Raw genomic sequence first — 55,602 nt, 5'->3', positions numbered from 1 at the left:
ACAAGCCACCGGCACGGGGCTGGGATGAGCGCGAAAGGAAGGTCCACGCAGCGGGCCGCTCCGCCCGCCGGGAGGCGGGTCCGTCTCGTTCGGCGTTTCCTTCGCCAGGAACCGAACGACTCCTGGGCCACCCGCCTGCTCCCGCGTCTCGTCTTCGGACTCGCCGCCGCCTACACGCTCTTCGCCATCGCCTCCCAGAGCGGCTCCAGCTTCGTCACCGTCTGTGGCCTGCTCGCCCTCGGCGGCGTCCTGTGGCTGCTGCGCCGTCGTGGGCAGCTGCTGCTCGCCCTCGGCACGACGATCCTCACCGCCGCCTTCACCGGCTACTTCTCCGCGGTGGGCGACTCGGCCCGGATGAGCACCAGTGCCACCGTCACCGGACAGGCCGCCTTCGGTTACTGGGCGCTCGCCGGCATGGCTCTCCTCGGCGCATGGATGGTGAAGGAACACCCGGGCCGGCGCGGGGTCACCGTATGCATCGCGGATGTGATCCTCGTCATCGTCTCCGCCGTCGGCATGATCTGGCCGCAGGCCGGAGTCCCGCTCGGATTCCTGGGCGTCATCGGCGTGTTGGCGGCCCGCGGCAAGGGCGCGAAAGCGGTTACGACCCGTGCCCACAAGGCCGTCGCCCTTCTCCGTCGTCGCAACGCCACTGACTCAAAGGACAGTTGAGGCCCCCGTGAACATTTGGTCTCGTCACTGTGCCAGATCCGTACGTGCTTTGCAGATGCGTTGCACGGCATTGACGGATCGAACTAGAGTCCACCCGCATCAGGCATTACCACGGGGGACTACACACATGCGTATGGCCAGCCATACGGCGCTGCCCGCGCGTCCACCGCGCGGGCCTGCACGGGGGGCTCACACGGGTCGCACAGCCGACGCCGCCCTGCCCTGCCAGCGCCGCCCGGACGTGTTCCAGCACCCGCTGCTGGAACCGTCGACCGACCTGCCCGACAGCTCACCCGCACTGCGCCGCCGGCACCTCGTCCTGTCCCGCACGGCCCGTGACCTGTGCGCTTCCTGCCCGCTGTGGGCCGAGTGCCTCCAGGACGCCGTCGTCCACGCCGAGCCGTACGGCTACGCGGCCGCGACCACGCTGGAGGACCGCCGCTGGATCCGCCGCACGCTCGGCATCGGCGACGCCGCGGGCGACCTCCCCACCCCGCCGGCGCCCGAGGACCGCGGAGCCGGCCCGGAAGCCGCAACCGGCACCGGGGACCCCTCCCGCCGACTGATGCGCCTGCGCTCGCGCACCACCGACCCGGCGGCCCGCCACCCATCCGAACACGGGTGGCCCGAAATCGACGCCATCCTCGACGCGTTCGACATCCGGCAGGAGCAACTGGCGGCGCAAAGAAGGGCGTTGCGTCGTACCCTGTCCGCAATTCCCACCCCGTTGCACGAGCACACCGGCACACAGCCGACGTATCGACCCGCCCCGCCCCCGTCACCACAACTCGAAAGCAGGACACAGGACATGGCAGCGGCCGAGTCCGGGCAACGGATCGCCTTCTCGTACGAGGATCCCGCCCAGGCCGTACGACAGACCCTGCTCGGCCCGCTGATCCGCTCCGCCCTGCCCGCCCTCACCAGTCTCGAACAGCTCGCCACGATGCTGACGAGCGTCCCCGGCGGGGACGTCACTCCCGAACTCCTCCGGGACGTCCGCGCCGTACGGCGCGCCGTGGCGGAGCTGGCCCCCTGCGACACGGCCGGCCCCGACGCCACCACGGAGGCCGCGCCCCTGCGCACTCTCACCGGCTCCGTCTCCGTCGAGCTCGCGGCCACCGACCCGGTGGCGGCGCTGCGCCGCGACTTCCTCGAGCCCCTCCTGCGCGAACTGGCCGCCTCCCTCACCAACATCGAGAAGGTCGCGACCATGCTGGCCGCCACCGAGGACGCCGACGGCCCGGGCCTTGAGCCCCTTCGTACGGCCCTGCGCGGCCTGCGCACCCACCTTCCGGCCGCCCCCGGCGTGCCGTCCGGCTCCCCCGGCCGGGTCGCGGCCGCCCCACCGCACCGCCGTCCGGCCACCGCGCCCAGCATCCGCGCCGCCGTGGAGACGGCCGTGGCCACCTTCCCCGGCCCGTTCTCCGCCCGGGACGTGCTGCGCGCCCTGCCGCCCGGCGTCTACGGCGACCCTTCGAAGACGATCAGCAACGTCCTCTCCTCCATGGTCAAGTCCGGTCGCCTGCGACGCCTCGCCCGGGGCACGTACGCTCGCACCGTCGCCGTCCCCGACCACGCTCTGCCCGACCCGGCCGCACGGCCCGGTCAGGACCAGGCGAAGAGCGCCTGAGCCGGAAGGAACCCGGAACCCGATGACCGAACCGACCACCCCGCCGCCGCCGCCGGCCACGGCGGACGCCCAGGTGCACGTCTTCTCCCCCAACGCCGGCCTGGTCGACGGCGTACCGGTCACCGCCCCGCCCTACGGCGACATCCAGGAGGTCATTCTCTCGATCCTCCAGCAACGCGCCCAGCAGCTGGGTGCCCCCACCCCCGCCACCATCACCGACAACCGCTACGGCGGCGCCATCCGCCTCCTGATCCACCCGGACGGATCGACGGAACAACTCACCTGACGAGTCCGCCAGTTCGCCCGAGGATCGCCTACTCGACCAGCGTGAGAACGGCGGCAACGCCAGGGGGTTCCTCTCGGCGGTGTTCGACGCGCGCAAGCACAAACGAAAGGGCCGGGAGGCTTGTCGCCTCCCGGCCCTTTCAGTCGGTCTGTTGCTGGCGCTTCGGGCGCCACACCACCAGCGCGCTGGTCTGCTGTACCTCCTGGTACGGCACCAGGTCGCGGCGGTACGAGGCGTGTACCGCGGCCTCTCGTTGCTGCATGGCCGCCGCCGCGCCGTCCAGGGCCGACTGGAGTTCGGCCACCCGGGACTGCAGTGCGGCGACCTGGTTCTCCAGTTCGATGATCCGCTTGATGCCGGCCAGGTTGATGCCCTCGTCCTGCGACAACTGCTGCACAGTGCGCAGCAGTTCGATGTCGCGGGCCGAGTAGCGGCGGCCCCGGCCGGCGGTGCGGTCGGGGGAGACCAGGCCCAGGCGGTCGTACTGGCGCAGGGTCTGCGGGTGCAGGCCGGAGAGCTGGGCCGCTACCGAGATGACGTAGACCGGGGTCTCCTCGGTCAGCTCATACGGGTTGCGCCGACGGCCGTCCATGCCTCTCATGCTCCCTTCGCCGCCTCGAACAGCTCCGTCCGCGGATCCTCCTCCGCGGTCGCCTCGCGATACGCCTCCAGTGCGTCACGAGCCTTCCCCGACAGGTCCTTGGGAACACTCACCTCCACGGTGACCAGGAGGTCGCCGCGGGTGCCGTCCTTGCGGACCGCGCCCTTGCCCCGCGCGCGCATGGTGCGCCCGTTGGGCGTGCCGGGCGGCAGCTTCAGCGTCAGCGAAGGACCGCCCAGGGTGGGCACCTTGATCTCGCCGCCGAGCGCCGCCTCTGTGAACGTCACCGGCACGGTCACCGTCAGGTTGTCGTCCTTGCGGCCGAAGACCGGGTGGGAGCCGACGTGGACGGCGACGTACAGGTCACCCGCCGGGCCGCCGCGCTCGCCGGGGGCGCCCTTGCCGCGCAGCCGGATGCGCTGCCCGTCGGTGACGCCCGCGGGGATGCGGACCTGCATCGTGCGGGAGGACTTGGCGCGGCCGCTGCCCGAGCACTCCGTGCAGGGGTGCTCGGCGATCAGACCGCGGCCCTTGCAGTCCGGGCAGGGGTCGGTGAGGGAGAACCCGCCGCCCGAGCCGCGCGCCACCTGCCCGGTGCCCACGCAGGTCGGGCACACGCGCGGTGTGCCGTTCTTGTCGCCGGTGCCGGAGCAGGCCTTGCACGGGGACTGGGAGGTCATGCGCAACGGGACCGTCGCGCCCTCGATCGCCTCGGTGAAGCTGAGGGTGACCTCGGTGTCGATGTCCTGTCCGCGCCGGGGTTGCGTGCGCGTCCCCGCGGTGCCGCCGCGGTTGAACAGTCCCCCGAAGACGTCACCGAGCCCGCCGCCGAAGCCGCCGGCGCCTCCCCCTCCGCCCTGGGCGCCCCCGAAGAGGTCGCCCAGGTCGAAGTTGAAGCTGCCGCCGGCGGCGCCGGGACCCGGACGGAAGCCGCCGTTTCCGAAGAGGGCGTGTGCCTCGTCGTACTCCTTGCGCTTCTTGGGGTCGCCGAGGACGTCGTTCGCCTCGGAGATCTCCTTGAAGCGCTCCTCAGCCTTGACGTTTCCCTTGTTGGCGTCCGGGTGGAACTCGCGGGCGAGCTTCCGGTACGCCTTCTTGATCTCGGCCTCGGTGGCGTCCTTGGGGACGCCGAGGACCTTGTAGTAGTCCTTCTCGATGAAGTCCTTGGTGCTCATCCTCGACGCCCCTCCTTCCGTGTCGGTTCAAGCTCAGCCCTCGTCCGGGCCACCGCTCTCCTTGTCGTCGGACTTCTCGGCGTCCTCGGCCTTGACCGTCTGGGCGCCGGGCTGGGGTTCGGCCACCGCCACCCGCGCGGGGCGGATGGTGCGCTCGCCGATCCGGTACCCGGGCTGCAGAATCGCCACGCACGTCGTCTCGGTGACGTCCGGCGCGTAGCTGTGCATCAAGGCTTCGTGGATCGTCGGGTCGAAGGGCTCGCCCTCCTTGCCGAACTGCTGCAGGCCCATCTTCGCCGCGACGGTCTCCAGCGACTCGGCGACCGACTTGAAGCCGCCGACGAGTTCGCCGTGTTCCCGCGCGCGGCCGATGTCGTCGAGCACGGGCAGGAGCTCGGTCAGGAGGTTCGCGATGGCGATCTCCTTGACCGCGATCCGGTCGCGCTCGACCCGGCGGCGGTAGTTCTGGTACTCGGCCTGGAGGCGCTGGAGGTCCGCGGTGCGCTCGCCGAGCGCGGTGCGCACCTGGTCCAGCTGGGCCACCAGTCCGGCTGTCTGGTTCGCGTCCCCGGCCGGGGCCGTCCCCTCCGCGTCAGCGGTGGAGTCGGCCTTCGGCTCGGCGTCGTCGGGGGTGGCGCCGGAGGGGACGTCGGGCTTCTCGTCGAAGCCCGGGGTCTCCTCCGTCACGCGGCACCGTCCTTGCGCTCGTCGTCCACGATCTCGGCGTCGACGACGTCGTCGTCGGCGGCCTTGGCGCCCTCGCCCGCGGCACCCTCGGGGCCGCCCGCGCCCTGCGCGGCCTGGGCGTCGGCGTACATGGCCTGACCCAGCTTCTGCGAGACGGCGGCGACCTTCTCGGTGGCCGTGCGGATCTCGGCGGTGTCCTCGCCCTTGAGCTTCTCCTTCAGCTCGGCGACGGCGCCCTCGACCTCGGTCTTGATCTCGCCGGGAACCTTGTCCTCGTTGTCCTTGAGGAACTTCTCGGTCTGGTAGACCAGCTGCTCGCCCTGGTTGCGGGCCTCGGCGGCCTCGCGGCGGCGGTGGTCCTCCTCCGCGTACTGCTCGGCCTCCTGGCGCATGCGGTCGACCTCGTCCTTCGGCAGCGAGGAGCCGCCGGTGACGGTCATCTTCTGCTCCTTGCCCGTGCCGAGGTCCTTCGCGGTCACGTGCATGATGCCGTTGGCGTCGATGTCGAAGGACACCTCGATCTGCGGGACGCCGCGGGGCGCCGGCGGCAGACCGGTCAGCTCGAACATGCCGAGCTTCTTGTTGTACGCCGCGATCTCGCGCTCGCCCTGGTAGACCTGGATCTGCACGGACGGCTGGTTGTCCTCGGCCGTCGTGAAGATCTCGGAGCGCTTCGTCGGGATCGTGGTGTTGCGCTCGATGAGCTTGGTCATGATGCCGCCCTTGGTCTCGATGCCGAGGGACAGCGGGGTGACGTCGAGGAGCAGGACGTCCTTGACCTCGCCCTTGAGGACACCGGCCTGGAGCGAGGCGCCGATGGCGACGACCTCGTCCGGGTTCACGCCCTTGTTGGCCTCCTTGCCGCCGGTCAGCTCCTTGACGAGCTCGGCGACGGCGGGCATACGGGTGGAACCGCCGACGAGAACGACGTGGTCGATCTCGGAGAGGTTGATCCCGGCGTCCTTGATGACGTTGTGGAACGGCGTCTTGCAGCGCTCCAGCAGGTCCGCGGTCAGCTGCTGGAACTGGGCGCGGGTGAGCTTCTCGTCCAGGTGCAGCGGGCCCTCGGCGGACGCCGTGATGTAGGGCAGGTTGATCGAGGTCTCGGTGGACGAGGACAGCTCGATCTTCGCCTTCTCGGCGGCCTCACGCAGACGCTGCAGCGCCATCTTGTCCTTGGCGAGGTCCACGCCGTGGCCGGTCTTGAACTGCTGCACCAGGTAGTCGACGACGCGCTGGTCCCAGTCGTCGCCGCCGAGGTGATTGTCGCCGTTGGTGGCCTTCACCTCGACGACGCCGTCGCCGATCTCCAGGAGGGACACGTCGAAGGTGCCGCCACCGAGGTCGAAGACGAGGATCGTCTGGTCGTCCTTGTCGAGGCCGTACGCGAGCGCGGCCGCGGTGGGCTCGTTGACGATGCGCAGGACGTTCAGGCCCGCGATCTCGCCGGCCTCCTTGGTCGCCTGGCGCTCGGAGTCGTTGAAGTAGGCCGGGACGGTGATGACCGCGTCGGCCACCTTCTCGCCGAGGTAGGCCTCCGCGTCCCGCTTCAGCTTCTGCAGGATGAAGGCGGAGATCTGCTGCGGGTTGAAAGGCTTCCCGTCGAGCTCGATGGACCAGTCGGTGCCCATGTGGCGCTTCACCGAGCGGATGGTCCGGTCCACGTTCGTGACCGCCTGGCGCTTGGCGACCTCGCCGACCAGCACCTCGCCGTTCTTGGCGAAGGCGACGACGGACGGCGTGGTCCTGGCACCCTCGGCGTTGGTGATGACGGTGGGCTCGCCGCCCTCCAGAACGCTGACGACGGAGTTTGTCGTGCCCAGGTCGATGCCGACCGCACGTGCCATGGTGATCTTCCTCCAGCTGACTTGAGTGCAACGGACTCAAGTGTGCACGACGGTTCCCGTGCGGTCAACAGACATGAGTCGAGCTGACTCAACTCTTATCCGTTCCTTACACGCAAGGGGCCGCTGACCTGTGAGGAATCCATCCGCCGAGCCGCTCGGACGACCGTTTCGGCCGAGCTGCGAGGGGGACTCACAGCGGACACAGGTTGACGCCGCGGGCGCTGCCCGCCCCGCCCCGATGCCTCACCGGCGCGGCGCGCATCCACCTCACCGGCCCGGCGCACGTCGGCCTCCTCCGTACGGCGTACGACGCCCCGTCCCGCGCGGCGCGCACCCACGCCCCACGCGCGACGTGAGCCGCCGTCGACCGGGCGGCCGTCCGGCGCACGTCCGTCCACCGGGCGGTACTCCGCCGGGCGCCCCTCACCGGCGCGCCCTTCCGCCCAACGCCCTTCGCCGGCCCGCCCGTACACCGGCACCCGCCACAGCCCCAGGACGACGAGCGAGGTCACGCCCGCCACCCACAGCACGGCGTGGGCGTCCGCCCAGCCGGAATGCACCAGCACTCCCACGAGTACCCCGGCGAAGGCCGCGGCACCGATGACGATCGTCACTCCCTGGGGGGTGAGGCCGAGCCGCCGCAGCCGGTGCGCGAGATGGTCCCGGCCGCCGCGGGTCAGCGGCCGGCCCGCGACGCGCCGTGCCAGCAGGACGAGGGCGGCGTCGGCGACGGCGACCGCGGTGAGCGCGAACAGCACGCCGGCGCCGGTGGCCGCCTCCTGTCCCGCGCGCGCGGACACGGCCGCCGCGGCCAGCACGAAGCCGGCGAACAGTGAGCCGCAGCCGCCGAGCGCCACGCGCGCGGGTGGCCAGTTGTGCATCAGGAAGCCGGTCAGCGCGGCGGCCAGGACGCTGAGCAGCACCGCGAGCCCGTCCATCATCTCGGCCGCGGCGCAGGCGCCCACCCCGAACGCGGTGACGACCCCGACCGTCCCGGCCACCCCGTCGGCGTGGTCGAGGGCCCGGAAGGCGAGCGCCACGCACGCGATCCAGGCCACGGCCACGGCTCCCTCGGCGGCGCCGGTGTCGCCGTACGGCACCACGAAGGCCGCCGCGATCGCCGTACCGAGGGCGAGCAGCCGTGTTTTGAGCCGCCACAGGTCGGCGGCCAGTCCCAGCGCGGCGACCCCGGCGGCCGCGGCGAGCAGCACGCCCATGCCGTCCCGCAGGGGTGCGTAACCGGTCCATTCCCCGGCGGCCACCACCAGGCAGGTGGCCAGTACGACGGCGGCGCCCCCGGACAGCGGAACGCGCCGCTGGCGGTGCCGGCGGTCGAGCAGTCCGAGCCGCAGCGCGGGGGCGCGCAGCAGCACGGCGAGGACGGCGGTGAGAAGCAGGGCGCTGGTGGCGGCGACGATCCCGTAGAGCACGGATATAAATTAGTCATGAATGTACCAATTTGGTACGAATAACACGGTCGGGATCGGAAGGGATTTCTGAGGTGACCCTCAGCGATTCAGATCACGCCATGCCCGGCTACAGTGCGGCGGGAGATCGGGGTAGTCTCAGACGGACTGCATAAGTTACCGCTTAGTAATCTCGAACATCCCCCTCGCAGGCCCGAGGAGCCCCCATGCAACTCGCCGCGATCATCGTGTCGCTGGTCCTGACCGTGGTCGGCGTCGCGCTGCTCGCACGCGCGATCGGCCAGTTCGTCCGCTACTTCAAGCTGGGCCAGCCGGTCCCGGCGGGCACCCGGACGGACAACCCCTACCAGCGCAGCGTGACCCTGGTGAAGGAGTTCCTCGGCCACACGCGTATGAACCGCTGGGGCATCGTGGGCTTCGCCCACTGGTTCGTCGCCGTCGGCTTCCTCACCCTGCCGCCCACCCTGGCGCAGGCGTTCGGACAGCTCTTCGAGGCCGACTGGACGCTGCCCGTCATCGGCGGCTTCCTGCCCTTCGAGCTCTACATCGAGTTCATCGGCGTGATGACGATCCTCGGCATCGCGGTGCTGATCGTCATCCGCCTGCTGAACCTGCCGTCCCGCCCGGGCCGCAAGTCCCGCTTCGCCGGCTCCAAGGCGGGCCAGGCGTACTTCGTCGAGTACGTCATCCTCACCATCGGCCTCGCCATCTACGTGCTGCGCGGCCTCGAGGGCGCGATCCACCACGTGGAGCACTACGAGGCGGCGTACTTCGCCTCGTACCCGCTGGTCCTGGCCTTCAAGGGACTGAGCGTCGGCGCGCTGCAGAACCTGATCTACTTCACCGCCATGGTGAAGATCAGCACCTCCTTCATCTGGATGATCGTCGTCTCGCTGAACACCAACATGGGCGTGGCCTGGCACCGCTTCCTGGCCTTCCCGAACATCTGGTTCAAGCGCGAGGCGACCGGCGGCACCGCCCTCGGCGGACTCCAGCCGATGACCTCCGGCGGCAAGCCGATCGACTTCACCGACCCCGGTGACGACGACGTCTTCGGCGTCTCCCAGGTCGAGCAGTTCTCCTGGAAGGGCCTGCTGGACTTCTCCACCTGCACCGAGTGCGGCCGCTGCCAGTCGCAGTGCCCCGCCTGGAACACCGGCAAGCCGCTGTCCCCGAAGCTGCTCATCATGTCGCTGCGCGACCACGCGCACGCGAAGGCGCCGTACCTGCTGGCCGGCGGCGGCAAGACCATGGAGGGCGAGGAGAAGGCCTCCGAGGAGCAGCTCAAGGACGTCCCCGCGGCCGCGCTGGCCGAGGCCGAGCGCCCGCTGATCGGCACGGCCGAGGAGAACGGCGTCATCGACCCGGACGTCCTGTGGTCCTGCACCACCTGCGGCGCCTGCGTCGAGCAGTGCCCGGTGGACATCGAGCACGTCGACCACATCGTCGACATGCGCCGCTACCAGGTGATGATCGAGTCGTCGTTCCCCTCCGAGGCGGGCACGATGCTCAAGAACCTGGAGAAGAAGGGCAACCCCTGGGGCCTGGCGAAGAAGCAGCGCCTGGAGTGGCTGAAGGAAGTCGACTTCGAGGTGCCGGTCGTCGGCAAGGACATCGAGGACCTGTCCGAGGTCGAGTACCTGTACTGGGTCGGCTGCGCCGGCGCCCTGGAGGACCGCGCCAAGAAGACCACGAAGGCCTTCGCGGAGCTGCTCCACATCGCGGGCGTCAAGTTCGCCATCATGGGCGGCGACGAGAAGTGCACCGGTGACTCCGCCCGCCGTCTCGGCAACGAGCCCCTGTTCCAGGAGCTCGGCATGGAGAACGTCATGGCGCTGAACATGGCGTTCGGCGAGGAGACGGACGACGAGGGCAAGGTCACGCCCGAGTCGAAGAAGCCGAAGTCGGCCAAGAAGATCGTCGCCACCTGCCCGCACTGCCTCAACACGCTCGGCAACGAGTACCCGCAGCTCGGCGGCGACTACGAGGTCATCCACCACACCCAGCTGCTCCAGCACCTGGTGGACGAGGGCAAGCTGATCCCGGTCACCCCGGTCGAGGGCATCATCACCTACCACGACCCCTGCTACCTGGGCCGGCACAACAAGATCTACACCCCGCCGCGCGAGATCATCGCGAACGTCCCGGGTCTTCGGAACGAGGAGATGCACCGCCACAAGGAGCGCGGCTTCTGCTGCGGCGCCGGCGGCGCGCGGATGTGGATGGAGGAGCGGATCGGCAAGCGCATCAACAACGAGCGCGTCGACGAGGCTCTCTCGCTCAACCCCGACATCGTCTCGACGGCCTGCCCGTTCTGCCTCGTCATGCTCACGGACTCCGTGAACGGCAAGAAGAACGACGGCAAGGCGAAGGAGTCCATCCAGGTCGTGGACGTCGCCCAGCTCCTGCTGGAGTCGGTCAAGACCCCGGCCGACGACGAGCCCCCGGCCGACGCCGGGGAGCCGGAGAACGAGCCGGAGCCGCAGCCGGTGAAGTGAGCTTCTTCCAGGGCTCTTTGACACGCCCCCTGTCCAGCGCGTTTCCCGCGCGACGGACGGGGGGCGTTCGTCTTGGGGGAGTAGGGCGGGGGGTGAGGTGGTAGTACGGGTCGGGGTCGGGGCGAGGTGGTAGTACGGGTCGGGGTCGGGGTGAGCTGGGAGGCGGGCGCGGGCTCAGGTACTCGTGGGGTACGGGTGGGCGTACGGGTCTCCCTTAGGGGATGTCACAGGTCGGCCGCAAAGCCGGTACCGGACCGTAGGGCCCGGCACGTCGCTCCTCGGGACCAGGTACGTTCGAAGGCGTGGCTGGATTCAGGATCGGACGCGGCGGCCGGGACGGCCGCGCTGCGCAAGCGCGACCCCAAAACCCTCCGTACGGGCAGCAGGCGCCCCAGGGGCAGCCGCCGTACGGCTCTCCCTCGACGCCGCAGCGGCCGCAGTACCGCGGCGGCGGCCAGCAGCCGCCCCACGGCGGCGGTGGCGGCGGGCAGTGGCCTGCGGCCAACGCCGGTGGCCGGGGCGGCGGTTACGGCGGGCACGGGCCGAGCGGCGGGCACGGCGGATACGGCGGCCCGGGCGGCGAGCCGGAGTACTTCGGCGGCGACGACCCCTACGGCGGCCCCGCAGGGGCGGGCGCCCCGCACGACCCGTACGCCGCGAACAACCCGGGCCACACGCAAGCCTTCTCGATCGACGAGCAGGACCGGTACAACCAGGGTGGGACCTACCAGGCCGGCTCCGGCGCCCCCGCGGGCCCGATCGGTCCGCGCCTGCCCTGGAAGGAGCTGTTGAAGGGGATCATCCTCTCCCCCAACCAGACGTTCCTGCGGATGCGGGACTACACGATGTGGGGCCCCGCCCTGATCGTGACCTTCCTCTACGGCCTGATCGCGGTCTTCGGCTTCGACGACACCCGCAAGGACACGATCAACGCGACGCTGTCCAACGCGATCCCGATCGTCCTGACGACGGGCGTCGCGATGGTGCTGAGCGCGTTCATCCTGGGCGTCGTCACCCACACCCTCGCCCGCCAGCTCGGCGGCGACGGCGCATGGCAGCCGACGGTCGGCCTCTCCATGCTGATCATGAGCCTCACGGACGCCCCGCGCCTGGTCGTCGCGATGTTCGTCGGCGGCGACGCGGCGTTCGTCCAGATGCTGGGCTGGGCGACCTGGGTCGCGGCCGGCGTCCTGCTCACCCTCATGGTCAGCCGCTCCCACGACCTGCTGTGGCCGAAGGCGCTGGGCGCGTCGGCGATCCAGCTGGTGGCACTGCTGTCGATCGTGAAGCTGGGCACGTTCTAGCGTCCTGCGGCGCCCCTCAGGGGCTCAAATGAGGCTCCCCGCCTGTCTGTTCGGCGGGGAGCCTTTGCGTGGCGCTACGAAGCGACTACGAGCGCGCAACGGATGAGGTCAACGCCGAAGCACGGGACGCCACTCGCCCTAACATCCAGAAGAAAAGGGGCCCAACCGCGCTCCGGGCAGGGGGACTTGTGAGTTCGAAGACTTCGCGGCCGGCGTGCCGTCGCTTCATCGGCTCCCTCGCGGCCTGCGTCGCCTTGGCCGCCACCTCGGGATGCACGGTCCCCGTCGACGCCGTAGCCGGCATCTCCGTGACCGAGGACGGCCGTCTGCTCGGCGTCATGATGGTGTGCGGACACCGTATCGACGGCGCGACGCTCTACGTGGCCGACGACGACCCCGACAAGTCGGTGACGGTCGGCTCATGGACCGCGGCACGTCCCCTCATGCCCGGTCTCACCACCTGGACCCTCGACTCCCCCGCCCCCGGCTGGACCGCGACCGAACCTCTCACCCCGCTCAGCCCCAGGACCACCTACAGCCTCTACGGCTGGACCAAGGACAACTCGTGGTCGTCGCGCAACGTCTCCTTCACCCTCGCCGACCGGAACCGCCTCACCCCGGGATCAGTCCTCTACCTCAGCATCTCGCAGGACGGCGACGAAACCGCGGCCACCGTCCCGACGCCCGAGTTCGAGGCGAAGGCCTGCAGGGACATGTGACGCGTCGGGCCCACGGCCGAGCGGCAGCGGGCGCAGCAGGTCAAACAGCTTCAGTGTTGGGCTTGGCCGCTTCCCCGGACTTGTGCACCGGAGGCAGGACACTCCAAGGGAAGTTGATCCAGTCGTCCGTCCGCTTCCAGACGTACTCGCACTTCACGAGGGAGTGGGACTTCTCGTAGATGACGGCGGTGCGGACCTCGGCGACGGTCTCCAGGCAGAAGTCGCGCACCAGCTTGAGCGTCTTGCCGGTGTCGGCGACGTCGTCGGTGATGAGGACCTTCTTGTCGGAGAAGTCGACGACGTCGGGGACGGGCGCGAGCATCACGGGCATGTCGAGGGTGGTCCCGACGCCGGTGTAGAACTCCACGTTGACCAGGTGGATGTTCTTGCAGTCGAGGGCGTAGGCGAGCCCACCGGCCACGAAGACGCCGCCACGGGCGATGGAGAGCACGATGTCGGGCTCGTAGCCGTCGTCGGCGATCGTCTGCGCGAGCTCGCGCACGGCGGTGCCGAACGCCTCGTAGGTGAGGTTCTCGCGTATGGGCGCGGGTTCGGGGCTCATACCTGGGTCCGGTGGAAGTTGAGGTAGGACCGGGAGGCGGTCGGACCGCGCTGACCCTGGTACCGGGACCCGTACCGCTCGCTGCCGTAGGGGTGCTCGGCGGGCGAGGTGAGCCGGAACATGCACAGCTGCCCGATCTTCATCCCGGGCCACAGCTTGATGGGCAGGGTGGCGAGGTTGGACAGCTCCAGGGTGACATGCCCGGAGAACCCCGGGTCGATAAACCCGGCCGTGGAGTGGGTGACGAGCCCGAGCCGGCCGAGGGAGCTCTTGCCCTCCAGCCGGGAGGCGAGGTCGTCGGGGAGCGTGATGACCTCGTACGTCGAGGCGAGCACGAACTCACCGGGGTGGAGAATGAACGGTTCGTCGCCCTCCGGCTCCACGAGGCGCGTGAGGTCCGCCTGCTCGATGGAGGGGTCGATGTGAGGGTACCGGTGGTTCTCGAACACCCGGAAGTAACGGTCGAGCCGTACGTCGATGCTGGACGGCTGCACCATGGAAGCGTCGTAGGGATCGATCCGTACCCGCCCGGCGTCGATCTCGGCCCGGATGTCCTTGTCTGAGAGAAGCACGCCCTGAGGATACGCAAGGCGCGCGGACCGACCACAATCGGACGACTCCGCGCGCCGACCCCGCTACGGCCCGCTACGGCCTTCTGCAGGGCTCCTGCCGCTCAGCTGAGCTGCCTTACTGCTGCTTCACCTGTTCCCGCCGCTGGCACTGCCGACGACGCTTTCGAGGGGCACCGGCACCACACTGCGCATCCGCGCGCAGCGAGGACACCGGACGAGCCGCCCCGGGCCGAGGCGCTCGGCCTTCTGCATCGGGAACGAAGCGGTGCTGAACACGTGCCCATCGGCACAACGGACGACGGTGCGCTCCATCAAGTCCAAGAGTCCCTTCCCCAAGAGCCACGTCCGGCTGCTGCCCGCCGGACAAAGGCCACACTACGGGACGTTCAGGACGGCTCCACAAGCGGCACTCCGGGACGCGACACCCCCCTGGCCCGCCCCACGCGCGGCCCCACGGTACGCCCCAACTCCGGCTTCGTGTACCCGGATCCCACGCTTGAAACCCACATGGCGCAGAGCCCCTCCAAGCGCCTGACTTCAGCGCGGGGGGCTCGGCATGGGGTACAGTGACGGGGCAATCGGACACCGGCCCGGCCGGCGTCTTACGCGGGTGTAGTTTAATGGTAGAACATCAGCTTCCCAAGCTGAGAGCGCGAGTTCGATTCTCGTCACCCGCTCCACGCGAAACCCCCAGGTCATCGACCCGGGGGTTCTTTGTTTGTGTAGACCGGTGGTCCGGTCGCGCACCACAACCGCACCAGTAGCTCTCAGCAGCCTCCTCGCTGTGGTGCGCTGGGTCGTCCCTGTGGCACTTCGCACGCTCGGCGCGCACGAGGTCGTCGAGCCCGGCGGCCAACTCGCGCTGCCGCTCCTCGTCGGAGTGCTGGGAGATATCTCGGCCACATACCGCCCGCCGCCCTGGATCATGGCCCCAAGCCGGTCGGCGATGGCCCGGTCCCGGTCGCTGGTCATGTGCTGGTGGATCAGCGCGGCTCGGGAGCTGCTGTGGCCCATGCGCGTCATCGGCTCCCGGGTGCTGGCTCCCGCCGTCGAGGTGCCGAAGGTCGTGGAAGTGCAACTCGGCCGTGACACCCGCAGCCTTCCGAGCCTTCACCCAGTCGTCCCTCCGCCGCAGTTGCCCGCCTCTGCGGATCGACGAAAACGTGTGTCCCGGTCGGCAGCGGCGAAGTGCTCCAGGTGATGCGTGACCGCGTCGAGGAGTGTCCGGACCACGTCAGGTCAGGAGGTATGCCTCCAGGATCGTCACCGCGTAGGTGTTGCCGGTGGTGTCGGTCAGGGTGGATGTGAGGGAGACCGAGCGGGCGTTTTCCGGGTGGGTCAGGGTGAGGGTCCTTCTGCCGTGGGTGGTGGTCACCGGGGCGGGGGTCCATGTCTTGCCGGCGTCGTAGGAGACCTTCACCGTCAGGGATTTCAGGTCAGTGGCCGCCGGGCCCTGGAGGGAGAGGGGGATCGTGGTGCGGCGGCCTGCGGGGGCCGTGCCGGTCGGGGTCAGCTTCGGGTGGAAGCGGACCGTGGAGAGGGGCAGGGAGCCGGAGTCGGACGGGCTCGACGTGAAGGTCCAGGCCGCTGTCAGACGGCTCGTGGTCGTGGCCACGCCTGGCGGACGGGTCAGGTTCGTTCGGATCGTGTAGCGGGCCGGGACCGACGGGAGCTTCTCCACGGTCTGGCAGAGGTCGCCGTCGTTGTCGAGCAGGGTGCTGCCGTCCGCGGTCACCGTGGTGTGGCGTTTCGCTGTGGAGGAGGCGGGGTGTCCGCTCCCGTCGGCGAGGTCGGGGACGCACAGGTCGAGGGTGTCGCCGTCGCGCTGTGCGCCGTACGGGCCGCCGGTGATCGGGCTGAAAACGCCGACGTTGTACGTCGCCGAGTAGGTCCGGCCCGCTTGGTACGACCTCGCGCTCTCCGTGCCGTAGAAGACATCGTCGTCTCCGGAGGCGTTTCGCTGGCCCAGGTTGGCCGTCCACTTGAAGCCCTTGGGCGTGGTGACGTAGATCTTCGCGGTCGTCGGTAGCGGGAAGGGGGCGCTCACCGTGCCCAGCGACAGGGTGGGACCGCTCCACAGGACGTTGACGATGCCCTTGCTGTGCGCCACGGACGAGCCGAAGTTCCGCTTCAGCAGGGCCAGTTCTTTCATGCGCGTGGTGTGCCGATAGCCGGTGGGGAAGCGGTCGGGCAGGTTGTGGAGCAGGTGGTAGGTGGTGCTGCCCTTCTGCCACAGACCGCCGAGCTGCGTGCTGAGCCTCCCGGCCGGGGCGGCCGGACCCAGGGTCGCGGTGCGCAGGTTCTTGAACGTCCCCCAGAACAGGGTGCTGTTGTGCGATGCGCGCCCCGTGTCCCCGGTGCCCACGGCGAGGTTGAGCTGGCCGTCGGACATCTTCGCGCCCTGCGGCGCGGTGATCCGGACCGGCTTCGCCTTGCGCGCGTCGAAGACGACCGTGGTGTCCCCGGTGAGGGAGAGCCGGGGCCGGACCAGTGCGGAGGTGCCCTCGGCGTCTTCCAGCACGGTGTCCACGACGTAGTCGCCGCGCGGGACCCGCACCCGGTACACGCCCTTGGAGATCTGCTCGGAGTCCCTGAGGTTCGTGGTCCAGTACGTGCCCGAGTACCCGAGGATCTCGGTCAGCGGAGCGCTCACGGGCTTGCCGCCGCGGTCGAGGAACTTCAGGGTGAGGTCGTACGACTCGGCCTCGCGTACGACGCCGAAGGCGGTCCGTACGGCAGCGGGGTCGGCACCGTTCCGCGCGGTGGCGACCAGCGTGCCCGAGTAGGTGCCGTCCGCTGCCTGGACGCGGGTGTCCGCGGTGAGGTCGACGTCGGCGGTGCCGCCCGCCGGGACGGTGAGCTGTGTGGCGCTCAGCGTGAACATGCCTGCGGGGGCCGTGCTGCCTCCGGGGCCGGTCGCGGTGGCCGTCAGGTCGAGGGGGACGGGGTGGTCGCCGTCGTTGCGGTAGGTGATGTGCTGGGTGACCGGCCGGTCGTCGGTGTGGGGCCACAGCTGCTTGCCGAAGGACACGGAGGTCTGTTCGCTCGCCACCGCTTCCTGAAGTGCCCGGGACACGTCGAGCCGGCCCGTCCCCTGCTGGTAGCCGGTCGCGCCGGTGGTCGGGGTGGTGGACGCGGTGAGCGCCCGCTTGATCCGTGCGCCGGTCCAGTCGGGGTGCCGCTGGGCGAGGATCGCGGCCGCCCCCGCCGCATGTGGTGTCGCCATCGACGTACCGGACATGGAGACATAGCCGTCGGCCGCCGGGTCGCCCAGGTAGCCGTGCGCCGCCTTCGCCGAGACGATGTCCACGCCCGGCGCCGTGAGGTCCGGTTTCAGCGCGCTGTCGGCCGTCGGGCCGGTACTGGAGAAGTCCGCGAGCCGGTCCTCGCCGTCGACGGCGCCCACGGTGAGCGCCGACTCCGCGGCCCCCGGGGAGCCGACGGTTCCGGCGTCGGGGCCCTCGTTGCCGGCCGCGGCTACGGTGAGCATGCCGGTGCTCTTCGAGAGGGCGTTCACCGCCGCCTCGACCGGGTCATCCCCCGGGGTGTCGGCCTGGCCCAGGCTGAGGTTGGCCACCCTGGCGCCCTGCCCGGCGGCCCACTCCAGGCCGGCGATGACGGACGAGTCGGTGCCCTCGCCGTCATCGTTCAGCACCTTCGCGTTGAGGATCTTCGCGCTGGGTGCGACTCCCTTGTAGCGCCCGCCGGAGCGGGCTCCCGAGCCCGCCACCATCGCCGCGACATGCGTGCCGTGGCCGGCCTTGTCGTCGGTGCTGCCGGTGCCGCTGAAGTCCTTCGCTGCCGTCACCGCCGCGGCGAGGTCCGGGTGTGTGGTGTCGATGCCGGTGTCCAGGACGGCGACCTTGACGCCCTTGCCGTCGTATCCGGCGGCCCAGGCGGCCGGGGCGCCGATCTGCGCGACGCCGCTGCCCAACTCACCCGCGTTCGCGCCGTCTTCGTCCGCCGGCGCCTTGAACCGGCCGTCCAGCCAGACCCGCGCGACTCCCTGCTCCTCGGTGAGCGCCTGCCACATGTCGTCCGCCCTGGTCTTGGGCACGGTGATCGCGGCGCCCGCCACACTGGGCAGTTCCCGGCGCACAGTGGCGTCCGCGTCCGCGACCAGCGACTTCTGTGTGCTCCTGCGCTGGGCGGACTTGCCCTCGTACGACACGATCAGCGGGAGCGTGCCGCGCCGGGTGTCGTCGTAGCCGGCGCGTATCAGGCCGCTGACATCGAACAGCCGCATGTCCAGGACGCCTTGGCCGATCAGGGCGGCGGCGTCGGCGGGAACGGCGTACTGATCGCCCCCGACGCCGCGCACGGACACCGGGACGTGCTCACGGCCCGGTGCCCGCCGTACGCCCGTCACCCGGCCCCGGGCGTCCAGCAGGACCCGGTCGCCAGTGAGGAGGGTGACGTACCGGCCGGCCGCGGAGGCGGAGCCCGCGGTCCGCGCGCCGAGGGCGGAGCCGCCGGGCGCCGCGACCGTGACGGTGTCCTGCGTCCGTACGCCCAGGCCGGAGCCTGTGGCCGCCACCGAGACGCCCGTCATCAGCCCCGCCACCAGCAGAGCGGCCAGCGAGGCGCTTGTGGTTCTGTCGCGCATTCAGCTCACCTGACCGGGGACCTGCTTGTCGGCGTCGACGACCGCGCGCTCGGTGATCGCGCTGGTGTGCGTGACGGTACCGACCTTGAGGGGGTCGCCCGCCGCGGCCTTGACCACCACGATGCGCTCGCCGAGGAACCGCAGGGTCTTCTTGTCGAAGATCCACTCGGTGCGCTCGCCGTCGTTCTCCCGCGCGATCGCGACCCCGTGCCGGCCCGTGGCGTCGACCGCGTCATCCACCGAGACGACGCCGGGGATCTTGGCCGCGGCCTTGTAGAGGGCGGCGCCGACCTCGGCGGGCGGGTAGCTCGCGGTCAGCAGATCGCCGATGGCGACGAAGGCGGCCTGGTCGCGCGGGACTTCAGGGTCCCGGACGGCGTCCGACTCGCGGTAGATCCGCTGGAGCAGCGTGTCGGGGTCGGTCGGCAGCGCGGCCAGGGCGTTGTAGGCGCCGCTGAACGGGGTGTCGCTCTTCAGGGTGATGCCCTTGTCACTGGTCTGGCCGGCCTCGATCAGCCAGCCGTCCCTGCCGTCGAGGGAGTTCCAGACCTGGCGGGAGTGCAGCTCGTTGCTGACCGCCTCGCTCTTGTCGCCGACCGTCTTGATGTAGGTGTCGGCCACCTTCGAGGCGATGTAGATGTACTGGCCCTTGCGCGGGGTGGGCGCGGAGGTGTCGGCGGCGGCCAGGGAGATGCGTTCGAGGAGCTGGGGGGCGCCCTTGGCGTCGGCGGCGCCGATCCTGGTGGTCAGTGCGGGGCCGGTGGCCAGGGCGGTCCTGCCGTCGTCCGCCCCGCCGCCGGTGAGGGCAAGGCCGCCCACGACCGCGCCGGCCAGGGCGAAGGCCGCGGTGGGCAGGAGGACCGCACGGCGCAGGAACGGGTTGGGGCGCTTCACGGGCGCGACCGGAGAGGTGGCGGACGTACGGGAGGTGGTGCGGAGGTCTTCGTGGATCCGGGCCATCATCTGCTCCTTGTGGAACTGGTGGCGGCCCGCCGGCAGATCCCGCTCGGCGGAGGGCAGCAGACTCTGCGTCTCCGTCCACTCGGCCGGGTGGGGCCGGTGGGAGGGGCTGGCGTTCATCGGTTTCCTTCCTGTGCGGACCGGACCGCGTATCCGCGATCACCTGTTATCTGCCGGTTCGTGCGGGTGGGTTCCCGTTTTTCTTCGAGCAGTTGTGCGTCGGCGAGATTGCGCAGCTTCGCGCGGGCACGGGAGAGGCGGGAGCGGACAGTGCCGACCGGGATGCCGAGGGCGCGGGCCGCCTCGGCGTACTCCATCCCCTCCCACAGGCACAGCGTCAGGACCTCACGCTCGGGGCGCCTGAGCAGGCTGAGGGCGGCGAGCGTGGCGTTGATACGGCGCCGGTCGTCCAGGCGTCCGGCGGTCTCCTCGGCGTGGTCCTCGACCCGTTCCTCGGCGGCGTGCGCGGCGGCCGCGGCCCTCGCCGCGTTGCGGTAGCGGCGGTTGCTGCGGTGGTGGGAGCGGGCGACGTTGGTGGCGATGCCCAGCAGCCACGGCCGCAGCGAGCCGCCTTCGGCCTCGACCGAGGCACGGCGCCGCCACGCCTCCATGAAGGTCGTCGACATCACGTCCTCGGCCAGCGACCAGTCGGCGGTCAGCCGGAAGGCGTGGTTGTACACCGCGCGGGCGCACGCGTCGAAGAGTTCCGCGAAGGCGTCCGGATCTCCGTTTCGCACCCGGGTTCGCATATCTGTGGTCACGTCTTGAACTGACTTATGGTGCGGGCGAGTTCCCGTGAGACACCTCACAACCGTCGTGCAGGTCACCGGGGCGGTGACCGCACGAGGACTCGGCGGACATGGCACTCGCTCAGCCGCGCACCGCTCAGGCTGCGAGGCTCGAGAGCAAGGCGCCCGATCTTGGTTCTTTGTTATCTAGACCGGTTGGCGAATGCGCACCACAACCGCACCACGGTGGCTTCATCGTTGGGATGCGCGGGTCCAGCGGGACCATCCTCAGAGTGCTTCGCACGCTCTGCACGGGCCAAGTCGTCGAGGCCGGCGACGCCTACCTCGCGCGTCTCTCGTCCGAGTGCTGACTCACTGCGCCCTTCTCGAAGGATGGGCCGACGCTGACCTTCGTGTCGAGAAGCTCGCGGACAGGCACCTGTGGCTGGCTGACCCCGTGGACGCCCGCCACGCCGTCACGCTGTGGCTGGTCCACCGCTGGATCGAGGAACGCTTCTCGACCGACGAGGAGGCCGTGCCCGCGGTGCTGGCCGACGGCTTCATGGCCCGCCTCCTCGACGTGGCACCGCAGTGTGCGAGTGCGGGCACGCACATCACCCATGTGCCCCCGGACACGGCGTTCTTCGGGTGCGGCGCGGTCTGGCGCATCCGACGATGAGCATCCGTTCCGAGCGCCGCTGGGCCCAACTCGCCCGTGAACTGGAGTTCACCAGGCTTCCGGAACTGCGCAGACAGGCGGAAGGGTGGCGTAACGGTCTCACGGGACTGCCAGCCCTGCTCGCAGTCCTCGTACTGCTGAAGGGACGCGACAACCTCGGCGACCTGGCGGACTCCGCCCGCGCGACCACCACCGGGCTACTGTGACCGCCTTCGTGCTGTTGGTGACGGGCTCACTCCTAGGGCGTGTTTCGAAAGTCCCGTCTGGCTCGCATGGAGTCCCGTAGCGTACTGCCGTGGACGCATGACTTGTGTAGGTCACGTCCGCGGGGGTGGTGTCTCAACGCCACCCGGTGATCTCCGGTTCCCCCTCCTCGGCGGTGGCCACGTCCAGGCCGGGCACTTGACGCCGAGGGTCCTGCCTCAGAGCGGGAGGTCGTCGGGGAGTACGCGGAACGCCTTGTAGCGGCCCAGCGGGCGTACGGCCCGGAAGTCTCGTCGGTCCAGGGTGAGAATCGCGTCCGTGTCGTAGTCGGCGGCAAGCGCCACGTTCACCGCGTCGGCGAGGTCGAGATCCAGCGCGCTGTAACGGACGCGGACGGACTGGGCTGCGCCCAGGTGGTCCTCCGTGATCTCCGGCAGGACGACACGACCCCGGCTCATCCAGCGCCGCAGGTCGTCGACCGCGCTGAAGGCAGCTTCCCTGCCGAGCTCACGCGTCGCCACGTGATCCAGTTCGGCGAGCAGGAGCGGGGACATGACCAGCAGGCCCGCCGCCATGATGGCCTCGTTCGCCGCCCGGTGTTCCGGGTGAGCCGAGTCCAGCGCCGCCAGGAGGCCGGACGTATCGGCGATGACAATGATCACGCGGCGGATCCGGACCCCGAGCCGGTCTCACGCCGGACGGCGTCGGTGACCGTGTCGCGGACCTCCGAGTTGGAGAGCGTGCGCCCCGGGCCCTGGAAGGTGCGTGAGAACAACGGCTCGTCCCAGACCCGGTTCGCCATGGCTGCAAGGTGGATGCCCTGGCGGATGATCTCGGCCTCGCTTATACCCCGGCGCTTGGCGGCCTCCTTGATGATCGCCAGGTCCTCGGGGTCGGCGTAGACGTTGGTGCGCTTCATGGACATGTACCAAGAGTAGTCCATGTACCGGATTGATGTATCTGCCACCTCCCCACGCCGTGTTGCCGAGGACCAGCCAGCTGACCTCACACGCCCCCTTTCGGGTGCCAGACCGTTCCTGGGCGGAGAGGCACGTCATGGGGTTCGGTTTCCGTGTCGGTGTACCTGGGACGAGTGTGCGGGTCTCGACTCGTGGAGTGCGCACCTCGGTCGGGCCACGTGCGGCGAGACTCAGCGTGGGCAGCGGCGGCGCCAGGATGTCGACCGGGCTCGGCCCCTTCTACGCGTCGAGTTCCCTCGGCGGCGATCGACGGCGCGCGAGTAAACGGCGTACGACACGCTCTAGTACGGTCGCCCTCTCAGCCGCGCAACTGACCCGCAGGACGCGCCGATGCCCTTCGACTGGGCTCGTGAGGATCCGCCAAACGCGTGAGCACCACGCCGGACTCAGGGTGCGCAGGCGCCGTCCTGACTCATCAACGTCACCCCGTTCGCTCCCAAGTCATCCGCAGCGAAGAACATTTGTCGACCGTAGACCTGTACGCCGACGACAGGTCGCTTCGCTGGTTGGCTCCTCGCATGAGCGATCCACGGAGCGTTGTCGCTCGGCTTCTCATCCCAGCACCCGTCCGAGGAAGCCGCGCAGGTAGCCCGCGACGACGTCCAGGTGGCTCTCCAGAAGGAAGTGACCGCCGTTGATCAAGTGCACCTCCGCGTCCTTGGCGTCGCGGGCGAAGGCCTGAGCTCCCGCCGGGCCGAAGATCTCGTCGTTGCGGCCCCACACGGCGAGCACCGGGACCTCGCTGGTGCGCAGGAATTCGTGCAGCAGCGGGTAGAGCGGGCGGTTGTTCTGGTAGTCGCGGAACAGCGCCAGCTGCACCTCGTCGTTGCCCTCGCGAGAGACGAGGGCGAAGTCGTGCTCCCAGGTGTCCGGGCTGACCAGGCTCGGGTCGGGCACGCCGTGCAGGTACTGCCAGCGGATGGCGTCGACGCCCAGCGCGGCGCGGACGGCGGGTTCGGTGTCGGGGCCGGGGTTCGCCCCGTAGGCCCAGACGTCGGTCCAGAACGACTCGACGAAACCGTCCTCGTAGCCGTTGCCGTTCTGGGTGACGAGGGCGGAGATCCGTTCGGGGTGCTGGAGCGCCAGGCGCCATCCGATGGGGGCGCCGTAGTCCTGGACGTAGAGGGCGTAGCGGTCCAGGCCCAGTTGGTCGAGCAGTCCGGAGGTGAGCTCGGCGAGGGCGTCGAAAGTGTAGGTGAACTCCCCTACGAGGGGGGCGTCGGAGTGGCCGAAGCCGAGGTGGTCCGGCGCGATGACGTGGTAGTCGTCGGCCAGCAGCGGGATGAGTTCGCGGAACATGAACGAGCTGGTCGGGTAGCCGTGCAGCAGGACGATCACGGGGGCGTCGGCGTGGCCGGCTTCGCGGTAGAAGATCTCATAGCCGTCGACAGTGGCGGTCCGGTGGTGCACCGAGTTCATGTCTGACCCCTTCGAAATGCGTAGTCGGGTTGATTCCTCGCCCTGCCAGCACGGGTGTGGGTCAACCCGTCAAATGATTCGATCCAGAGGGAGAGTGGTATCCGATGGACCGACGCATTCTGCGCGGCAACCGGCAAGCCGTGACCTCGCGGCCTTGCCCTGAGCCGGGTCACATCACGGCGTCGGTCTGTAGTGGGCCCGCGGTGACCCGGAGCGTCCGGACGCACACCGGCTCTTCCTGGTCGAGATAGAAGACGTGCATGAAGGGGGCGCGCACCACCCGCTCCGGTTCGCTCTTCTTGGCCAGGACCGCCTCACCGCGCAGCAGACGGACGCCGTCGCCCGCGGTCCACAACTCCAGGGCGTCGAGGGCGTCCATGAACTGCAGGACCCAGCCGGGGACGGCTGTCGCTTGTGCGGTGTCTGCCATGGTGCGGACTTTCCGATCGGCATGCGGCGCGTGACCCTTGCCAACCGCGCCTTCCCCACCCCTGCCGATCTGAACGCCGCCGTCCGGCGGGGACGTCAAAAGGCCATCGCCGCGACGAGGGAAGAGAACGAGACGGCCACCGCTGTGCCATCCCCCATGACATTGGTTTCTCGCTGTCAGGCTCGGCGGGCACACGACGTGAGGCGATCGGCGAGCGCCATGACGAGGTCGCGGAGTTCATCGGGGCGCTCGATGACGAACGGCCGGTCGAGTGCCGCGAGTACCGGAGGCAACCAGTCGAGCCGCTCCGCCCGCAGCTCGACGCGCAGCCAGCGCTCGGTCGCCCGGTCCTCGCCGGCCGCGGGCTCGTGTTCCTCCACACTCGCGACGCTGACGGGAAGGTGGGCGCGGATCTGCGCAACTGTCCCGTGGATCCGCAAGGTCACCTCATGCCGGTACCCGGCCGTGGCGAATCCTGACAACACGCGCTGTGCCGGACTGGGACCCACGGGCGCTTCGAATGAGCCGGGCAGGGTCCGCGCGTCTGCGATGCGGTCGAGCCGGAAGGTTCGGTCCTCGCCGATCCGGGCGTCCTTGCCCGTGACGTACCACCGGCCCGCATGGGCGACGATCCCGTACGCGTGCAGTGTGCGTTCGCTGGGCCGTCCGTCACGGTCGGTGTAGCGGATCGAGACCGGTCGGCGATGGCGCACCGCATCAGCGATGGTGAGCAGGACCCCGGCGTCCGGGGTGTCGAACTCGCCGGGCCGGTCCGTGAAGGCGAGAGCTTCCAGGAGTGTGTCGAGCCGGCGCGCGATGTGCTTGGGCAGCACCCGCCGGATCTTCGCCGACGCCGTCTCGTTCGCCGTGCGCTCCGTCGTCGTCAGCCCTGCCCGGCGGCCGGCGACCAGGCCGAGCAGCACGGCCAGCGCCTCGTCGTCGCTGAGCATGAGCGGAGGCAAGCGGTACCCGGGAGCCAGCCGGTACCCCCCGTAGCGGCCGCGCACCGACTCCACGGGCACGTCCAGGTCGATCAGCTGGTCCACATACCGCCGCACAGTGCGTCCTTCGACGCCGAGCCGGTCGGCGAGCTCGGCCATGGTCCGGGTGCCGCCCGACTGCAGCAGCTCGAGGAGTGTCAGCACGCGGCCGGTGGGTCGAGACATGTTCGCAGCCTAATGCGAATACAGGACCGATTCTGTCCACTATTACTTCTAGCCTGCGACGCGTACGCCTCCGCCGCAGCCAAGGAGATTCCCATGGACTTCGTCTCGATCCGCATCATCACCGGCGACGTAGCGCGCCTCGTCGAGTTCTACGAGCGCGCCACAGGGGCACGGGCGACGTGGGCCAACGAAGACTTCGCCGAACTCAAGACCGCGGGCGCAACCCTCGCGATCGGCAGCACCCGCACCGTCCCGCTGTTCGCCCCGGGCTCTGCCCGGCCGGCGGACAACCACAGCGTGATCACCGAGTTCCTCGTCGACGACGTGGACAGCGTTTACGACAACCTGTCCGGCTTCGTCACCGACTTCGTCACCAAGCCCACCACGATGCCCTGGGGCAACCGTTCGCTGCTGTTCCGTGATCCCGACGGCAACCTCGTCAACTTCTTCACCCCCGTCACCCCGGCGGCCATCGAAAAGTTCGCACGCTGACGCCACGCACAGCCGCTCACACGACGGGCGTTTCGCATGTGCCTCCTCCTCGATGGTCCTGGCCGGCCCGGCTCGCTGACCGTGGTTCAGGCCACCCTGCGGGCCCAGAAGTCGCCGAACCACAACTCGGTGTTGTCGACGCGCAGGCCGACACCGCCCGGTGCGGTCAGCGGGCCCGGTGTCCGGTCGATCGCCCGTAGCACCTCGCTGCCGTCGACGGCCAGGCGCAGCCGGACGCCGGAGGACGTGTTCACCGCGGTGGCCTCGACGTGGTGCCAGTGGTCGTAACCGATGGAGTGCCTGCCCTCGGCCACGGTCGCGTAGCCGCCGCCGTCCACGGACTCGGCATCGTGGGACGGGACCTTGCGTTTGATCACGACCGAGCCGTCGCGGCGGCTGAAGCTGAGCGCGTACAGCTCTTGCGGGCTGTGGTAGCGCAGCCAGATGTGCGCACCGTCCCAGTCCTGCTTCGGCGTGCGGGGGGTGGTGACCGGGGGCCGGAGCCGCACTCTGAAGGAGACGGTGACCGGGCCGAAGTCCCGGCGCCGGCTCACCAGCCGGAAGACCGCCGAGTCGGTGGCGCCCGCCGAGTCCGGGCCGGTCGGGCCCGCGTCGGGCCGGCCGGTCCAGCCGAGGCCGCCGCGGGCGAACAGCGAACCGCTGGTTGCAAGCCAGTCGGAGGATTGGTGCGCCCCGCGGCCGGCCGGATTGCGGTACGCCCACTCGTTCGTGACCAGTCGCTCCCCGCCGAGACGCGGACGGAAGTCCCGGAAGTCGTCGTCGTCCGACGACTCCCAGACCCCGACACCGGCGGCTGTCGCACCGAGCCCGGCTGCCGCACCGCCCCACAGGAGTTGACGACGTGTCAGTCCATCCACGGTCAGCGGGTGCGCCTGATCGCGCTGACCTTGAGCTTCTGGGCGGTCGGCCACGACTGCCGGGTCAGGTCCCGGTAGGCCGAGAAGCCCACCCCGCCCGTCTCGCCCTTGGCGATCAGCCGGATGGTCGTCGAGCCGTCGAGGGTGATCACAGTGTGGCCTGCGGTCACGGTGATCGACACGGCGTGACTGGCTGCCGCCGTCAGCGGGCGGCCGGCGACCAGCGTCAGGTTGTCCGAGTTGCCGGAGTACACCTCCACGTGGTCCCGGTAGACCCGCACGCTGATCGCCAGCGGGCTGCCGACCCGGACCCAGAGGGCGCCGCTGACCTCGTCGTCGGTCAGACGGGCGATCGTGCCGGACAGGGTGTAGTCGTCCCAGCGGGCGGTCGTCTCCGGCTGGTAGGCGCCGTACGCCGAGAGCATGAGGCCTTCCGGGCCCAGCTCCCGGCGGGTGATCCTGAACGGCGCCCTGACGGCCGGGGTGGAGACCCACTGGGCGTTCGGGTCGAGCAGGTCCGCCGTGCCCACCGGCTGCTGGGAACCGGTGGCCTCGCGCGGGCCGGCGGTGATGTCGACGATCCGCAGCGAAGCGAAGCGGGGCCAGGAGACCCCCGCCTTGTTGATGCCGACGCGCAGTGCGATGCCGCCCGAGCGGCCCGCGGGCGGGCCGGTCGCCGGGATCTTCACGTGCACCGTGCCGTCCACCCAGACGTCGGTCCTGTCGTCGCGCACCGCGATCCTCAGCATGTGGCTGGGGGATGCGGCCAGGCGCTCGGTCAGCTTCCTGTCCTTCTTGCCCCCGACGGTGACCTGGAGGTTGCTCTGGCTCACGCTGACCGCGACCGGTGCGCCGCTGCCGTCGCGGACTTGCACGGACCCCTGGTTGGTGCCGTCGCTCAGGCCGGAAACGCGCGCGTCGACCTCGTAGTTGTTCCAGTCGACGCTGCTCCTGGCCCGGTAGGAGGCGGCGATGTAGCGCACGGGCGAACTGGCCTTCGGGTAGGGGCCCTCGCCGGTGAAGGCGCCCACGCCGTGCAGCCCGCTGTCGTCGTCGTGCGTCCACAGCTGTGACTGCGCCAGCGGCGCGCTGGCCTGCGGGGCGACCTGAGTCCAGCGAACCGTCTCGGCGAGGAGGTGCGCCGCGGTGGTCGACCTGAGCACCTCCAGGCGTTCGACCTGCTGGGCGCCGGTCGCCCGCCGGCTCGCCGGGAGCGGGCGCGAGGACACGTTCGTCATGGTGGCCACGAAGCTGCGGCTGAGGAGCTGCTGCAGGGTCTGGCCCGGCATCGGCAGGTTGGCGCGCTCGGTCGCTTCGGAGAAGGGGTAGGCGAACAGCTTCGGGGCGGGCAGGCCGTGGGCCTTGAAGTCCTCGAAGGAGAGCCGGATATCGGCGCGGACCCGGGCCTCGTACTCCGCACGGGTCTCCTGACGCCGCTGCTCGGGCAGCCAGAGCCGGTTGGCCAGCGCCGACGCCTGGTGCCCCTGTGCGTCGAGTGCCGCGCGGTGGTGCATGTTGTGCGTGTGGTCCTGGAAGTCCCAGCGGCCCGAGGCCTGCATCCTGGCGATCTCGCGCCAGGACAGGTAGTACGGGCGGTCGTCGACCCGGCCGGTGATCAGGAAGACCGTCCCGTGCATGTGGTGCCGGGCCAAGATGTGGTCGGCGTAGATCCACAGGCCGTCGGGGCCGTCGTCGAAGGTGATGTAGACCGAGCGCGGCGGGGCCGGCTCGCCCCGGAGGTAGGCGACGAACTCGTCGGTGGTCAGGCTCCGGTAGCCGGCCTTCTCCAACGCGGTCAGCTGTGCGTCGAAGGCGGCCGGAGTGACCGTGTAGTCGCTCGCGGCCGGCCCGATGTCGTGGTAGGCCAGCACGACCGGGGCCGACGTGGCCGGCAGCGTCCTGGCCGCCTTGGTCCAGGCGGCAGCCTGGTTGCCGTCGACGCGCACCGTCGGTGGATCAGCCTGGTGGCTCACGTACTTGCCGTACAGGTAGTACTCGGCGGCGGCGTAGAAGGGCAGGGCGAGCACGGCGAGTGCCAGCAGCCCGAGCCCGATCCGGGCCGGCCAGTGCCAGGCGCCCCGGTGGTGTCTGCGGGGATGCCGGTTCGGGTCGGTCACGGCAGGATGCTCCCTCGGGACAGCACGACGGCGTACACACCGCACACGACGGCGATCGACAACAGGGCGGCGACGAACCGCCCCACGAGACGCAGTGCGTTCATCAGGTGAGGCTCCTTGCCCAGACGCCGCGGCGGATGGTGGCGAACGAGTACGGCAGCAGCCAGGCCAGCAGCACCGCCGACAGCAGGCTCATCAGCGGCCGGTAGCGCCAGCGCCCGTCACCGGGGTTGTCCACCTTGAAGGCCAGGCCCCACACGAGGCCCTTGAGGACGACTCCGCACAGGTAGAGAAGGGTCAGGAAGGCCATGCCGTGCAGTGGTGCCCACAGCAGGTGGCGGAAGGCCATGACCGGGGCGGCGACCACCCACAGCGCGTGCCCGTAGTACAGGGCCGCCGGGCCGAGACCACGGCGCCACATGAAGGAGCCGGTGAAGAAGAGATTGCGGATGAAGCTCTTCTTCCAGCGGATCTGCTGCTTCATGAAGGAGCGGAAGCTCTCCGGCACGTTCGTCCAGACCTTCGCGGACTGCACATAGCCGATGCGCCAGGCGCGCTCGGGGTAGTCGACCTGGGTCACGAAGGGCGAGTCGGCGTACTGCCGCTTCAGTTTCTTGCCGCGCCAGCGCTGGCCGAGGACGTAGCCGGTCAGCTGACGGTCGGTGGCGAAGCGGAACGGCGCGCCCATGAAGCGGTCGCCGGCCCACGCGGGAAGGTAGTTGTAGATGGCGTCGCGGCGGAAGACCGCGAGCGGGCCCGAGACGCAGGTGACCGAGCCGAAGGTGGACTCGGCCGCCTTGGCGACCCGGAACTGCCCCTCGTACCAGACGTCCTGGGCCTTGGTGAAGACCGTGCGGGCCACGTTCAGCGCGCGGGCGTGTCCGCTGACCGCGCCCAGCTCCGGGTGGTCGACCAGGGCCCGCACACAGCGCGCCAGGGCGTCGGGGGCCAGGATGCAGTCGGAGTCGGTGAAGGCGATGATGTCGCCGTCGGCGATCTCGCACGCCTTGACCAGCGCGTACTTCTTGCCGAGGTTCTTCTCCAGGTAGAGCACGGTGATCCCGAGCTCGGCCTCCAGCCGGCGCAGCACCTCGCGGGTGCCGTCGGTGGACATGTCGTCCACGACGACGATCTGCAGCAGGTCTTCGTCGTAGTCGCACAGGGCCATCGAGCGCACGCAGGGCTCGATGTAGTCGACCTCGTCCTTCACCGCCAGCAGGAAGCTGACCTTGGGGCGGGCCGGCAGTGACGGGAAGAGGGCCAGCTGCTTGGGCCTGGGGCGCACGCGCAGCATCCGCTCCGAGGGGTCGTCGTAGCGGCTGTAGGCGATGTACAGCATGGCGATGGTGCCGGTCAGCACGGTGAAGCCGTAGCCGAGCACGAGTGGCCGCTGGGCCAGGCGCGGCGCTTCGCGGGCCAGGATCAGCAGCAGCGGCAGCAGGCACAGGAGGGTCAGCACGCGGCGGGTGCCGTGGCGTACCGCCGGGTGCATCGCGTCGAGCCGGCGGCGCACCGGTCCGGGACCGCTCTTGCGGGTCGAGCGCAGTTCGGGCAGCGGCGGCGGGGCGGGGCGTGCCGGTCGTTCGCGGCGTCCCGGGCGCGCGGTGGAGAGGGTGAGAGTGGTGGATCCCACGGTGTCGCCGAGGTGTACCGGGCGGTGCGGGCGGGACGTGTCGATCGGGTCGGTGCCGCTGTACGGCGGGAGCTTTTCGAAGTGCGGGTCGGAGCCGTGCATGGTCACACGACCGCCTTGGCGGGGAGCGAGGCCAGGCGGTAGGTGGCGTCCAGCACCAGCGGCTGGGTCTCGAGCCAGGCGACATCCGTGCCGGGCTGGACGGTGTGCACCAGGACCAGGTCCCAGGCCTCCTGCTCGGGGGCGGGGGTGCTCTGCAGGGTGTGCGCGCCGATCCGCACCGAGGGTATGAGCTCATCGTGGAACGCGATCTTCGCTCCGGCTTCGGTGAGCTCCTCCAGGATCCCCAGGGCCGGGGACTCACGCAGGTCCGCGACACCCGCCTTGTAGGCCACGCCGAGGACCAGCACCTTGGCGCCGGAGACGCTGCGACCGGCGTCACCGAGGAGCTCTCGGATCCGCTGCACGACCTTGCGCGGGCGGGAGGCGATGGCGCTCATGGCGGCGTCGATGAGCGGAGAAACGATTCTGCGAGCCCTCAGCTGCCACAGGAGGTAATGCGGGTCGCACGGGATGCAGTGCCCACCGACCCCGGGGCCGGGGTAGAAGGGCATGAAGCCGTACGGCTTGGTCGCAGCGGCGTCGATGATGCGAATCGGCTCCAGGCCGAGACCGCGGCAGTTCTCCGCGAACTCGTTCGCCAACGCGATGTTGACGGCGCGGAAGGTGTTCTCCCACAGCTTGGTCATCTCGGCCTCCTCGGCCGAGGGCACGGCGTGCACGGACGGGGCGGTGCGCGCCAGTACGGCTGTGGCGAGTTCGGTGCTGCGCGGACCGGCGCCACCGACCACCCGCGGGGTGGCGTCCTGGGCGTGGTGCGCGTTGCCCGGGTCGATCCGCTCCGGCGAGAACGCGACGAACACATCGGTGTCGACCAACAGGCCTCGCGCGGCGAGAGGTTCGACCAGCAACTCCCGGGTGGTGCCGACGTAGGTGGTGGAGGTCAGCATCAGCAGCTGACCGGCGACGGCGTGGCGCACGACGTCGGCGCAGGCACCGGCCATGGCGTCCAGGTCGGGCACCAGGTGCTGGTCGACCGGGGTGGGCACACAGATCAGCACGGTGCGCGCGGCGGACACTGCGGCCGGGTCGCTCGTCAGCGTCAGCCGGCCGGTGTCGCGCAGCCGCGCGAGGCGTTCATGGTCGGAGGGGAGCAGGTCCACCTCCCCGCTGCGGACGGCGGCGAGACGCCGCTCACTGACGTCGACGCCGATCACGTCGTTGCCTGCTTCGAGCAGAGCCAGCGCGGTCGGCAGGCCGACGTAACCGAGGCCGACGACGGCCACCGGAGCCTGGGCGTGCTCTTCGGGCGTGAGTGAAACGGAAACAGGCATGGGTGTGCCCCTCAGTGCCGCGGTCAGGTCCATGTGGTGGTGCGCGGAGGGATCGGTGCGGCGCCGGGCCCCTCTGTGATCGCGGAGGGCAAAGAGATATCCCCGCGACACTGATCCGTCAAAGTCCCCTTGGGGCGAATGAAGCGCGACTTTGCCTGCTCTAGAACGAAATTCGGCTCTTGACGCCCCGACAAACGGCGAAAGATGGGTGTATGTCCCAATGATCATTTGTGATGATCTTGTGATGGCTGCATGGCTGTCGGGTGAACCCCTTGGGTGTGCCCTGTTCCGCGCCTGGGACAAGCCACATGACGAGACGTCACAGACCTTCGGTCGGTTGCCTCCAGGAGCGGTATTGACGCTCGCGAGAAAGCAGCGAGGTCGACGGCGAGGCCCGTGAAATGCCTTTTGCATCAAGCGAGTTCAAATTCTGATGCCAGTTGGAGAACTGATCGCGCCCGTCGCCTACGGGGCGCCGAAGAAGCCCGACCTCAGGTTGGTGATGATCGCGTCGAGTGGGTGGCCGCTGACGAGGAGGGGGCCGTTCCAGGGGGCGCTGAGGGCGAAGAGGAGGGCCAGGCTCAGGCCGACCACGCTCGCCACACCCACGATCAGGAGTGACGTGCGCAGGCTGCTGCGGAAGACCAGTGCCCCGGAGTTCACGATCAGGGCCAGTCCGCTGACCACCAGCGTGACGACGTAGAGCGCGGGGACCTCGCGTGAGGCGGCGGCGATGCGGGCGCGGCGGCTGCTGGTGACGCCGTCCATGGAGACCACCAGCTCGGTGCCGGTCGGGGTTCCCACCTCGGGGCGGGCCGCCTCGGCGCGTACCGTCCGCTCCAGCCGGGCGATCGTGTGGGCGGTGGCGGGGTCGTCGCCGGACGCCGCCGCGTCGGCCTTCCATTCCTCGGCCCGCGTCTCGCGCAGGTAGTCCAGCAGTGCCGTGTGGATCGGCTCCGAGTGGACACGCGGACTGGTCGCCGCCCACGCCAGGCGGGAGGCCGCGGCCGCCTCGTCACTGACCAGCCCCTCGGCCGCGCGCAGGTAGCCGGCCTCGCTGGCCAGTGTCAGCGCGGCGAAGATGGCGAAGGACGCGCCGAGTGTCGGCATCAGGGGCGTGGCGATCTGCGGGACCCGGTCCCGTTCCTCGGGCGGTACGAGCGCCCGGACGCCGACCCGCGCCGCGGCCGCGACCAGAAGGGCCAGGGCGAGCCAGCCCACGACCAGCACCACCGCCGGCAGCGAGGTCAGCCAGGTCACCCCGTCACCTGCCCCGCGTCGTCGCGGGCGCCGTACGGCGGATCGGCGAGGTGACGGACGTCTGCATGGTCTTCCACCTTCGTGCGGGAACACGTCGCACGGCCCATCCTCGAGCCCACAGCCGCCCCGCGCGCAGTGTGCGCGCCCGAACGGGCGACGGCGGCCGGTCCGCGGGGCCGGCCGACGAGGGGCAGCCGTGTGTCCGGTGTGGCGCGGTGGTCCTCAGGACACGCCGAGGAAGCGCAGCACGGCGAGGACACGGCGGTGGTCGGCGTCCGCCTTGGGCAGGTCGAGCTTGGCGAAGATGCTGTCGGTGTGTTTGGCCACCGTCCGCAGCCACCCGAGCGGGCCGGGCCGTCGCCCCAGGTGGGGCAGGGGGATGTCCACTCCGAGCCGGGTGCGGAAGCGGGCGTGCTGCATCACTGTCATCAGCGGCCCGGCCGCCACGGCGGCGGACAGCGGGACGAGGACCGCGAGGAGGACGGGCCACGTCGCCGCCGGCACGAAGAGCGTCCAGGGCAGTGCCATGACGAGCAGCACGCCGAGCTGGATCAGGACGCCCGTGGCGAGAAACGCGACCTGGCGGCCGACACCTTGAAAGGGACGCGCAACAGTGCGCCTCAGAAGGGCAGTTGTGGGCATGAGGGGACGGTATGCGCCGAGCCCGGCGGGGATCGATGGCGTTGTCGTCCGTGTCGGGGGTGTCACTGGTGCCACCCCAGGACGGGCATCCGCATGACTGACTCCGATCGAGCTGTGGCGCAGGCTCGAGGTCGTGAGGAAGAGCCGGAAACGGGAGGGGATCTGTCCGATGAGCACGCCGGTCCACCGTCTGCCATGTGATGCCCCACGCGATGCGAACGGCGGCGGGGCCCGCCGCCGGTTGCGGATGGAACACGTCCTGGTCGTCTGCGGGTTGGGGCTGCTGCCGTGGCTGGTCGTGTTGGCCGGCGGTGTGCCCGGAGCCGCCGCCGTCGGTGACCGGCGCCTTGTCTGGATCGGTCTCGACGCCCTGGAAGCCGTGGGGCTGCTCGCCACCGGTCTGCCGGCCGGACGCGGCCACCGCCTGCACCCGCTCATGGCCACCGCCACCGCGACGCTGCTGGCGGCCGACGCGTGGTTCGACACCATGACGGCGGCCCCGGGCGCGGATCAGGTCCGCGCGGTGGCGATGGCTCTCGGCGCGGAGCTTCCGCTGGCGGCGATGTGCGTCGTGCTGGCGGCAAGGGGGCTCGGCCGGGTCGTGGCGGAGGGGACGCCCGCCCGGTCCGGCGCGCGATGACAGGCGTGCGCCGCAGGCCGAGTACGGGGCCCGGCCGGCCGTGCGCCAGGCGGTGCTTCCGCGCTCCGTGGCCGGCTTTCAGTGCAGGTGTTCGCGTACGACGTCCAGGAACTCGCGTCGGCTCGGGCGGATGGCTGCCCAGATCTTCTCGTCCTGCGGCTCGCCGGGATCGTCGGGGCCTTCTCTGAGGACGTCCTGGACGGCGTACGCGAGACGGCGGGCCGCCTCGTTCACCTCGGTCGGGCACAGCATGTGGATCGTCTTCTGGGCCACCCACATGCGGTCCACGGTCTGTCGGGCCCGCTCCTGCCACCGCTCGTCGGACACATGGTGCTGGTAGTGGTCGACGGCGACCCGTTCGACCTCCTGCGCCGCGGACAGGAAGTCGACGAGGTGGGCCAGGCGTTCGCCGCGTCGGGCCTCGGCGCAGTCGCGGGCGCTGCGGCGCTCCTCGGCGCGTTCCGCCGCCCGCCCCGACGAGTGCTGGGCCAGCCATGACACGAGCCCGCCGAGTACAACGCCTATGAGTGGTGCGAGAGTTGACGATGTCACGCCCCAAGCGTGGCAGTGGCGACGCGGCATCAGGGGGTTCTTCGGGAAGTTTCATGACAGCGCCGGTTTTCGTCGTGTAGGCGGACCGTCGTCGGCGTTCCCCGCGTGAGTTGTCCGTGAACTTCCCCGGGATTGTCCGTGATCGGTAACGGAGGGATCCCTTCGGGGGCGGATGCCGTCATGCCAAGTGGTCGGGAAGTGACCGGGGATCGGCGAGGACTGGGCGAAAGCGGGGCGGGCATGGCACGGCACGGTGGCGGGCGGAGCTGGTACGGCAAGCTCATCGGGGCGGCGCTGGGGGTGACGGTGCTCGCCACCGGCGCCTCGGTGTGGAGCGCGCAGGCCGGCATCGTGGGCGGTCCTACGCCGAAGGCGACCGCGTCGGCCACGCCGAGCGCCGCCGCCAAGCCGGTCGAGGCGAGCATCGCGCACGCCTCGGACAAGGGCGCGCGCGGCGTCAACATCACCATCGACGACGGCCCCGACCCCCGATGGACTCCCCAGATGCTCGACGTGCTGCGGGAGAACGGGGTGAAGGCCACGTTCTGCATGGTGGGCACGCAGGCGCAGGCCCACCCGGACCTCGTGAAGCAGGTGGTCGCGGCCGGGCACCGGCTGTGCGACCACTCGGTGTCGCACGACACCGCCATGGACAAGAAGTCCGCGGCTTATCAGTCGCAGCAGATACTCGACGCCGAACGCATGATCACCGAGGCGTCCGGCGGCGTCCGGCCGATGTACTACCGCGCGCCCGGCGGCGCCTTCACCCCCTCCAGCCGCGCGCTCGCGGCCTCCCGGGGCATGCGCCCGCTGGGCTGGAACGTCGACTCCAAGGACTTCGAGAAGCCTGGCGCGGACGCCATCGTCGCCACCGTCCAGCGGCAGTTGTCCAACGGGCCGACGCTCCTCTTCCACGACGCGGGCGGCGACCGCTCGCAGACCGTGGCGGCCCTGCGCCGGATCCTCCCCTGGCTCAAGGAGCAGGGCTACACCTGCGGCTTCCCCGTGCGCTGAGCCATGGCGGTGGCCTGCGGCCGACACGCGTCCGGCCGGCTCCTCGGCTACGCCCGGGCCTCGTGTGCGGGCGGAGGACGCGAGCAGTCCGAACGCCGCGGCCGTCTCCGTGAGGACCTCGGCCGACGGGTCCCGGTAGCCGCCGATGCTCTCCGCCGCAGTCCTCTCCCGTCACGCACCGGTCACCGGCGCCGATCATCCGCACCGCACGTGCGCGGTCGGAGTGCAGGCACCGGGGCCCCACCGGCCCGGCGGCTCCGGTCAGGGGCGGTAGGCGGCGCGGTTGCTGTAGGTGACCTTGCCGACGGGCAGCCTGGCCGGGGCGAAGAGCTGGTCGACGGTGACGAAGTGGTAGCCGCGGGCCTTGAGGGCCGCGATGATGCCGGGCACCGCGCTGACCGTCGTCCTGTGGATGTCGTGCAGCAGGACGATGTCCCCGGGCCTGGTCTGCGCGGTCACGGTCCGGACTATCCGGGCGGAGTCGCGGTACTTCCAGTCGAGGGTGTCGACGCTCCAGTGCACCAGCGGCCGGCCGGCGGCCCTGCGGACGGTCGCGTTGTTGGCGCCGTAGGGGGCGCGCACGGTGGTGGGGTTCTTGCCGATGGCCTTCTTGACCGCCGCGTCCGTGCGGGAGAACTGGGACCTGACCTTGGCGGCGCTGAGCTTGGTGAGGTCGGCGTGGTCCCAGCTGTGGTTGCCTATCTGGTGGCCGGCCTGCGCCTCGGCGCGCACGACGGCCGGGTTGCGCTGGACGTTGCTGCCGACGACGTAGAAGGTCGCCTTGACGTTGCGGTCCTTCAGGATGCGCAGCAGCCGCTGGGTGTCGGCGACCGGCCCGTCGTCGAAGGTGAGGGCGACGCACTTCACCTTCCGGCAGTTGACGGCGGCGGAGCCGGCGGCGGAAGCGGCGCCGGCCGCGCCGGTCAGTGTGGTGGCGCACAGTGCGGCGGTGACGAGTGAGACGACGAGACGTCGGTGCATCGGATCCCCCCGGAGCGATGAACTTCCCCCGCAAGTCGACGTACTTGCCCGTACAGGCGCTGGACTTGCGCGTGAAGCGGTGACTTGCCCGCATGAGCGGTGACTTGTCTGTAGGACGCACACGACCGGCCCATGGATGCACTGACGTTCGAGGACTTTCCGTACGGTTTCGGGATCCGTTCGGTTTCGGACACCGGACCCCGCTTTGCCTCGCTCTCCGGACGACGACAACCCCCGGGCGGAACCCGGGGGTTGTCGTACGAGGAACCGATCGCGGTCAGACCGACGTGCGCTTGAAGCCCTTGTGGCGGCGCGTTCACGCCGGTTCGGGCTGTGGCTCCGCTCGCGGGGCCGGTACGGCAGCGGGTTCCCGGCGGGCGAACGCGCGGACGTAGCCGTAGACCACCGAGGCCGTCGCCAGGAGCAGGAGCGGGCCCGCCACCCAGGCGTGCTCGGCCATCTCCACCGGCAGCCAGCGGTACGACAGCAGCAGGGCGGCGAAGACGGCCGCGCCGTGGGCGACCACCAGCAGGCCCGCCCGGTCCCAGCCGTACGCCTGCGAGCGCAGCGCCGCCTCGATGGTCAGCGCGAACACCACGCCGGCGACCAGGTCCACGCCGTAGTGGTAGCCGAAGCCCACCGTCGCGGTGAGCGTGGCGACCAGCCAGAACGCGCCCGCGTACCGGATCGGCCGGGGCGCCTTCCGGGAGTGGACGAAGATCGCGACGGACCATGCCGTGTGCAGGCTGGGCATGCAGTTGCGCGCGGTGACGCTGTCGTACGGCATCGGCTCCGGGACGCCGACCGGCGGCGGGGTCTCCGGCCACCAGTCGGCCACCGCCCAGTGGACCACGGACGGCGACTGCGACCAGTGGTCGGGCGAGGCCCAGTTCTCGCTGCCGCCGCCGTAGGCGTAGATCGGCCCGACCACCGGGAAGATCATGTAGATGGCGGGGCCGAGCAGGCCGATCACCAGGAAGGTGCGCACGAGGTGATGGCGGGGGAAGCGCCGCTCGACCGCCACGTGACGCAGCCGGTACAGCGCGAAGAGGACCGCGGCCACGGCGAGTTGGCCGTAGACGAACTCCAGGAACCGGTAGCCCGCCGGGCCGGTGGAGTAGACGATCCGCCCGATGACCCAGGAGGGGTTGCCCAGCGCGTGGTCGGCGGTCGCCACGTACTGGTCGAGCACCGTGTGCCGGGTCTCGGCGGTGAGCAGCAGCCACAGGTCGCCGGTCTTGCGGCCGGCCACCAGCAGCAGACCCAGCCCCACGCCCTTCAGCAGCAGGACGCGTTCCGCTCCGGTACGGCGGGTGACGGCGACGACCCCGCAGCCGAGGACCACCCACAGGGCGCCGTTGCCGAAGGGGTCGCCCTCGGTCACCTCGATGCCCAGCGCCCACCGCACCAGCACGAACGCGATGTCGATGCCGAACGCGAGGCCCGTGGCGATGAACCGCTGCCGCCAGGTGAGCACCACCATCGTCAGCACCAGGCTCGCGTAGAGCAGGTATCCCGACTTGGGGGCGGCCAGCACCTCCCGGGCCTGGTTGGTGAGCGGACCCGGAAGGCCGTACCGGTGCGCGGCGATCTCCATCGCGATCTGGAAGCCCAGGACCAGCGCGCCGGCCGCGGCCCACAGGATCATCCGCGACCGGCTACGCACCGGGGTCGGGAGTCTGTCTTCTATTCGCGCAGATGACCGCGATGTCATGGGTATCAATCACTCAGCCGGTAGGGGAAGTCCGAAGTCCCGAGGTGGGACGCCGCGCGCCGCCGTCGGGGTCGTCCGTCCGGCAGCCACGTCATAGACGAGGACAAGCCCCGAAAGGTTGCTCCGTCGCCGCCCGGGAGACCGGGCCGTTACCGTGTGGCTTCGTGCTTCCGGCTCGGGCCGGAACGGGACGCGGGCCGGGGGGTCGGATGATCGCGCGGGGGTGGTGGGAGCGGGGCCGGACGCTGGGGGCGGCCCATCCGCTGCTGGTGGACATCGGGATCGCGCTGCTGGTGCAGGCGGCGATGACGATGCCGTTCGTGGTGCCGCGCCCGCCCGAGCTCGAACCGGCGACCTGGCCCGCGTACGGGCTGACCACCCTCACCGTCGTCCCCCTGGTCTGGCGGCGGCGCGCCCCGGTCGGGGTGCTGCTGGCGATCCTGGCGACCAACGTCCTGTACCGGCTGACCCTGGACGGGCCCGGGCAGCCGCTGCCGTACACCGGACTCGTGATCGTCTACACGATCGCCGCGCTGTCGCCGCCCCGAAGGCGGCTGGTGACCGGGCTGCTGCTCATGGTCGCCGTGCCCGTGGGTGTGTGGCTCAACACCCGGTCGGCGCGTGAACTGACCTTCTCGGTCTTCGTGTTCGCGGCCGCCTATGTCTTCGGCCGGCTGACCGACACCCGCCGTCGGGCGCACCGGGTGGAGGCGGAGCAGGCCGCCGCACGCGAACGGGCGCGGATCGCGCGGGAGATGCACGACATCCTCTCCCACGCGGTCGCCCTGATGATCGTGCAGGCGGAGGCCGGGCCGGTCGCGGTGCGCACGGCGCCGGAGCGGGCGGAGGCCGCCTTCGACGCGATCTCCGAGACGGGCCGGGACGCCATGACCCAACTGCGCCGCATGCTGGGGGTGTTGCGGGAGGGTGAGACGCCCGGCGACGCGGGAGACGCGCCGCGCGGGCCGCAGCCGGGCCTCGCGGAGCTGCCCGGCCTCCTCGACCGGGTGCGGGCCGGCGGCCTCGACGTCCGCTACCGGACGTCCGGGCACGCCCGGCCGCTGCCGGACACGACCGGGGCGACCGTCTTCCGGATCGTCCAGGAGGCGCTGACGAACACCGTCAAACACGCGGACGCCGGCATCGCGTCCGTACATCTCGACTACGGGGAGAGCGACTTGTCCATCGAGGTGACGGACGACGGGCGGGGTCCGCAGTCCGCCTCCGGGCGCGGGGGCGGCGGTCACGGGCTGGTCGGCATCCGCGAGCGCGCGGCGGCGCACGGCGGCACGGCGGTCACCGGACGGGGCCCGGACGGCCACGGCTTCACGGTACGGGTCCGCATCCCGGCGCCCGCCGCTGCGGGTGCGGCGGCGGAGGTGGTCCGGTGACGATCCGTGTGGTGGTCGCCGACGATCAGGAGCTGGTGCGCAGCGGCTTCGCGATGATCCTGGACGTCCAGCCCGACATCGAGGTGGTCGCGGAGGCGGGCGACGGGGCCGAGGCGGTCGAGGCGGTGCGGCGGCACCGGCCGGACGTGGCGCTGCTCGACATCCGGATGCCCCGCGTGGACGGCATCGAGGCCTGCCGCACGATCAGCGCGGCGGGCGACTGCCGGACGGTGATGCTGACGACCTTCGACTCCGACGAGTACGTCTACGAGGCGCTGCACGCGGGCGCGAGCGGCTTCCTGCTGAAGGACGTCCGCCGCGACGACCTCGTCCACGCGGTACGGGTGGTCGCGCGGGGCGACTCCCTGCTCGCGCCGTCCGTCGCCCGGCGGCTGGTGGAGCAGTACACCCGGCCCGCCGCCCGGCCCCGGCGCCCCGATGCCCGCCTGGACGCGCTGACCGGCCGGGAGCGGGAGACGCTGCTGCTGCTCGCGCGGGGGCTGTCGAACGCGGAGATCGCCGCCGAGCTGGTCGTCAGCGACCACACGGTCAAGACCCACGTGGGCAACGTGCTCGCCAAGCTGGGGCTGCGGGACCGGATACAGGCCGTGATCTGCGCGTACGAGACGGGCCTGGTCGCGGCCGGCGATCCCCCGCCCGGGGGAGCGCGCCCGCCCGGGGCATCCCCCGCGTCGGCGAGCGGCTGAGCCCTCAGGACCGCCCGTGCGGGCGGTCCGCCGGACGCCGCCGGCCACAAGGATGGAGCCATCACCGACAACAGCTCACATCAACGGAGTTGACCATGCGGAGCACGCGCAAGAACCAGCGTCCGGCCGGGAACGCGAGCACGGCGAAGAACAGGGGCGCACGCGGTGGCTCCCTCGCCCTGCTCGCCGCCACGCTCGTCCTGGGCGCGGCGACGGGCCCCGCCGTCGCGGCCGCCCCGCCGGCACCGTCCTCCCACGCCCTTTCGGCGCAGTCCGCGATCCCCGCGCTGGACAAGGCCCTCGCGGGCCTGCCGTCGGCGGACGCGACGGCCGCGCTGGTGCGCGTCGGCGGGACCGAGGGTGTCTGGCGGGGCAGTTCCGGTGTGCACGACCTGGAGAGCGGCCGCCCGGCCGACCCGGCGGCCCGCTTCCGCGCCGGCTCGGTGACCAAGGTGTTCACGGCGGCGGTCGCGCTGCAACTGGCCTCCGAGGGCCGGCTCGACCTGGACCGCAGCGCCCGCTCCTACCTGCCGGAGCTGATCCCCGCCTCGTACGGGGGCGTCACCGTACGGCAGTTGCTCAACCACACGCACGGCATCCCGGCCGCCGACTTCCCGGGGACGACGGTCGAGGAGTGGTACGCGGACCGCTTCCGGATCCACGACCCCGAGGACATGGTCCGCTCGGCCACCTCGAAGAAGCCCGAGTTCGCGCCCGGCGAGCGGCAGCACTACCTCAACATCGGCTACACCGTCGCCGGTCTGCTGATCGAGAAGGTCACGGGCGACACCTACGAGCACCAGGTCGCCCGCCGGATCCTGAAGCCGCTCGGGCTGCGCGACACATACTTCCCGGGGAGGAACCCGCACATCGTCGGCCCGCACAACCACGGCTACCAGACGATGACGCTGGACGACGGGACGAAGGGACTGCGCGACGTGTCCGTGTGGGGCACGACCGACGGCTGGGCGGCCGGCGACATCGTCTCGACCACGGCCGACCTGGAGCGGTTCACCCGCGCCCTGTTCTGCGGACACGTCGTGCGCGGCCCGCTGCTGGAGGAGATGTTCACCCTGCCGAAGGTGACCGACCTCGGGAGCGGCGACCCGGCCGCCTACGCCGTCGGCCTGTCGATGAAGAAGCTGGGCGGCCGCGAGGTGTGGGGCAAGACGGGCGGCCGCTGGGGCTACAACGCGGCCATCGCCTCCACCCGTGACGGCTCGCGCACCCTCGTCTACAGCGTCAACTCCACCGACGCCAAGGGCAAGGACATGAACCCGGTGGCGCTGAACATCATGGTGGCGGTGTACGGGAAGCCCTCCAACGGGTGAATACCGGGGAGCGAGGCGTAAGGCGCGGCCTCGGGGTGGGAAGGGCATGGTGCACACCGGACCAGCGACGGCAGGCAGGAGCGTCCCACGATGCCGAGGTTTCTCATCCAGGCGACCTACACCTCCGAGGGCGCCCAGGGGCTGCTCGGCGAGGGCGGGAGCGGTCGCCGAGCTGCCGTGGAGCAGGTCGTCTCCGGGCTCGGCGGGAGCGTCGAGGCCATGTACTTCGCCTTCGGGGAGGCCGACGTGATCCTCCTAGTGGACTTCCCCGACCCGGTCTCGATGGCCGCCGTCAGCCTCGCCGTCAAGGCCAGCGGCGGCCTGCACACCCGGGCCACCCCGCTCCTCACGGTCGACGAGATCGACGAGGCCGCCCGCCGTCAGGTCTCCTTCCGGCCGCCCGGCGTCTGAGAAACCCCGCAAGAGGGCCGTTCCGGATGCCGTGGCCCGGTCCTACAGGTAGTCCTCCAGCCGGGCGACCGTGAACCCCTGCTCCTGGATGTGCCGCAGCAGGTTCGCCGTCATCTGCGTCATCGTCGTGCCCTTGAGGTCGGACGGTCCGCGGAAGTGGGCCAGGATGATGTCGCCGGGGTGCAGCTTCTTGTCCCCGCGCTGGTACTGCATGTTCTTGGTCTGCATCGACTCACGCCACAGGACGATCGCCTCGACGCCGCACGACCCCGCAGCGACCCGGGTGTCCTCGTTCCAGTTGCCGTACGGCGGGCGGAACAGCCGCGGCGCGGCGCCGTACCGCTCCTTCAGCTTGTCCTGCTGTCCGCAGATCTCCCGTTTCTGCGCCTCCGCCCCCAGCGTGCGCAGATTCGGGTGGGTCAGCGTGTGGTTCTGGACGCCCTCACCGAACTCCTGGAGCGGCTTGAAGTAGTCGTAGTCGCCGCGGATGGCGGAGTCCGTGAGGAACATCGTGAAGGGGATCTTCAGTTCCCGCATCATCGTCACGAACTCCGGGTCCTTCTCGGCCCCGTCGTCGATGGTGAGGAAGACGATCTTCTGGTCGGTGGGTATCTCGCTGACCACCGGCACGCCGGGCCCGGCCTTCGACGACGGGCTCGGTTTGGCCGCGGGCGGGGCGGGCGGAGCCGCGAGCGGCTTGAGGCCCCACTTGCGGTAGGCGGCCTCGACGGCGGCCCGCCCGCCGGAGCCGCTCCCGGCGCTCCCCGCGCTCCCCGAGGGCGCCCCGGAGGCGCGTGACCCGGTGGGGGACGGGGACTTCGAGGTCTTCGCGGAGGACTCGGTCGTGCAGCCCGTCGTCACGCCCGTCGCGAGGAGGAGGCAGGCCAGCGCCGCCCCCCTGATCCGCCTGTCCACCGCGCCCCACCCCATGTCGTCCGCACCGCAACCCGTTCGCACTGGTTGACGTCGAACGGGTGTCCAGGGTTCCGCTGCCCCCGGTGGGCGCGATCACACGACGAATCCCCAGGTCACCGACCTGGGGATTCGAGACGACTCACGCGTGCGGGCGCATGTGCTCTACCCGTGCGGGTGCAGGACGACCTTGGTGTAGCCCTCGATGCGCTTGTCGAACTTCTCGTACGCCGACGGCGCCTCTTCGAGGGGCAGTTCGTGCGACACCACGAAGCTCGGCCGCGCCCTGCCCTCGATGATCATGTCGCGGAGCTGACGGTTGTAGCGCTTGACGTTGCACTGCCCCGTGCCCATCCTCAGCCCCTTCTCGAAGAGGCGGCCGATGGACACCATCAGCATGCCCTGCTTGGAGTGCTCGTCCGGGCCTCCCGGGTCACGCGGGACGTACAGCCCCGGCACGCCCAGGGCTCCCGTCGGCCGGACCGAGTCGACCAGCGAGTTCAGCACCGTCGCCGGCTCCTCGCGATCCTCGCCGCGGGCCTGCGCCTGGTAGCCGACGGCGTCGATGCCCTTGTCGGCGCCCTCGCCCCCGGTGTGCTCCTTGATCTGCTCCACCGGGTTGCCCTTGCTGAAGTCGATCGGCACGGCGCCGATCTCCTCGGCCTTCTGCAACCGCTCGGCCACCCGGTCGACCACGAACACCTTGCTCGCGCCGCGCAGCATCGCCGAGTAGGCGGCCATCAGCCCGACCGGGCCGCCGCCGTAGACGGCGACGCTCTCGCCGGGACGGACGTCGGCCAGCTCGTTGCCGTGATAGCCGGTCGGGAAGATGTCGGCGAGCAGGATGAAGTCGGACTCGTTCTCGGTGCCCTCGGGGAGCTTCAGGCAGTTGAAGTCGGCGTAGGGCACGCGGACGTACTCCGCCTGTCCGCCGGTATAGGGGCCCATCGCCACATAGCCGTAGGCGCCGCCCGCGAAGCCCGGGTTCACGGTCAGGCAGAAGCCGGTGAACCCCGCGCTGCAGTTCTTGCAGAAGCCGCAGGCCACGTTGAACGGCATCACGACCCGGTCGCCGCGGCTGAGCGTCGTGACGCCCTCGCCGGTCTCCTCGACGACGCCGAGGTTCTCGTGGCCGAAGACGATGCCCGGCTCGGCGGCGGTGCGACCTTCGTACATGTGCAGGTCGGAGCCGCAGATGGCGGATGACGTGACCCGTACCGTCACGTCGTTCGGGTGCTGGATCCGGGGATCCTCCACTTGCTCGACCGCTACTTCGAACGGTCCCTTGTACACGACAGCCCTCATTGTCGAGCACCTCCACTCAGCTCGACTGCCCCTGTGTGTGATTCCTCATATTCCAGATTCGTCCATGCTGGGATGATTTGCATCCAGGGGGGATCGTTCGTTCGGCTTTACCCGAACCCAGTGTGGAGAGGACCAGGAACGTGACCCGACGTCTCGGCGTGCTGCTCGTCCCGGTGTGCGGGCTGTCCGGCACCAGTTACCCCGAGGGCACCAAGGTGTCCATACGCGGCACCGGATCGTCCGTCGACGGCTTCGTGGACGGCGACTGGCTGCCGCTCGCCTGGTGGGAGTTCGCGGACACCCATCCCGACGAAGCGTCCCGGATCTGAGGCCCGCCTGCCCCCGTCCGGGTGCCTGTGGGGCTCCTGTGGAACTCCGCGCCGTGGCCGGCCGTTGACGGAACGACGCGTGCGAGGCGCGCGGACGACCGGAACGACATGGGCTGAAGCCGAGGTGGCACGCGTGGCGATGTGGGATCGGATCAAGGACCAGGCCAAGGGTTTGCAGCAGCAGGCGCAGGGCGCGCGCGGCGCCGGCGGGCACGGCCGTCCTGGCGCGGGCTCCACGGGCGGGTCGGGCTCGCGCGCCCAGCTGGTCAGCGCGCTCAAGTCGCAGCTCACCTCGCTCAAGACCGAACTGAAGAGCGGCGCCTACCGGGACGCGAGCATGGCCATGTGCGCCCTGGTCGCGGCAGCCGACGGGCATGTCGACCCGGCCGAGCGGCAGCACGTGGAGTCGCTGATCCTGCACAACGACGTCCTGCAGAACTTCCCGTCCGAGCAGCTGCGCCAGCGGTTCAACAAGCACGTCGACCAGCTGGCCTTCGACTTCCCGCAGGGCAAGGCCGAGGCGCTCCAGGAGATCGCCAAGGCCGCCAAGAAGCCGACCGAGGCCAGAGCGGTCGTCCAGACCGGCTTCGTCGTCGCGGGCGCCGACGGGTACGTGGCACCGGCGGAGGAGCAGGTCCTGCGCGAGGCGTGCCAGGTGCTCGGGCTGTCCGCACAGGAGTTCGGGCTCTAGGGCGGCGGAGGTCGGACCCCGTCAGGCGGGCCGTTTCCATGACGGGTCGCGGCCCGACAGGCCCAGCGTGCGGGCGAACAGGGGCGCGGTGACGGGCACGGGCACCTCGGGGCCGAAGGCGCCGTACCGGCGCGCGATCTCGGCCCGGCCCGCCACGTCCGCGTGCACGGCGGCGGCGAGATCACCGTCCACGGTCAGCTCCTGGCCGGTCGCTACGGCGAGATCCCAGGCGTGCAGCACCCACTCGCACAGGACGATGCCGCCGACGAACGGCGCCGGCATGCTTCCGGCGCCGGTGAGGGACGTCTCGCCCGCCCAGGCCGCCGGGTCGCACCAGGCGGCGGCCGTCTCCGCCGCGCGGACGGCGTAGAGCCGCGCCCAGTCCGCCTCGCCGGTGAAGTCGTGGCCGTCGGCCACCTCCTCAGGGGGCTGCTTGAGGGCGCAGGCGCGCCCCCGAACGCCGGTCCACAGGACGAGGTGGTTCACCACACCGCGGACGGTCAGCTCGGGGCACGGCGTGGGCCGGTCCAGGTCCTGCGGCGTGATGGAGCGCACGACGGCGACGGCCGTGTCCGAAGCCCGGGTCATGACGTCTGCCGGCTGCATTGCGAGACCCTCCGCTTCCGCATCGCCGCGCCGGTTCCCCGCGCGGTTCTTCCTGACGTTCCGTGAGGTCATCAGCGTAAAACGGCGCGCCGGAGGGCGTCTTGAAGAAAGGCGACCGCCGGAGCCCGCTTGTGCCGCTTGATCGAATGCGCCTACTTTTGCGCGTCATGACCACGACCCGCAGGGCAATCCTGAAGAGCATGGCCGCCGCACCGGTGATCGCGGCCGGCGCCGGCGTGCTGGCGCCGGCCACCGCGCACGCGGCGACCGTAGACGCCGGCCAGTTCCGTCTGACCAGCCGGTCCCGCAACAGCCACGGCGAGTTCGCCGATCTGACGGCCGGTCTGGCCGCCGTCCTGCCCAAGGTGGACGCGGCCACCGTCCTCGCCGACACCAACCGCAACGCCCAGCGCCTCACCTCCGCCCCGGGCACCGTCGAGGCGTTCCAGGCCGGCTTCGCCTGGGAGAGCGGCGACAACGGGGTCGACTACTGGGTCCCGCAGGGCATCACCACCAGCGCCGACGCCTACGGCAACGGCCTCTACCCGGCGAACGGGAACAACAAGGCCCTGATCGTCTCCTGGTACTTCCAGACCAACACCGACACCGACCCCGAGCCGGAGTACCCGCTCGACAAGGGCATCCGGCTGAGCTTCGTCGACTACAGCAACGCCGCCGCGCCCACCTACCGGCACGTCCTGCTGGTCGAACCGGTCAGGAGCGGCTCCGGCGCCTACTCCTTCAATCCCGTGCAGCGGCACGCCGGCGGCATCCTCTGGTACGGGGACCTGCTGTACGTCGTCGACACGTACAAGGGGCTGCGGGTGTTCGACCTGCGGAACTTCTTCAAGGTCGACACCGCCGAGGCCGACGTGTGCGGGCTGCACACCGACGGCAAGTACTACGGCTACGGCTACCAGTACGTCCTGCCGCAGAGCCACGCCTACGACAACGCGGGCACCTACCTGCGCTACTCGGCGATCGGCCTCGACCGGGCGAGCAGCCCCGACAGCTTCGTGATCAGCGAGTACTCGGAGGCCGGCATCGTCGACTACGACGAGAAGGGCTACATCGGCACCGGCAAGGGCAGCGTCACCGCGCCCAAGGTGGTCCGCTGGAACCTCGACTACACGACCCGGCAGCCGTCGTCCCTGACCGCGTCCGAGGCCGTCAGCATCAGCCAGAAGTCGATCCAGGGCGTCGTCTCCCGCAACAGCAAGCACTACCTCTCGGTGAGCGACGGCCGCACCCGCAAGGGCGCCCTGCGCACCTTCACGTCCGGCGCGAACACCGCCACCACCGTCTGCGACCTGGCCATCGGCTGCGAGGACCTGAGCTTCCACAGCAGCTCGGCGTCCGGCTGGGCGTTCCCTGAGTCCGTGATCTGGAACCTCAGCGAGTACGACGGCACGCGGTATGTGTACGCGGTGCGGGCGGACGGCTCCTAGCCCGCGGGGCCGCTCCCGGCCGCCCTCGGTTGCCCTCGGGGGCGACAATGGGCCCATGAGCATCGTCAAGATCAACGTACTCACGGTCCCGGAAGAGCAGCGCGAGACGCTGGAGAAGCGGTTCGCGGCCCGCGCCGGCGCGGTGGAGGGCTCGGACGGCTTCGAGTGGTTCGAGCTGCTCCGCCCCGTCGAGGGCACCGACACCTACCTCGTGTACACGCGCTGGCGCAGCGAGGAGGACTTCCAGGCGTGGATGTCGGGCCGCGGCCAGGCGGCCCACGCCGGCGCGTCCGGCTCCGCCGGGGCAGGCTCGGCTCAGGGGCACGCCGCCGAGGGCGGTGAGCGGCCGAAGCCCGCGGCGACGGGTGCGACGCTGTGGTCCTTCGAGGTGGTCCAGCAGGCCGGCCCCAGGCAGGACTGACACCGGCCGGGGAGGGGCCGGTCAGCCGGTCGCGGCCAGAGCGGTCGCCCGCCCCTCCTCGTCCCACACCACCTCCAGGACGCTGACGACGGCTTCCCGGTCGAGCGGGCCGAAGACGTGCGGGAACAGGACGTCCTCGGCCACCCCGGGCGGCGGGGCGGGCGCCGCCGCCTCCCACTCGCACCGCGCGCCGAGCCGGTCCTCGTCCAGCAGCAGGGCCAGCAGCGGCCTGTCCGGGGTCCTGTAGAACGCGTTGACGACGGCGAGCGTCGTCCGCTCGTCCGGTGAGCAGTGCACGAAGCCGTCCGCCGCGAGGGAGGCGGGGGCGTACGGCCGGCCGGGGTTCGCGTCCCAGTCGTCCTTCTCGTCCTTCGGCATGACGTGGTAGATCATCGTCCGATTATCCGGGAGCGGTCAGGCGGTGGGACCGTGACCTGACCGCTCGGCCGGTGCCGGGGACGTCAGAAGACGTGCTGGCCGGGGACGAGGATGCCCCGGGGGTCGTACGTGCGCTTGGCCGCCTTCAGCGCGGGCCAGGCGGGGCCGAAGTGCGCGCGCCAGTCCGCGGGGGTGAACGGGATGCTGCCGACGGGGTACTGCGTGCCGCCGGCGGCGGCGACGGACTCGTAGGCGGCGCGGTTGCCGGCCAGGGCGCCGTCGACGGCGGCGCTGTCGCCCGGCGGGACGGCCCGCAGGATGTCGAAGAGGTACGACGTCGGCTCGTCGGAGGCGCGCAGCAGGGGGGTGGTGAGGCGGTCGCGGAGCAGGGGGTAGAAGAGGACGACGCCGCCGGGGCCGAGGGTTTCCGGGGTGAGGTCCTCCAGGAGCGGCGCGGCGAGGGCGGCCGCGCGGGTGCCGGGGACCATGAGGTTGAGCCAGGGGTGCGCGAAGTTCCAGACGCCCGCGGCCTTCAGCGCGGCGGCCCAGGGGGCGAGCCGGTTGAGGAAGTCGAAGTAGGGCTTGTCCTCGTAGCTGAGCCGGGAGGCGTCGTGGCGCAGGCCGCGCAAGAGGGCCGCGTCGTCCGGGGCGGGGCCGACGGGCGCACCGTAGGCGACCGCCTCCAGGGTGTAGACGCGGAACGCGCCGTCGGCGTCCGCGGAGACCTGGCCGTCGACGTAGTCGAAGCGGGCCTCCTCGATGAGGAGACGCTGGTCGTCGAGGAAGGTCTCCAGGTCGGTGTACGGCAGGTGGTAGTGGCGCACGGTCTCGGGCGCGGGGACGAGGCGCAGGGTGGCCTCGACGATGACCGCGCACTGGCCGAGGCCGGCGAGGACGGCGTGGAAGAGGTCGGCGCGGCGGGTGGGCGAGCAGCGGACGAGTTCACCGGCGCCGGTGACGACGCGGAGCTCGGTGACGTTGTCGACCTGCGCGCCGTGGCGGTGGGCCTGGCCGCCGAGGCCGCCGACGGAGAGGGTGCCGCCGACGGACAGTTCGAGGTAGTCGGTGAAGACCGGCGGAGTGAGGCCGTGGGCCAGGGTGGCCCGGGCGACCTCGCTCCAGCGGGCGCCCGCGCCGACGGTGACGGTGGTGCTGTCGGGGCCGACGGGGCCAATGTTCGCGAGGGGCGTGGTCTCGATGACCAGGCCGCCTTCCGCCTGGGCCTGGCCGAACGTCGCGTGTCCCTGGCCGCGGGGGGCGACGGGGAGGCAGTGGGTGTTGCAGAAGCGGACCATGCTGACGACGTCGCGCACGGAGCCGGGGCGCAGCACGGCGCGGGGGCCGCGGTGCACGATGTGGCCGAAGTCGTCGGCGGCGGCGGTGAGGGATGCGGCGTCGGTGAGGAGCGTGCCGTCCAGCGCGGGTATGCCGGTCAGCGCGGCGGACGCCGTGCCGTCGGTGGCCCAGCTGCGGGAGACGGTGTCGAAGCCGACCACCGCGGCTGTGCCGGCGACCGTGAGTCCACGCAGGACGTTGCGTCTGGACGGTGTGCGGGGCATGCGCGGTACCACCTTTCGAGCGGTGCGGGAGGAATGATCAAATCTGCGCCAGCGTAAGGCAGTTGAGCCCCTCAAATGCGGTGCGGTCCGGCCATCCGCGGCACTGTTTCGCGCCAGGCCCCGTGGACTCAGCCGCTCGGGTCCTCCTCCTTCAGCGCGGTGGGGAGTTCGGTGCGGCGGCGGATGGCGAGCTTTCGGTAGGTGCTGGTCAGGTGGGTCTCCACGGTGCGGCGGGCGATGTGGAGGAGGTCGGCTATCTCCGTGTTGGTGCGGCCGTCCGCGGCCAGTTCGGCGATACGGCGTTCGCTGTCGGTGAGGGCGCCGGAGCCGGTGCGGGCGGCGGCGGTGCGGCGGGCGCCTCCGGCGCGGAGGGCTTCCTCCGCACGGGTGCGCAGGCGTACGGCGCCCAGGCGTTCGGCGTGTTCGGCGGCCTCGCGCAGGACGTCCCGCCCCCGGGAGCGGTCCCCGGCGGTGGTGAGCAGCCGGCCCCGGGTGAGGAGGGCGGCGGTCAGCTCGGCGCCGGCCGGGGTGTCGCGCAGGACGCCGACCGCGTCGTCGGCCAGTTCCGCACCGCGCCGTCCGCCGGTCACCCCGGCCAGGACCCGCAGGGCGCGGCCGGTGGTGCGGGGGGTGTCCCACACGCGGGCCAACCGCAGTTCCTCCTGCGCGAGGGCGAGGGCCTCCCGCCGGTCGCCCAGGGCCAGCCGGCACACGGCGGCCGCCGAGCGCCACGGGGTGACGACCGGGCTGAGCACCGTGCGGGCCGACTGGCGGCGGCCGCACTCCAGGAAGTCGTGCAGGGCGCCGGTGACATCGCCCTCGGTGAGGCGCAGGACACCGCGGGCGTAGAGGAAGCGGTTCAGCTCCCAGGAGTCGGGCGCCTGGCGCAGGTCGAAGCCGTCGGCGAGCCGGCGGGCCTGGCGGGTGCGGCCGGTCTCCACGAGGGCGAGGAGAGCGTGGGCGTCCGCGTTGGCGGGGGCGTGCCGTGCGGTCTCCCCGGCCGGCGGTCCGGGGTGCGGGGGCAGGAGACGGCCGTACTCGCCCCTGGCCGCCGCGATGTCCAGGGTGACGTCGTGCAGGGCCCGGTGCATCGGGTGGAGCAGGGACGCACGCTGCCCCGCCAGGCCTCGTTCGACCAGCCGTTCCGCCTCGTCGAGTTCGTCGGCCCACTGGGCGACCGCGGCGGCGGTGCCCAGCAGGAAGGGTTCGGCGAGGGGGTCGGCGGGTTCGGTGAGCAGGGCGCGCAGCCGGTTCATCGCCGTCCGTGCGGAGATCGCGCCCGCGGTGGCCGCATAACGGACCAGGAGGGCCTGGCCGGTGGCGCCGGCCAGCTCCGGGGAGCGTTCCGCGATGTCCGTCAGCCGGCGGTACGTCTCCCGGCGGACCGTCTGGTCCTGGTCCGACAGCAGCGCTGAGGCGGTCCGCGCGGTGCCGGCCAGCTCGGGGTGGTCGGTCAGCTGCGTCTCCAGCCGGCGCATCACCTCCATCGCCGTGCGGACCTCGCCGTGGCCCGCGAGGGCGGTGCCGAGCGCCATCGCGGTGAGGACCTGGTCGCGGGGCTCGGCGGTCAGGGTCAGCGCCTCGGCGAGGCGGGGGATGCCGGCGGGGGCGTCGGCCGAGGCGTACTCCAGCGAGCCGAGCTCGGTCAGCAGGCGCTGCCTGAGGTCGTCGGCGAGCGGTTCCCGCAAGGCCCGGCGGAGGTAGACGACGGCGTCGCCGGGGCGGGCCTCGCGCTCGGCGACGGTGACGGCGTCGCGCAGGACGCGCAGCGCCCAGGGCAGGCCGACGGGGCCGCTGTGCAGCAGTTGCCGGGCGACCTCCTCCACCCGGTCGCCCCGCCGCAGCATCGCCTCGGCGACCGCCCGGTGGGCCTCCTGCCGGCGGGCGGTGGACCAGCCGGCGAGGACGGCGTCCCGCAGCAGCGGATGCGCGTAACGCGGCCGCCCGTCCCCCTCCCCGCCCGGCCGCAGCATCCCCAGCCGCACCATCGCCGTGAGCCACCCGGCCACCCGCGCCGGATCACACCCGGTGGCATCGGCGAGCAACCCGACGAACGCCTCCGGCGGAGCAGCAAGGGCCACGACCCGGCCGGCACCGGCCTGCCGCCCCTCGGATGCCGCCGGCTCAGCCCAGGCCGCCCCGCCGGGCACTGACGCCTCCGCCCCCGCCTGCGCCGCGCGCGGTGGTTGCAGGGTTGCCAGGGTTCGGGCCAGGTTCGTCGTGTCCGGGTCCGTGTTGTCCAGCCACCAGTTCACCGCCGCCGGGTAGGCCCCCGGGTACAGGGCCGCGCAGGTGTCGGGCACCGGGGCCGGGGGCGGGGCGCCGTGCAGGTCCTCCAGGAGGGCGCGCAGAAGCAGCGGGCTGCCCGCGCCGGCGCGCACGCAGTCCGCCGTCCATTCCGCCGGCGCCGTCGGGACGGCGGCCGCGACCAGTTCCGCCGACGCGGTGTCGGAGAGCGGCGCGAGCGTGTGGGTGCGGACGAGGGAGGGGGAGAGCGCGTGGGTCAGACCGCTGGGCTGCGGACCGATGTCGTACTGGCTGCGCTCGGTGGCCACCACCAGCACCGGTAATCGGTCGATGCGCCGGGCCGCCTCCACCAGCCAGCGGCGTGACGCGGCGTCGGCGAGGTGGACGTCGTCCACCGCCACCAGCAGCGGCGACCGCGCCGCGTACGAGCGCAGCACCCGCCACAGCCGCGCCGCGCTGCCCCGGTCGTCAGGACCGGGCGCCACGTCCGCGAACTCCGCCACGGGGCCGAGAAGATGGAGCACCGCCGAGAACGGCACCCCGGTGTCCTCGGGGGAGCAGCGGGCCCGCAGCACCCGCAGACCGCGCCCGGCCGCGTGCGCCGCGGCCGCCTCCAGCACGGCGGAGCGGCCGGTCCCGGTGGCTCCGCGCAGCAGGACCAGCCGTCCGCTGCCCGCGAGGGCGCGTTCCGTCTCGGCCACGAGCAGCGCGTGCGCCTCTTCGCGCTCGGGCAACGGTGCGGTCATCCCTGCCTCCTGTGCTCGTGGTGACTCGTGTACTCGCTGACGGTGGTGGTGACGCTTACGGCGTGGTAGACGTCGGTGACGTGGGCGGGGTGGCGGCCGGGGGCGGCGCGCACGGCGGTTGTGGTGAGGCTCACGGCGGGACGAGGACCCGCCCCCATGAGCCGCCGGCACATCGCCAGATGGCCCCTGACCTGCACTGATCCCCGCGCCGGACGCTTCTCGTGGTGGCGGTGCCGGCGTTGCTCTCGTGGTCCGCCTCGTGGTGCTCCACGATTGCGCCGCCGCGTCCCGCGCAGAAATGTGGAGCACGATCTCCCGTCACCGGTCCCGCGCCGGTCGGCGGGTCCGTGAACAAGGGGGATTCGGTTGCTCAGCGCGCCCCGGACGGCAGACCACCCGACCGCGAGGACACCCGACCGGCCCACGCCGAGAACGCAGGACCGCGCCGGGGACTCCGTCGCCGTACGGACCCCGCGCCGCACGCCCGTCGTCGTACAGGCCTGCGACCCCATCAGCCATGAGGGCGCCGTCAGCCAGCTCCGCGCCCGCCCGGAGATAGAGATCCGCGAGGAGAGCGGCGTCGACACGGTCGCCCTGCTGGTCGAGGACGCCCTCGACGAGGCCGCCCTCGCCCGGCTGCGCCGGATCGTGCGCAGCGAGGGCGGCCGGGCCGTGCTCGTCGTCGGCACGATCCGGGAGAACGAACTGCTGGACGTCATCGAATGCGGCGTCGGCGCCATCGTCTGGCGGCGTGAGGCGACCGCGCACCGGCTGGTGGCGGCGGTCCAGGCCGCCGCACGCGGTGACGGCGACCTGCCGGCCGACCTGCTGGGCCGGCTGATCAGCCAGGTGGGCACCCTGCACCGGGGCGCGGCGAGCCGCGCGGGCACCCCCTCGCTGGGGCTCGCGCCACGGGAGGTGGACGTCCTGCGGCTGGTCGCCGAGGGCCTCGACACCGGGGAGATCGCCAGCAAGCTGTCCTACTCAGAACGAACCGTCAAGAACGTGATGCACGGACTCACGACGCGCCTGCATCTGCGGAATCGGGCGCACGCCGTGGCATATGCCCTTCGGGAAGGCTACATCTGACCGAACGGGCAATCGAAGGCGGACACGCGGGCAGCACACCTGCCCGTCCGCCGACCCCGCCGCGCGTGCGGCCCCCGCGGCGTTCGGGGGACGATCGACGGCAGGGCGGACGCCCGTGAACGAACGGCGGCAGCAGGGCAGTTGAGGAGCACGACGTGATCCACGAGGTGGACGAGGTCCTCAAAGGGCTGCTCGGCGGCGGCGCGTTGACCGGCTCGGGCATCGATGTCTCCTTCGAGGCGCCCACCCGCGACTGGGCGGCCCGCCGCAACGCCCCTGTCGTCAACGCCTACTTGTACGACATCCGTGAGGACGTGGCCCGGCGGCAGCGGGGGCAGATGCCGGTACGCGACGAGCGGGACTTCGTCGTACGCCGCCGCCAACCCCCGCGCTGGTTTCGGCTGTCGTACCTGGTGACGGCGTGGACGAAGACCCCGCAGGACGAACACCGCCTGCTGTCTGCGGTGTTGGCCACACTCATCCCGCGTGAGCTGCTCCCCGCCGAGGAACTCCCCGGCGCCCTAGGCGCTTTGGGGCTCGCCGTCCCGCTGACCGTGGCCGGTCTGCACACCGAGTCGCGTTCCCTGGCCGAGATCTGGTCGGCGCTCGGCGGCGAGCTCAAGCCGTCCCTCGACCTGGTGGTCACCGCGCCGTTCCCGGCCTACCCCGAGTACGACGCCGGGCCGCCCGTCACCGAGGGCGCGGCGGTGCGCCTGCGCGGCATGGACGGCGAGCCGCCGGAGTCCGGTGAGCGCGTCCACCGTCCCCACCAGGTGGCGGCGGCCCGCGCCGCCCGCGAGACCCGGAATCCCCGATGACCGACCTGCGCGACGAGGCCCCCGCCGCCACCCGTGTCAGCCCCCTCCTCGCCCGTCTCGCCCGGCTGCGCGAGCGCGTCGCCGCCTTGGTCGACCACCGTGCCGCCACCGACCCGACGGCCGACGACCCCCTGCGCGGCCTCTACCTGTCGGAGGAGGCGGTACGGCACCTCCTCACCGCCCCGGCGACGACGGCGGCCCCGGACGCGCCCGACTCCCCGCTCGGCGCCCCTGGCCCCGACCCCGATCCCCTCACCGCCCTCGCCGCCCGCCTCTCCCTCACCGACCTCGACACCGCGATCCTGCTCGTCGCCCTCGCCCCCGACCTGGACCGCCGCTTCGAGCCGCTCTACGGCTACCTCAACGACGACGTCAGCCGGCGCCGGGCCACGACCGGGCTGGCCCTCGACCTGTGCGGCGTGCCCGAGCATCTCGCCGCCGCCCGGGCCCGCCTCCACGCCGGCGCACCGCTGCGCGCGCTCGGTCTGCTGGACCTGGAGGAGCCGGAACGGCCCTTCCTCTCCCGCTCGTTGCGCGTCCCCGACCGGGTGCTCGGCCATCTCCTCGGCGACGACACCCCGGACGCCGCCCTGCACGGCCGTCTGCACCCCCTGCCGGAGCCGCTCCCCGCCGACGACGAGCACTTCACCGCCCGCCTCGCCGCCCTGCTGAGGAGCGGCCCCCTCACCGCCTACCTGCGCGAACACCGCGAAGGCGACGGGGTGGCCTCGATCGCGGCCGCTC

54 protein-coding genes, 1 tRNA gene and 2 pseudogenes (2 of these 57 cut by a window edge) are annotated in these 55,602 nt (G+C 71.3%); 24 read left to right on the top strand and 33 right to left on the bottom strand.

Annotated elements, in window-relative coordinates; all coding sequences use genetic code 11:
• The 4 genes from ACFYXA_RS26190 to ACFYXA_RS26175 form a co-directional block, all read left to right on the top strand.
• A protein-coding gene (locus tag ACFYXA_RS26190; protein WP_389036975.1) for a hypothetical protein crosses the window boundary here: on the top strand, positions 1-28 show its final stretch. The gene continues 1,052 nt to the left of window position 1, outside the view; only the last 28 of its 1,080 coding nucleotides appear in the window; its start codon lies beyond the left edge, outside the window; the stop codon is at positions 26-28.
• Positions 25-672, top strand: a complete 648-nt coding sequence (locus ACFYXA_RS26185; RefSeq protein ID WP_389036972.1) for a hypothetical protein — start codon at positions 25-27, stop codon at positions 670-672. The genes ACFYXA_RS26190 and ACFYXA_RS26185 overlap by 4 nt, the downstream gene beginning before the upstream one ends.
• Before the next feature lie 133 nt (positions 673-805).
• The gene (locus ACFYXA_RS26180) at positions 806-2,302 is read left to right on the top strand and encodes a WhiB family transcriptional regulator (RefSeq protein ID WP_389036969.1); all 1,497 of its coding nucleotides are present in this window, start codon (positions 806-808) and stop codon (positions 2,300-2,302) included.
• 22 nt (positions 2,303-2,324) lie between these two features.
• Positions 2,325-2,588 (top strand): hypothetical protein, encoded by a 264-nt coding sequence (locus ACFYXA_RS26175; RefSeq protein ID WP_389036966.1) that lies wholly within the window; start codon positions 2,325-2,327, stop codon positions 2,586-2,588.
• 139 nt (positions 2,589-2,727) lie between these two features.
• Here ACFYXA_RS26175 and ACFYXA_RS26170 read toward each other — a convergent pair whose 3' ends face one another.
• From ACFYXA_RS26170 to ACFYXA_RS26150, 5 genes are all read right to left on the bottom strand, one after another.
• Positions 2,728-3,180: a heat shock protein transcriptional repressor HspR gene (locus tag ACFYXA_RS26170; protein ID WP_130438710.1), complete on the bottom strand. Its 453-nt coding sequence runs from the start codon at positions 3,178-3,180 to the stop codon at positions 2,728-2,730.
• 5 nt (positions 3,181-3,185) lie between these two features.
• On the bottom strand, positions 3,186-4,364 hold the full coding sequence (dnaJ, locus tag ACFYXA_RS26165; RefSeq protein WP_389036962.1) for a molecular chaperone DnaJ: 1,179 nt from the start codon (positions 4,362-4,364) through the stop codon (positions 3,186-3,188).
• A 33-nt stretch (positions 4,365-4,397) separates the two neighbouring features.
• A complete protein-coding gene (grpE, locus tag ACFYXA_RS26160) occupies positions 4,398-5,051 on the bottom strand; it encodes a nucleotide exchange factor GrpE (protein WP_130438714.1) in 654 nt (217 codons plus the stop codon).
• Positions 5,048-6,898: a molecular chaperone DnaK gene (dnaK, locus tag ACFYXA_RS26155; RefSeq protein ID WP_389036957.1), complete on the bottom strand. Its 1,851-nt coding sequence runs from the start codon at positions 6,896-6,898 to the stop codon at positions 5,048-5,050. The genes grpE and dnaK overlap by 4 nt, the downstream gene beginning before the upstream one ends.
• Before the next feature lie 95 nt (positions 6,899-6,993).
• A complete protein-coding gene (locus ACFYXA_RS26150; RefSeq protein WP_389036954.1) occupies positions 6,994-8,328 on the bottom strand; it encodes an MraY family glycosyltransferase in 1,335 nt (444 codons plus the stop codon).
• Between the two features lie 203 nt (positions 8,329-8,531).
• On the opposite strand from ACFYXA_RS26150, the gene ACFYXA_RS26145 reads away from it, so the two are divergent.
• The 3 genes from ACFYXA_RS26145 to ACFYXA_RS26135 all read left to right on the top strand — a co-directional run bounded on the left by ACFYXA_RS26145 (position 8,532) and on the right by ACFYXA_RS26135 (position 12,846).
• On the top strand, positions 8,532-10,823 hold the full coding sequence (locus ACFYXA_RS26145) for a heterodisulfide reductase-related iron-sulfur binding cluster (protein WP_351090267.1): 2,292 nt from the start codon (positions 8,532-8,534) through the stop codon (positions 10,821-10,823).
• Between the two features lie 302 nt (positions 10,824-11,125).
• On the top strand, positions 11,126-12,127 hold the full coding sequence (locus ACFYXA_RS26140) for a Yip1 family protein (RefSeq protein ID WP_389036951.1): 1,002 nt from the start codon (positions 11,126-11,128) through the stop codon (positions 12,125-12,127).
• A gap of 188 nt (positions 12,128-12,315) precedes the next feature.
• Positions 12,316-12,846, top strand: coding sequence for a hypothetical protein (locus ACFYXA_RS26135; protein ID WP_389036948.1), 531 nt, complete (start codon positions 12,316-12,318; stop codon positions 12,844-12,846).
• A gap of 40 nt (positions 12,847-12,886) precedes the next feature.
• Here ACFYXA_RS26135 and ACFYXA_RS26130 read toward each other — a convergent pair whose 3' ends face one another.
• The 3 genes from ACFYXA_RS26130 to ACFYXA_RS26120 all read right to left on the bottom strand — a co-directional run bounded on the left by ACFYXA_RS26130 (position 12,887) and on the right by ACFYXA_RS26120 (position 14,292).
• On the bottom strand, positions 12,887-13,408 hold the full coding sequence (locus ACFYXA_RS26130; protein ID WP_389036945.1) for a phosphoribosyltransferase: 522 nt from the start codon (positions 13,406-13,408) through the stop codon (positions 12,887-12,889).
• Positions 13,405-13,980, bottom strand: a complete 576-nt coding sequence (gene dcd, locus ACFYXA_RS26125; protein ID WP_351090249.1) for a dCTP deaminase — start codon at positions 13,978-13,980, stop codon at positions 13,405-13,407. Before dcd ends, ACFYXA_RS26130 begins: the two co-directional genes overlap by 4 nt.
• A 126-nt stretch (positions 13,981-14,106) precedes the next feature.
• Positions 14,107-14,292, bottom strand: coding sequence for a hypothetical protein (locus ACFYXA_RS26120; RefSeq protein WP_389036941.1), 186 nt, complete (start codon positions 14,290-14,292; stop codon positions 14,107-14,109).
• 294 nt (positions 14,293-14,586) lie between these two features.
• Between ACFYXA_RS26120 and ACFYXA_RS26115 the strand changes: the two genes are divergently transcribed.
• Positions 14,587-14,660 (top strand) — tRNA-Gly (locus tag ACFYXA_RS26115).
• A gap of 554 nt (positions 14,661-15,214) precedes the next feature.
• Here ACFYXA_RS26115 and ACFYXA_RS26110 read toward each other — a convergent pair.
• The 3 genes from ACFYXA_RS26110 to ACFYXA_RS26100 are packed head-to-tail and all read right to left on the bottom strand — an operon-like array spanning position 15,215 to position 20,307.
• A complete protein-coding gene (locus ACFYXA_RS26110; RefSeq protein WP_389036938.1) occupies positions 15,215-18,586 on the bottom strand; it encodes a S8 family peptidase in 3,372 nt (1,123 codons plus the stop codon).
• Complete coding sequence (locus tag ACFYXA_RS26105) at positions 18,587-19,666, bottom strand: CU044_5270 family protein (protein WP_389036935.1); 1,080 nt, start codon at positions 19,664-19,666, stop codon at positions 18,587-18,589.
• Positions 19,663-20,307, bottom strand: coding sequence for an RNA polymerase sigma factor (locus ACFYXA_RS26100; RefSeq protein ID WP_389036932.1), 645 nt, complete (start codon positions 20,305-20,307; stop codon positions 19,663-19,665). Before ACFYXA_RS26100 ends, ACFYXA_RS26105 begins: the two co-directional genes overlap by 4 nt.
• Positions 20,308-20,731: 424 nt before the next feature.
• On the opposite strand from ACFYXA_RS26100, the gene ACFYXA_RS26095 reads away from it, so the two are divergent.
• The gene (locus ACFYXA_RS26095; RefSeq protein ID WP_389036929.1) at positions 20,732-20,953 is read left to right on the top strand and encodes a hypothetical protein; all 222 of its coding nucleotides are present in this window, start codon (positions 20,732-20,734) and stop codon (positions 20,951-20,953) included.
• Entirely contained in the window at positions 20,950-21,159 is a 210-nt protein-coding gene (locus tag ACFYXA_RS26090; protein WP_389036926.1) for a hypothetical protein, read from the top strand. The genes ACFYXA_RS26095 and ACFYXA_RS26090 overlap by 4 nt, the downstream gene beginning before the upstream one ends.
• 216 nt (positions 21,160-21,375) lie before the next feature.
• Here ACFYXA_RS26090 and ACFYXA_RS26085 read toward each other — a convergent pair whose 3' ends face one another.
• The 5 genes from ACFYXA_RS26085 to ACFYXA_RS26065 form a co-directional block, all read right to left on the bottom strand.
• Positions 21,376-21,819, bottom strand: coding sequence for a PIN domain-containing protein (locus ACFYXA_RS26085; RefSeq protein WP_389036924.1), 444 nt, complete (start codon positions 21,817-21,819; stop codon positions 21,376-21,378).
• Positions 21,816-22,082 (bottom strand): CopG family transcriptional regulator, encoded by a 267-nt coding sequence (locus tag ACFYXA_RS26080; protein ID WP_389036921.1) that lies wholly within the window; start codon positions 22,080-22,082, stop codon positions 21,816-21,818. The genes ACFYXA_RS26085 and ACFYXA_RS26080 overlap by 4 nt, the downstream gene beginning before the upstream one ends.
• Positions 22,083-22,689: 607 nt before the next feature.
• Positions 22,690-23,556: an alpha/beta fold hydrolase gene (locus tag ACFYXA_RS26075; RefSeq protein ID WP_389036918.1), complete on the bottom strand. Its 867-nt coding sequence runs from the start codon at positions 23,554-23,556 to the stop codon at positions 22,690-22,692.
• Between the two features lie 169 nt (positions 23,557-23,725).
• On the bottom strand, positions 23,726-23,986 hold the full coding sequence (locus ACFYXA_RS26070; RefSeq protein ID WP_389036915.1) for a hypothetical protein: 261 nt from the start codon (positions 23,984-23,986) through the stop codon (positions 23,726-23,728).
• Between the two features lie 176 nt (positions 23,987-24,162).
• Positions 24,163-25,152 (bottom strand): helix-turn-helix transcriptional regulator, encoded by a 990-nt coding sequence (locus ACFYXA_RS26065; protein ID WP_389036912.1) that lies wholly within the window; start codon positions 25,150-25,152, stop codon positions 24,163-24,165.
• Positions 25,153-25,245: 93 nt separating this feature from the next.
• On the opposite strand from ACFYXA_RS26065, the gene ACFYXA_RS26060 reads away from it, so the two are divergent.
• Complete coding sequence (locus tag ACFYXA_RS26060; RefSeq protein WP_389036909.1) at positions 25,246-25,644, top strand: VOC family protein; 399 nt, start codon at positions 25,246-25,248, stop codon at positions 25,642-25,644.
• A gap of 86 nt (positions 25,645-25,730) precedes the next feature.
• On the opposite strand, the gene ACFYXA_RS26055 is transcribed toward ACFYXA_RS26060, so the two are convergent.
• From ACFYXA_RS26055 to ACFYXA_RS26030, 6 genes and pseudogenes are all read right to left on the bottom strand, one after another.
• Positions 25,731-26,522: a hypothetical protein gene (locus ACFYXA_RS26055; protein WP_389036906.1), complete on the bottom strand. Its 792-nt coding sequence runs from the start codon at positions 26,520-26,522 to the stop codon at positions 25,731-25,733.
• 2 nt (positions 26,523-26,524) lie between these two features.
• On the bottom strand, positions 26,525-28,639 hold the full coding sequence (locus ACFYXA_RS26050) for a polysaccharide deacetylase family protein (protein WP_389036903.1): 2,115 nt from the start codon (positions 28,637-28,639) through the stop codon (positions 26,525-26,527).
• A gap of 103 nt (positions 28,640-28,742) precedes the next feature.
• Positions 28,743-30,374, bottom strand: coding sequence for a glycosyltransferase (locus ACFYXA_RS26045; RefSeq protein WP_389037180.1), 1,632 nt, complete (start codon positions 30,372-30,374; stop codon positions 28,743-28,745).
• Positions 30,375-30,376: 2 nt separating this feature from the next.
• Positions 30,377-31,666 (bottom strand): nucleotide sugar dehydrogenase, encoded by a 1,290-nt coding sequence (locus tag ACFYXA_RS26040; RefSeq protein ID WP_352244681.1) that lies wholly within the window; start codon positions 31,664-31,666, stop codon positions 30,377-30,379.
• A 465-nt stretch (positions 31,667-32,131) separates the two neighbouring features.
• Positions 32,132-32,926: a hypothetical protein gene (locus ACFYXA_RS26035; protein WP_352244680.1), complete on the bottom strand. Its 795-nt coding sequence runs from the start codon at positions 32,924-32,926 to the stop codon at positions 32,132-32,134.
• 222 nt (positions 32,927-33,148) lie between these two features.
• Positions 33,149-33,253, bottom strand: a pseudogene (locus tag ACFYXA_RS26030) (DNA-binding response regulator); the annotation flags it as partial.
• Between the two features lie 562 nt (positions 33,254-33,815).
• Here ACFYXA_RS26030 and ACFYXA_RS26025 point away from each other — a divergent pair.
• Positions 33,816-34,208 carry a hypothetical protein gene (locus ACFYXA_RS26025; protein WP_389036898.1) on the top strand — a complete coding sequence of 131 codons (393 nt, stop codon included), beginning with the start codon at positions 33,816-33,818 and terminating at the stop codon, positions 34,206-34,208.
• Positions 34,209-34,286: 78 nt separating this feature from the next.
• On the opposite strand, the gene ACFYXA_RS26020 is transcribed toward ACFYXA_RS26025, so the two are convergent.
• Positions 34,287-34,760, bottom strand: coding sequence for a hypothetical protein (locus tag ACFYXA_RS26020; protein WP_389036895.1), 474 nt, complete (start codon positions 34,758-34,760; stop codon positions 34,287-34,289).
• A gap of 240 nt (positions 34,761-35,000) precedes the next feature.
• Here ACFYXA_RS26020 and ACFYXA_RS26015 point away from each other — a divergent pair, with 240 nt between their 5' ends.
• A complete protein-coding gene (locus ACFYXA_RS26015) occupies positions 35,001-35,774 on the top strand; it encodes a polysaccharide deacetylase family protein (protein ID WP_389036892.1) in 774 nt (257 codons plus the stop codon).
• Between the two features lie 66 nt (positions 35,775-35,840).
• Here ACFYXA_RS26015 and ACFYXA_RS26010 read toward each other — a convergent pair.
• From ACFYXA_RS26010 to ACFYXA_RS26000, 3 genes and pseudogenes are all read right to left on the bottom strand, one after another.
• Positions 35,841-35,921 (bottom strand): annotated as a pseudogene (locus ACFYXA_RS26010) (transcriptional regulator); the annotation flags it as partial.
• Between the two features lie 114 nt (positions 35,922-36,035).
• The gene (locus ACFYXA_RS26005) at positions 36,036-36,755 is read right to left on the bottom strand and encodes a polysaccharide deacetylase family protein (RefSeq protein ID WP_352244676.1); all 720 of its coding nucleotides are present in this window, start codon (positions 36,753-36,755) and stop codon (positions 36,036-36,038) included.
• Positions 36,756-37,071: 316 nt separating this feature from the next.
• Positions 37,072-38,403 (bottom strand): phosphatase PAP2 family protein, encoded by a 1,332-nt coding sequence (locus ACFYXA_RS26000; protein WP_389036888.1) that lies wholly within the window; start codon positions 38,401-38,403, stop codon positions 37,072-37,074.
• A 275-nt stretch (positions 38,404-38,678) separates the two neighbouring features.
• Here ACFYXA_RS26000 and ACFYXA_RS25995 point away from each other — a divergent pair, with 275 nt between their 5' ends.
• The 4 genes from ACFYXA_RS25995 to ACFYXA_RS25980 all read left to right on the top strand — a co-directional run bounded on the left by ACFYXA_RS25995 (position 38,679) and on the right by ACFYXA_RS25980 (position 42,309).
• Entirely contained in the window at positions 38,679-39,860 is a 1,182-nt protein-coding gene (locus ACFYXA_RS25995) for a sensor histidine kinase (protein WP_389036885.1), read from the top strand.
• Positions 39,857-40,567 (top strand): response regulator, encoded by a 711-nt coding sequence (locus ACFYXA_RS25990; RefSeq protein ID WP_389036882.1) that lies wholly within the window; start codon positions 39,857-39,859, stop codon positions 40,565-40,567. The genes ACFYXA_RS25995 and ACFYXA_RS25990 overlap by 4 nt, the downstream gene beginning before the upstream one ends.
• 95 nt (positions 40,568-40,662) lie before the next feature.
• Positions 40,663-41,898 (top strand): serine hydrolase domain-containing protein, encoded by a 1,236-nt coding sequence (locus tag ACFYXA_RS25985; RefSeq protein ID WP_389036879.1) that lies wholly within the window; start codon positions 40,663-40,665, stop codon positions 41,896-41,898.
• 90 nt (positions 41,899-41,988) lie between these two features.
• Positions 41,989-42,309: a GYD domain-containing protein gene (locus tag ACFYXA_RS25980; RefSeq protein WP_352244670.1), complete on the top strand. Its 321-nt coding sequence runs from the start codon at positions 41,989-41,991 to the stop codon at positions 42,307-42,309.
• Positions 42,310-42,351: 42 nt separating this feature from the next.
• Here ACFYXA_RS25980 and ACFYXA_RS25975 read toward each other — a convergent pair whose 3' ends face one another.
• Both ACFYXA_RS25975 and ACFYXA_RS25970 read right to left on the bottom strand, forming a co-directional pair.
• Positions 42,352-43,239 (bottom strand): polysaccharide deacetylase family protein, encoded by an 888-nt coding sequence (locus ACFYXA_RS25975; RefSeq protein WP_389036876.1) that lies wholly within the window; start codon positions 43,237-43,239, stop codon positions 42,352-42,354.
• A gap of 147 nt (positions 43,240-43,386) precedes the next feature.
• Entirely contained in the window at positions 43,387-44,526 is a 1,140-nt protein-coding gene (locus tag ACFYXA_RS25970) for a glutathione-independent formaldehyde dehydrogenase (RefSeq protein ID WP_389036873.1), read from the bottom strand.
• Between the two features lie 140 nt (positions 44,527-44,666).
• On the opposite strand from ACFYXA_RS25970, the gene ACFYXA_RS25965 reads away from it, so the two are divergent.
• Both ACFYXA_RS25965 and ACFYXA_RS25960 read left to right on the top strand, forming a co-directional pair.
• Positions 44,667-44,855 carry a hypothetical protein gene (locus tag ACFYXA_RS25965; RefSeq protein ID WP_352244667.1) on the top strand — a complete coding sequence of 63 codons (189 nt, stop codon included), beginning with the start codon at positions 44,667-44,669 and terminating at the stop codon, positions 44,853-44,855.
• A 133-nt stretch (positions 44,856-44,988) separates the two neighbouring features.
• Positions 44,989-45,546, top strand: a complete 558-nt coding sequence (locus ACFYXA_RS25960; RefSeq protein WP_352244666.1) for a tellurite resistance TerB family protein — start codon at positions 44,989-44,991, stop codon at positions 45,544-45,546.
• Positions 45,547-45,567: 21 nt separating this feature from the next.
• Here the strand turns inward: ACFYXA_RS25960 and ACFYXA_RS25955 are convergent, their stop codons facing one another.
• The gene (locus tag ACFYXA_RS25955; protein ID WP_352244665.1) at positions 45,568-46,152 is read right to left on the bottom strand and encodes a TIGR03086 family metal-binding protein; all 585 of its coding nucleotides are present in this window, start codon (positions 46,150-46,152) and stop codon (positions 45,568-45,570) included.
• 167 nt (positions 46,153-46,319) lie between these two features.
• Between ACFYXA_RS25955 and ACFYXA_RS25950 the strand changes: the two genes are divergently transcribed.
• Positions 46,320-47,600, top strand: a complete 1,281-nt coding sequence (locus tag ACFYXA_RS25950; protein WP_389036868.1) for a hypothetical protein — start codon at positions 46,320-46,322, stop codon at positions 47,598-47,600.
• Between the two features lie 55 nt (positions 47,601-47,655).
• Positions 47,656-48,021, top strand: coding sequence for an antibiotic biosynthesis monooxygenase (locus tag ACFYXA_RS25945; RefSeq protein ID WP_352244662.1), 366 nt, complete (start codon positions 47,656-47,658; stop codon positions 48,019-48,021).
• Positions 48,022-48,042: 21 nt separating this feature from the next.
• On the opposite strand, the gene ACFYXA_RS25940 is transcribed toward ACFYXA_RS25945, so the two are convergent.
• From ACFYXA_RS25940 to ACFYXA_RS25925, 4 genes are all read right to left on the bottom strand, one after another.
• Entirely contained in the window at positions 48,043-48,414 is a 372-nt protein-coding gene (locus ACFYXA_RS25940) for a DUF952 domain-containing protein (RefSeq protein WP_389036864.1), read from the bottom strand.
• Between the two features lie 68 nt (positions 48,415-48,482).
• Positions 48,483-49,958 (bottom strand): FAD-binding protein, encoded by a 1,476-nt coding sequence (locus ACFYXA_RS25935; RefSeq protein ID WP_389036861.1) that lies wholly within the window; start codon positions 49,956-49,958, stop codon positions 48,483-48,485.
• Between the two features lie 128 nt (positions 49,959-50,086).
• Positions 50,087-52,951 (bottom strand): AAA family ATPase, encoded by a 2,865-nt coding sequence (locus ACFYXA_RS25930; protein WP_389036858.1) that lies wholly within the window; start codon positions 52,949-52,951, stop codon positions 50,087-50,089.
• Positions 52,948-53,085 carry a hypothetical protein gene (locus ACFYXA_RS25925; RefSeq protein WP_389036855.1) on the bottom strand — a complete coding sequence of 46 codons (138 nt, stop codon included), beginning with the start codon at positions 53,083-53,085 and terminating at the stop codon, positions 52,948-52,950. Before ACFYXA_RS25925 ends, ACFYXA_RS25930 begins: the two co-directional genes overlap by 4 nt.
• Positions 53,086-53,461: 376 nt before the next feature.
• Between ACFYXA_RS25925 and ACFYXA_RS25920 the strand changes: the two genes are divergently transcribed.
• The 3 genes from ACFYXA_RS25920 to ACFYXA_RS25910 form a co-directional block, all read left to right on the top strand.
• Positions 53,462-54,040: a LuxR C-terminal-related transcriptional regulator gene (locus tag ACFYXA_RS25920; RefSeq protein WP_352244931.1), complete on the top strand. Its 579-nt coding sequence runs from the start codon at positions 53,462-53,464 to the stop codon at positions 54,038-54,040.
• Positions 54,041-54,195: 155 nt separating this feature from the next.
• Entirely contained in the window at positions 54,196-54,858 is a 663-nt protein-coding gene (locus ACFYXA_RS25915; protein WP_389036852.1) for a DUF4255 domain-containing protein, read from the top strand.
• A protein-coding gene (locus ACFYXA_RS25910; protein WP_389036849.1) for an ATP-binding protein crosses the window boundary here: on the top strand, positions 54,855-55,602 show its beginning. 1,328 nt of this gene lie beyond the right edge of the window; 748 of the gene's 2,076 nt are visible here — the first part of the coding sequence; the start codon lies at positions 54,855-54,857; the stop codon falls past the right edge of the window. The genes ACFYXA_RS25915 and ACFYXA_RS25910 overlap by 4 nt, the downstream gene beginning before the upstream one ends.

It is taken from the genome of Streptomyces sp. NPDC002566 (assembly GCF_042889585.1).
In the GTDB taxonomy this organism is placed as follows: Bacteria; Actinomycetota; Actinomycetes; order Streptomycetales; family Streptomycetaceae; genus Streptomyces.
Note: the sequence above shows the minus strand (reverse complement) of the source record. Positions and strands in the feature narration are given on the sequence as shown.

Bases quoted from the DNA above. Each gene is read 5' to 3' on its own strand.
- ACFYXA_RS26060 (WP_389036909.1), top strand. From the start codon at position 25,246: ATGGACTTCGTCTCGATCCGCATCATCACCGGCGACGTAGCGCGCCTC.
- ACFYXA_RS26025 (WP_389036898.1), top strand. From the start codon at position 33,816: ATGGAACACGTCCTGGTCGTCTGCGGGTTGGGGCTGCTGCCGTGGCTG.
- ACFYXA_RS26070 (WP_389036915.1), bottom strand. From the start codon at position 23,986: ATGGCAGACACCGCACAAGCGACAGCCGTCCCCGGCTGGGTCCTGCAG.
- ACFYXA_RS26110 (WP_389036938.1), bottom strand. From the start codon at position 18,586: ATGCGCGACAGAACCACAAGCGCCTCGCTGGCCGCTCTGCTGGTGGCG.
- ACFYXA_RS25935 (WP_389036861.1), bottom strand. From the start codon at position 49,958: ATGCCCCGCACACCGTCCAGACGCAACGTCCTGCGTGGACTCACGGTC.
- ACFYXA_RS26180 (WP_389036969.1), top strand. From the start codon at position 806: ATGGCCAGCCATACGGCGCTGCCCGCGCGTCCACCGCGCGGGCCTGCA.
- ACFYXA_RS25985 (WP_389036879.1), top strand. From the start codon at position 40,663: ATGCGGAGCACGCGCAAGAACCAGCGTCCGGCCGGGAACGCGAGCACG.
- ACFYXA_RS26185 (WP_389036972.1), top strand. From the start codon at position 25: ATGAGCGCGAAAGGAAGGTCCACGCAGCGGGCCGCTCCGCCCGCCGGG.
- ACFYXA_RS25940 (WP_389036864.1), bottom strand. From the start codon at position 48,414: ATGATCTACCACGTCATGCCGAAGGACGAGAAGGACGACTGGGACGCG.
- ACFYXA_RS25970 (WP_389036873.1), bottom strand. From the start codon at position 44,526: ATGAGGGCTGTCGTGTACAAGGGACCGTTCGAAGTAGCGGTCGAGCAA.
- ACFYXA_RS26105 (WP_389036935.1), bottom strand. From the start codon at position 19,666: ATGAACGCCAGCCCCTCCCACCGGCCCCACCCGGCCGAGTGGACGGAG.
- ACFYXA_RS25995 (WP_389036885.1), top strand. From the start codon at position 38,679: ATGATCGCGCGGGGGTGGTGGGAGCGGGGCCGGACGCTGGGGGCGGCC.
- ACFYXA_RS25955 (WP_352244665.1), bottom strand. From the start codon at position 46,152: ATGCAGCCGGCAGACGTCATGACCCGGGCTTCGGACACGGCCGTCGCC.
- ACFYXA_RS26090 (WP_389036926.1), top strand. From the start codon at position 20,950: ATGAGCATCCGTTCCGAGCGCCGCTGGGCCCAACTCGCCCGTGAACTG.
- ACFYXA_RS26145 (WP_351090267.1), top strand. From the start codon at position 8,532: ATGCAACTCGCCGCGATCATCGTGTCGCTGGTCCTGACCGTGGTCGGC.
- ACFYXA_RS25975 (WP_389036876.1), bottom strand. From the start codon at position 43,239: ATGGGGTGGGGCGCGGTGGACAGGCGGATCAGGGGGGCGGCGCTGGCC.
- ACFYXA_RS25980 (WP_352244670.1), top strand. From the start codon at position 41,989: ATGCCGAGGTTTCTCATCCAGGCGACCTACACCTCCGAGGGCGCCCAG.
- dnaK (WP_389036957.1), bottom strand. From the start codon at position 6,898: ATGGCACGTGCGGTCGGCATCGACCTGGGCACGACAAACTCCGTCGTC.
- ACFYXA_RS25945 (WP_352244662.1), top strand. From the start codon at position 47,656: ATGAGCATCGTCAAGATCAACGTACTCACGGTCCCGGAAGAGCAGCGC.
- ACFYXA_RS26075 (WP_389036918.1), bottom strand. From the start codon at position 23,556: ATGAACTCGGTGCACCACCGGACCGCCACTGTCGACGGCTATGAGATC.
- dnaJ (WP_389036962.1), bottom strand. From the start codon at position 4,364: ATGAGCACCAAGGACTTCATCGAGAAGGACTACTACAAGGTCCTCGGC.
- ACFYXA_RS26120 (WP_389036941.1), bottom strand. From the start codon at position 14,292: ATGGAGCGCACCGTCGTCCGTTGTGCCGATGGGCACGTGTTCAGCACC.
- ACFYXA_RS26040 (WP_352244681.1), bottom strand. From the start codon at position 31,666: ATGCCTGTTTCCGTTTCACTCACGCCCGAAGAGCACGCCCAGGCTCCG.
- ACFYXA_RS26170 (WP_130438710.1), bottom strand. From the start codon at position 3,180: ATGGACGGCCGTCGGCGCAACCCGTATGAGCTGACCGAGGAGACCCCG.
- ACFYXA_RS26175 (WP_389036966.1), top strand. From the start codon at position 2,325: ATGACCGAACCGACCACCCCGCCGCCGCCGCCGGCCACGGCGGACGCC.
- ACFYXA_RS25930 (WP_389036858.1), bottom strand. From the start codon at position 52,951: ATGACCGCACCGTTGCCCGAGCGCGAAGAGGCGCACGCGCTGCTCGTG.
- ACFYXA_RS26015 (WP_389036892.1), top strand. From the start codon at position 35,001: ATGGCACGGCACGGTGGCGGGCGGAGCTGGTACGGCAAGCTCATCGGG.
- ACFYXA_RS25950 (WP_389036868.1), top strand. From the start codon at position 46,320: ATGACCACGACCCGCAGGGCAATCCTGAAGAGCATGGCCGCCGCACCG.
- ACFYXA_RS26065 (WP_389036912.1), bottom strand. From the start codon at position 25,152: ATGTCTCGACCCACCGGCCGCGTGCTGACACTCCTCGAGCTGCTGCAG.
- ACFYXA_RS26000 (WP_389036888.1), bottom strand. From the start codon at position 38,403: ATGATCCTGTGGGCCGCGGCCGGCGCGCTGGTCCTGGGCTTCCAGATC.
- ACFYXA_RS26005 (WP_352244676.1), bottom strand. From the start codon at position 36,755: ATGCACCGACGTCTCGTCGTCTCACTCGTCACCGCCGCACTGTGCGCC.
- ACFYXA_RS26045 (WP_389037180.1), bottom strand. From the start codon at position 30,374: ATGCACGGCTCCGACCCGCACTTCGAAAAGCTCCCGCCGTACAGCGGC.
- ACFYXA_RS26080 (WP_389036921.1), bottom strand. From the start codon at position 22,082: ATGTCCATGAAGCGCACCAACGTCTACGCCGACCCCGAGGACCTGGCG.
- ACFYXA_RS26130 (WP_389036945.1), bottom strand. From the start codon at position 13,408: ATGAGCCCCGAACCCGCGCCCATACGCGAGAACCTCACCTACGAGGCG.